At 49.6% G+C, this 57,671-nt stretch carries 57 protein-coding genes, 3 tRNA genes, 1 rRNA gene and 1 riboswitch (1 of these 62 running past the window's edge); of the genes, 22 read left to right on the top strand and 39 right to left on the bottom strand.

Annotated elements, in window-relative coordinates; all coding sequences use genetic code 11:
* Positions 1-410 (bottom strand): 16S ribosomal RNA (locus tag CAFE_RS07750); the annotation flags it as partial.
* Positions 411-830: 420 nt separating this feature from the next.
* Here CAFE_RS07750 and sleB point away from each other — a divergent pair.
* A complete protein-coding gene (gene sleB / locus CAFE_RS07755) occupies positions 831-1,523 on the top strand; it encodes a spore cortex-lytic enzyme (protein WP_066646188.1) in 693 nt (230 codons plus the stop codon).
* 312 nt (positions 1,524-1,835) lie between these two features.
* Here sleB and CAFE_RS07760 read toward each other — a convergent pair whose 3' ends face one another.
* The 3 genes from CAFE_RS07760 to CAFE_RS07770 form a co-directional block, all read right to left on the bottom strand.
* Positions 1,836-2,429: a GNAT family N-acetyltransferase gene (locus CAFE_RS07760; protein WP_156990268.1), complete on the bottom strand. Its 594-nt coding sequence runs from the start codon at positions 2,427-2,429 to the stop codon at positions 1,836-1,838.
* A 209-nt stretch (positions 2,430-2,638) separates the two neighbouring features.
* On the bottom strand, positions 2,639-3,997 hold the full coding sequence (locus CAFE_RS07765) for an MATE family efflux transporter (RefSeq protein ID WP_066646192.1): 1,359 nt from the start codon (positions 3,995-3,997) through the stop codon (positions 2,639-2,641).
* A 132-nt stretch (positions 3,998-4,129) separates the two neighbouring features.
* Positions 4,130-4,882 carry a nucleoside phosphorylase gene (locus CAFE_RS07770; protein ID WP_066646193.1) on the bottom strand — a complete coding sequence of 251 codons (753 nt, stop codon included), beginning with the start codon at positions 4,880-4,882 and terminating at the stop codon, positions 4,130-4,132.
* A gap of 375 nt (positions 4,883-5,257) precedes the next feature.
* Positions 5,258-5,302, top strand: a riboswitch (PreQ1 riboswitch).
* Between the two features lie 146 nt (positions 5,303-5,448).
* Here CAFE_RS07770 and CAFE_RS07775 point away from each other — a divergent pair.
* The 3 genes from CAFE_RS07775 to CAFE_RS07785 are packed head-to-tail and all read left to right on the top strand — an operon-like array spanning position 5,449 to position 7,686.
* A complete protein-coding gene (locus CAFE_RS07775; protein WP_156990270.1) occupies positions 5,449-6,438 on the top strand; it encodes a nucleoside hydrolase in 990 nt (329 codons plus the stop codon).
* Positions 6,435-7,010 carry an ECF transporter S component gene (locus CAFE_RS07780; protein ID WP_066646198.1) on the top strand — a complete coding sequence of 192 codons (576 nt, stop codon included), beginning with the start codon at positions 6,435-6,437 and terminating at the stop codon, positions 7,008-7,010. Before CAFE_RS07775 ends, CAFE_RS07780 begins: the two co-directional genes overlap by 4 nt.
* Entirely contained in the window at positions 6,997-7,686 is a 690-nt protein-coding gene (locus tag CAFE_RS07785; RefSeq protein ID WP_066646203.1) for a radical SAM protein, read from the top strand. The genes CAFE_RS07780 and CAFE_RS07785 overlap by 14 nt, the downstream gene beginning before the upstream one ends.
* Positions 7,687-7,913: 227 nt before the next feature.
* Here CAFE_RS07785 and CAFE_RS07790 read toward each other — a convergent pair whose 3' ends face one another.
* Complete coding sequence (locus tag CAFE_RS07790; RefSeq protein ID WP_156990271.1) at positions 7,914-8,084, bottom strand: hypothetical protein; 171 nt, start codon at positions 8,082-8,084, stop codon at positions 7,914-7,916.
* Between the two features lie 87 nt (positions 8,085-8,171).
* The gene (locus CAFE_RS20470) at positions 8,172-8,429 is read right to left on the bottom strand and encodes a hypothetical protein (protein ID WP_207708879.1); all 258 of its coding nucleotides are present in this window, start codon (positions 8,427-8,429) and stop codon (positions 8,172-8,174) included.
* Positions 8,430-8,615: 186 nt separating this feature from the next.
* Between CAFE_RS20470 and CAFE_RS07805 the strand changes: the two genes are divergently transcribed.
* The 5 genes from CAFE_RS07805 (at position 8,616) to CAFE_RS07825 (ending at position 13,495) form a co-directional block, all read left to right on the top strand.
* Positions 8,616-8,813: a hypothetical protein gene (locus CAFE_RS07805; protein ID WP_156990273.1), complete on the top strand. Its 198-nt coding sequence runs from the start codon at positions 8,616-8,618 to the stop codon at positions 8,811-8,813.
* 77 nt (positions 8,814-8,890) lie between these two features.
* Positions 8,891-10,201 carry an ABC transporter substrate-binding protein gene (locus tag CAFE_RS07810; protein WP_156990274.1) on the top strand — a complete coding sequence of 437 codons (1,311 nt, stop codon included), beginning with the start codon at positions 8,891-8,893 and terminating at the stop codon, positions 10,199-10,201.
* An 84-nt stretch (positions 10,202-10,285) separates the two neighbouring features.
* Positions 10,286-11,161 carry a carbohydrate ABC transporter permease gene (locus tag CAFE_RS07815; RefSeq protein ID WP_156990275.1) on the top strand — a complete coding sequence of 292 codons (876 nt, stop codon included), beginning with the start codon at positions 10,286-10,288 and terminating at the stop codon, positions 11,159-11,161.
* Positions 11,158-11,994, top strand: a complete 837-nt coding sequence (locus CAFE_RS07820; protein ID WP_156990276.1) for a carbohydrate ABC transporter permease — start codon at positions 11,158-11,160, stop codon at positions 11,992-11,994. Before CAFE_RS07815 ends, CAFE_RS07820 begins: the two co-directional genes overlap by 4 nt.
* Positions 11,995-12,628: 634 nt before the next feature.
* Positions 12,629-13,495: a sugar nucleotide-binding protein gene (locus tag CAFE_RS07825; RefSeq protein ID WP_156990277.1), complete on the top strand. Its 867-nt coding sequence runs from the start codon at positions 12,629-12,631 to the stop codon at positions 13,493-13,495.
* 279 nt (positions 13,496-13,774) lie between these two features.
* Here CAFE_RS07825 and CAFE_RS07830 read toward each other — a convergent pair whose 3' ends face one another.
* The 12 genes from CAFE_RS07830 to CAFE_RS07880 all read right to left on the bottom strand — a co-directional run bounded on the left by CAFE_RS07830 (position 13,775) and on the right by CAFE_RS07880 (position 26,937).
* Positions 13,775-15,967, bottom strand: coding sequence for an alpha-galactosidase (locus CAFE_RS07830; RefSeq protein WP_330593888.1), 2,193 nt, complete (start codon positions 15,965-15,967; stop codon positions 13,775-13,777).
* A gap of 46 nt (positions 15,968-16,013) precedes the next feature.
* Positions 16,014-17,771 carry a glycoside hydrolase family 35 protein gene (locus tag CAFE_RS07835; protein ID WP_156990278.1) on the bottom strand — a complete coding sequence of 586 codons (1,758 nt, stop codon included), beginning with the start codon at positions 17,769-17,771 and terminating at the stop codon, positions 16,014-16,016.
* A gap of 30 nt (positions 17,772-17,801) precedes the next feature.
* Positions 17,802-18,638: a carbohydrate ABC transporter permease gene (locus CAFE_RS07840; protein WP_156990279.1), complete on the bottom strand. Its 837-nt coding sequence runs from the start codon at positions 18,636-18,638 to the stop codon at positions 17,802-17,804.
* Entirely contained in the window at positions 18,635-19,486 is an 852-nt protein-coding gene (locus CAFE_RS07845) for a carbohydrate ABC transporter permease (protein WP_413814425.1), read from the bottom strand. Before CAFE_RS07845 ends, CAFE_RS07840 begins: the two co-directional genes overlap by 4 nt.
* Before the next feature lie 179 nt (positions 19,487-19,665).
* Entirely contained in the window at positions 19,666-21,018 is a 1,353-nt protein-coding gene (locus CAFE_RS07850; protein WP_156990280.1) for an ABC transporter substrate-binding protein, read from the bottom strand.
* A 291-nt stretch (positions 21,019-21,309) separates the two neighbouring features.
* Positions 21,310-22,977, bottom strand: coding sequence for a sensor histidine kinase (locus tag CAFE_RS07855; protein ID WP_156990281.1), 1,668 nt, complete (start codon positions 22,975-22,977; stop codon positions 21,310-21,312).
* Positions 22,978-23,646, bottom strand: coding sequence for a helix-turn-helix domain-containing protein (locus CAFE_RS07860; RefSeq protein WP_233452752.1), 669 nt, complete (start codon positions 23,644-23,646; stop codon positions 22,978-22,980).
* Positions 23,549-23,911: a glycosyltransferase family protein gene (locus tag CAFE_RS20780; RefSeq protein ID WP_461950000.1), complete on the bottom strand. Its 363-nt coding sequence runs from the start codon at positions 23,909-23,911 to the stop codon at positions 23,549-23,551. Before CAFE_RS20780 ends, CAFE_RS07860 begins: the two co-directional genes overlap by 98 nt.
* Complete coding sequence (locus CAFE_RS07865; RefSeq protein WP_461950001.1) at positions 23,797-24,078, bottom strand: glycosyltransferase; 282 nt, start codon at positions 24,076-24,078, stop codon at positions 23,797-23,799. Before CAFE_RS07865 ends, CAFE_RS20780 begins: the two co-directional genes overlap by 115 nt.
* Positions 24,079-24,089: 11 nt before the next feature.
* Positions 24,090-24,434 carry an NAD-dependent epimerase/dehydratase family protein gene (locus CAFE_RS07870; RefSeq protein WP_156990283.1) on the bottom strand — a complete coding sequence of 115 codons (345 nt, stop codon included), beginning with the start codon at positions 24,432-24,434 and terminating at the stop codon, positions 24,090-24,092.
* 105 nt (positions 24,435-24,539) lie between these two features.
* Positions 24,540-25,661 (bottom strand): glycosyltransferase family 4 protein, encoded by a 1,122-nt coding sequence (locus CAFE_RS07875; protein WP_156990284.1) that lies wholly within the window; start codon positions 25,659-25,661, stop codon positions 24,540-24,542.
* Between the two features lie 82 nt (positions 25,662-25,743).
* Positions 25,744-26,937 (bottom strand): EpsG family protein, encoded by a 1,194-nt coding sequence (locus CAFE_RS07880; RefSeq protein ID WP_166525096.1) that lies wholly within the window; start codon positions 26,935-26,937, stop codon positions 25,744-25,746.
* Positions 26,938-27,742: 805 nt separating this feature from the next.
* Here CAFE_RS07880 and CAFE_RS07885 point away from each other — a divergent pair.
* The 5 genes from CAFE_RS07885 (at position 27,743) to CAFE_RS07905 (ending at position 31,205) form a co-directional block, all read left to right on the top strand.
* Complete coding sequence (locus tag CAFE_RS07885) at positions 27,743-28,324, top strand: RNA polymerase sigma factor (RefSeq protein ID WP_156990286.1); 582 nt, start codon at positions 27,743-27,745, stop codon at positions 28,322-28,324.
* Entirely contained in the window at positions 28,305-29,072 is a 768-nt protein-coding gene (locus tag CAFE_RS07890) for a DUF4367 domain-containing protein (RefSeq protein WP_156990287.1), read from the top strand. Before CAFE_RS07885 ends, CAFE_RS07890 begins: the two co-directional genes overlap by 20 nt.
* A 67-nt stretch (positions 29,073-29,139) precedes the next feature.
* Positions 29,140-29,574, top strand: a complete 435-nt coding sequence (locus CAFE_RS07895; protein WP_156990288.1) for a hypothetical protein — start codon at positions 29,140-29,142, stop codon at positions 29,572-29,574.
* A gap of 50 nt (positions 29,575-29,624) precedes the next feature.
* Complete coding sequence (locus tag CAFE_RS07900; RefSeq protein ID WP_156990289.1) at positions 29,625-30,431, top strand: hypothetical protein; 807 nt, start codon at positions 29,625-29,627, stop codon at positions 30,429-30,431.
* An 18-nt stretch (positions 30,432-30,449) separates the two neighbouring features.
* Positions 30,450-31,205, top strand: coding sequence for a hypothetical protein (locus CAFE_RS07905; protein WP_156990290.1), 756 nt, complete (start codon positions 30,450-30,452; stop codon positions 31,203-31,205).
* A 154-nt stretch (positions 31,206-31,359) separates the two neighbouring features.
* Here the strand turns inward: CAFE_RS07905 and CAFE_RS07910 are convergent, their stop codons facing one another.
* Positions 31,360-32,049 (bottom strand): hypothetical protein, encoded by a 690-nt coding sequence (locus CAFE_RS07910; protein WP_156990291.1) that lies wholly within the window; start codon positions 32,047-32,049, stop codon positions 31,360-31,362.
* A 549-nt stretch (positions 32,050-32,598) separates the two neighbouring features.
* Here CAFE_RS07910 and CAFE_RS07915 point away from each other — a divergent pair.
* Entirely contained in the window at positions 32,599-34,887 is a 2,289-nt protein-coding gene (locus CAFE_RS07915) for a leucine-rich repeat domain-containing protein (RefSeq protein ID WP_156990292.1), read from the top strand.
* Between the two features lie 61 nt (positions 34,888-34,948).
* Entirely contained in the window at positions 34,949-35,215 is a 267-nt protein-coding gene (locus tag CAFE_RS07920) for a hypothetical protein (RefSeq protein WP_139104065.1), read from the top strand.
* 398 nt (positions 35,216-35,613) lie between these two features.
* On the opposite strand, the gene CAFE_RS07925 is transcribed toward CAFE_RS07920, so the two are convergent.
* The 3 genes from CAFE_RS07925 to CAFE_RS07935 form a co-directional block, all read right to left on the bottom strand.
* Positions 35,614-36,060 carry a hypothetical protein gene (locus tag CAFE_RS07925; RefSeq protein ID WP_156990293.1) on the bottom strand — a complete coding sequence of 149 codons (447 nt, stop codon included), beginning with the start codon at positions 36,058-36,060 and terminating at the stop codon, positions 35,614-35,616.
* A 346-nt stretch (positions 36,061-36,406) separates the two neighbouring features.
* Positions 36,407-36,988, bottom strand: a complete 582-nt coding sequence (locus tag CAFE_RS07930) for a hypothetical protein (RefSeq protein ID WP_156990294.1) — start codon at positions 36,986-36,988, stop codon at positions 36,407-36,409.
* A gap of 155 nt (positions 36,989-37,143) precedes the next feature.
* Positions 37,144-37,686 (bottom strand): CDP-alcohol phosphatidyltransferase family protein, encoded by a 543-nt coding sequence (locus CAFE_RS07935; protein WP_330593893.1) that lies wholly within the window; start codon positions 37,684-37,686, stop codon positions 37,144-37,146.
* Positions 37,687-38,034: 348 nt separating this feature from the next.
* Between CAFE_RS07935 and CAFE_RS07940 the strand changes: the two genes are divergently transcribed.
* Complete coding sequence (locus tag CAFE_RS07940; protein ID WP_066645429.1) at positions 38,035-38,658, top strand: GNAT family N-acetyltransferase; 624 nt, start codon at positions 38,035-38,037, stop codon at positions 38,656-38,658.
* A 504-nt stretch (positions 38,659-39,162) separates the two neighbouring features.
* Here CAFE_RS07940 and CAFE_RS07945 read toward each other — a convergent pair.
* From CAFE_RS07945 to CAFE_RS07980, 8 genes are all read right to left on the bottom strand, one after another.
* Complete coding sequence (locus CAFE_RS07945) at positions 39,163-39,861, bottom strand: class I SAM-dependent methyltransferase (RefSeq protein ID WP_156990295.1); 699 nt, start codon at positions 39,859-39,861, stop codon at positions 39,163-39,165.
* Between the two features lie 301 nt (positions 39,862-40,162).
* A tRNA-Val gene (locus tag CAFE_RS07950) sits at positions 40,163-40,239 on the bottom strand.
* A 7-nt stretch (positions 40,240-40,246) separates the two neighbouring features.
* Positions 40,247-40,321, bottom strand: a tRNA-Glu gene (locus CAFE_RS07955).
* Positions 40,322-40,328: 7 nt separating this feature from the next.
* A tRNA-Met gene (locus tag CAFE_RS07960) sits at positions 40,329-40,405 on the bottom strand.
* Between the two features lie 116 nt (positions 40,406-40,521).
* Positions 40,522-41,253, bottom strand: a complete 732-nt coding sequence (locus CAFE_RS07965) for an acyl-[acyl-carrier-protein] thioesterase (protein WP_156990296.1) — start codon at positions 41,251-41,253, stop codon at positions 40,522-40,524.
* The gene (gene serS / locus CAFE_RS07970; RefSeq protein WP_156990297.1) at positions 41,250-42,530 is read right to left on the bottom strand and encodes a serine--tRNA ligase; all 1,281 of its coding nucleotides are present in this window, start codon (positions 42,528-42,530) and stop codon (positions 41,250-41,252) included. Before serS ends, CAFE_RS07965 begins: the two co-directional genes overlap by 4 nt.
* A gap of 32 nt (positions 42,531-42,562) precedes the next feature.
* Positions 42,563-43,411 carry a ParB/RepB/Spo0J family partition protein gene (locus CAFE_RS07975; RefSeq protein WP_066645438.1) on the bottom strand — a complete coding sequence of 283 codons (849 nt, stop codon included), beginning with the start codon at positions 43,409-43,411 and terminating at the stop codon, positions 42,563-42,565.
* 64 nt (positions 43,412-43,475) lie between these two features.
* Positions 43,476-44,240 (bottom strand): ParA family protein, encoded by a 765-nt coding sequence (locus CAFE_RS07980; RefSeq protein WP_066645848.1) that lies wholly within the window; start codon positions 44,238-44,240, stop codon positions 43,476-43,478.
* Between the two features lie 262 nt (positions 44,241-44,502).
* Between CAFE_RS07980 and CAFE_RS07985 the strand changes: the two genes are divergently transcribed.
* Positions 44,503-44,760, top strand: a complete 258-nt coding sequence (locus tag CAFE_RS07985; RefSeq protein WP_330593914.1) for an inorganic diphosphatase — start codon at positions 44,503-44,505, stop codon at positions 44,758-44,760.
* A gap of 265 nt (positions 44,761-45,025) precedes the next feature.
* Here CAFE_RS07985 and CAFE_RS07990 read toward each other — a convergent pair whose 3' ends face one another.
* From CAFE_RS07990 to rpmH, 9 genes are all read right to left on the bottom strand, one after another.
* The gene (locus CAFE_RS07990; RefSeq protein WP_066645440.1) at positions 45,026-45,841 is read right to left on the bottom strand and encodes a ParB/RepB/Spo0J family partition protein; all 816 of its coding nucleotides are present in this window, start codon (positions 45,839-45,841) and stop codon (positions 45,026-45,028) included.
* Between the two features lie 470 nt (positions 45,842-46,311).
* Entirely contained in the window at positions 46,312-47,025 is a 714-nt protein-coding gene (gene rsmG / locus CAFE_RS07995; protein WP_156990299.1) for a 16S rRNA (guanine(527)-N(7))-methyltransferase RsmG, read from the bottom strand.
* A complete protein-coding gene (gene mnmG / locus CAFE_RS08000) occupies positions 47,022-48,902 on the bottom strand; it encodes a tRNA uridine-5-carboxymethylaminomethyl(34) synthesis enzyme MnmG (protein WP_066645444.1) in 1,881 nt (626 codons plus the stop codon). The genes rsmG and mnmG overlap by 4 nt, the downstream gene beginning before the upstream one ends.
* A gap of 399 nt (positions 48,903-49,301) precedes the next feature.
* Positions 49,302-50,690 carry a tRNA uridine-5-carboxymethylaminomethyl(34) synthesis GTPase MnmE gene (gene mnmE / locus CAFE_RS08005; protein WP_156990300.1) on the bottom strand — a complete coding sequence of 463 codons (1,389 nt, stop codon included), beginning with the start codon at positions 50,688-50,690 and terminating at the stop codon, positions 49,302-49,304.
* Between the two features lie 56 nt (positions 50,691-50,746).
* Positions 50,747-51,556: an RNA-binding cell elongation regulator Jag/EloR gene (jag, locus tag CAFE_RS08010; protein WP_156990301.1), complete on the bottom strand. Its 810-nt coding sequence runs from the start codon at positions 51,554-51,556 to the stop codon at positions 50,747-50,749.
* Between the two features lie 40 nt (positions 51,557-51,596).
* On the bottom strand, positions 51,597-52,598 hold the full coding sequence (locus tag CAFE_RS08015; protein WP_066645451.1) for a YidC/Oxa1 family membrane protein insertase: 1,002 nt from the start codon (positions 52,596-52,598) through the stop codon (positions 51,597-51,599).
* Positions 52,599-52,736: 138 nt separating this feature from the next.
* Positions 52,737-52,997, bottom strand: coding sequence for a membrane protein insertion efficiency factor YidD (yidD, locus tag CAFE_RS08020; RefSeq protein WP_066645453.1), 261 nt, complete (start codon positions 52,995-52,997; stop codon positions 52,737-52,739).
* Complete coding sequence (rnpA, locus tag CAFE_RS08025; protein WP_066645457.1) at positions 52,994-53,329, bottom strand: ribonuclease P protein component; 336 nt, start codon at positions 53,327-53,329, stop codon at positions 52,994-52,996. The genes yidD and rnpA overlap by 4 nt, the downstream gene beginning before the upstream one ends.
* A gap of 131 nt (positions 53,330-53,460) precedes the next feature.
* The gene (gene rpmH / locus CAFE_RS08030) at positions 53,461-53,595 is read right to left on the bottom strand and encodes a 50S ribosomal protein L34 (RefSeq protein ID WP_066645459.1); all 135 of its coding nucleotides are present in this window, start codon (positions 53,593-53,595) and stop codon (positions 53,461-53,463) included.
* Positions 53,596-53,947: 352 nt separating this feature from the next.
* Here rpmH and dnaA point away from each other — a divergent pair, with 352 nt between their 5' ends.
* The 4 genes from dnaA to recF form a co-directional block, all read left to right on the top strand.
* Positions 53,948-55,261, top strand: coding sequence for a chromosomal replication initiator protein DnaA (gene dnaA, locus CAFE_RS08035; RefSeq protein WP_156990514.1), 1,314 nt, complete (start codon positions 53,948-53,950; stop codon positions 55,259-55,261).
* Positions 55,262-55,567: 306 nt separating this feature from the next.
* Positions 55,568-56,677 carry a DNA polymerase III subunit beta gene (gene dnaN / locus CAFE_RS08040; protein WP_156990302.1) on the top strand — a complete coding sequence of 370 codons (1,110 nt, stop codon included), beginning with the start codon at positions 55,568-55,570 and terminating at the stop codon, positions 56,675-56,677.
* A gap of 11 nt (positions 56,678-56,688) precedes the next feature.
* Complete coding sequence (locus CAFE_RS08045) at positions 56,689-56,907, top strand: RNA-binding S4 domain-containing protein (protein WP_066645463.1); 219 nt, start codon at positions 56,689-56,691, stop codon at positions 56,905-56,907.
* A gap of 2 nt (positions 56,908-56,909) precedes the next feature.
* Positions 56,910-57,671, top strand: partial view of a DNA replication/repair protein RecF gene (gene recF / locus CAFE_RS08050; protein ID WP_228725207.1) — the 5' portion only. It continues 309 nt past the right edge of the window; 762 of the gene's 1,071 nt are visible here — the first part of the coding sequence; the start codon lies at positions 56,910-56,912; its stop codon lies beyond the right edge, outside the window.

The following is a 57,671-nucleotide window of genomic DNA, read 5'->3' on the forward strand; positions in this document are numbered from 1 at the left end:
ACGCGGCGTTGCTGCATCAGAGTTTCCTCCATTGTGCAATATCCCCCACTGCTGCCTCCCGTAGGAGTCTGGGCCGTGTCTCAGTCCCAATGTGGCCGTTCAGCCTCTCAGCCCGGCTACCGATCGTTGCTTTGGTGGGCCGTTACCCCGCCAACCGGCTAATCGGACGCGAGTCCATCTCTCAGCGGATTGCTCCTTTGATTTTATCACCATGCGGCAACAAAATGTCATGCGGTATTAGCGTCCGTTTCCAGACGTTATCCCCCTCTGAAAGGCAGGTTCCTCACGCGTTACTCACCCGTCCGCCACTAAAACAGTTCAAAGCAAGCTTCAATCTGTTTCCGTTCGACTTGCATGTGTTAGGCACGCCGCCAGCGTTCGTCCTGAGCCAGGATCAAACTCTCTAAAATATGGTATATAATCACCCGAAGGCGTTTATATCTATCTTAGAGTCGTTTCGGCTCTTCAGTCGATACACTAACGTATCTTTTGGTTTTTTTTTTGAAAGAGTTTCCCTCTCTTTTCGTCCGAAAGTACTTTTACTCTCGAAATCTTTACGGGTTCCTTCTTTATCGTCTCGTTGTTTAATTTTCAAGGTCCCATGCGGTTTTCCGGCCCTTGCAGACCCTCTTCCGCAGCGCCCTTTCCGTAAGGCGCTTCACTATAATACCAAAACCCACCCCTATTGTCAACCCTTTTTTTCATTTTTTTTGGGTTTTCCCCTTTGATTCGACATTGCTGTCAATTCCGGGCGAACGGCAGGGTGATTTCCCCGGCAGGGATAATCATTCGAATCGTGGGAAAAATCTGTGGTAAGAGGTGGTGTTTCCTTGAATGATAAACTGAAATATGTCTGGAAAGTATTCATCATCGTTTTGGTGAATGTTTTAATGATTGCGGTAGTGACCCATGTCGGCGGCTCGATCCAGACCCTTTCCAAGGTCGGGTCCACCGGAAGCGAGGTCAAACAGATTCAGACCAGGCTGAAAAACTGGGGCTATTACACCGGCAAGGTTGACGGCGTTTACGGAACCCAGACGAAAAACGCGGTGCTGTATTTTCAGCGCAAAAACGGACTGACCGCGGACGGAGTGGCGGGACCCGCTACGCTCAGCGCGATCGGACTCCCCGCCGGAAGTGCGGGCGGGTCCGGCGGTGCGGGCGGTTACAGCAGCAACGACGTCAATCTGCTCGCGAGGGTCATTTCCGCCGAATCGCGCGGCGAACCTTATGAAGGCCAGGTCGCGGTCGGGGCGGTTATCCTGAACCGGATTCAGCATCCCTCCTTCCCGAATACGCTGGCGGGAGTCATTTATCAGCCGGGGGCTTTCTCCTGCCTGAACGACGGCGGCATCAACGCGGCTGTCGCCGCATCCGCCTATAAGGCTGCGCGCGACGCCATCAACGGCTGGGATCCCTGCGGCGGCGCGATCTATTACTACAACCCCGTAAAAGCAACCAGCAAATGGATTTTATCGCGGCCCGTCATTGTCGTTATCGGGGAGCACCGGTTTTGCAGCTAAGATCCGTTCTTTCCTATTATGATAGAATATGTTTTTCTGTTTGAAACCGGCGCAGAGGTTTTCTCTCCGTGCCGGTTTCATTATACCTGCTCAAAACGGAGCCATGCCGGAAGCTGTCTTTTCATATCCATAAAGTATATGATTCCATGATTTATACGGAACCATCCTCTGCATGGAATCCGGCGGAGAGAGCCATACTGACCTTGTAAGAAAATAAAAATCAGCAATTGCGGAGTATGAGAGGAGACTTTCGTAATACACCAAGTACTATATAGGTTAAATAATACCATTTTTATTGGATTTCTCCGTTTTTTATTCTTCGATAAGCTTTTGACCGTACTGTTCCAGAATCTCTGTCACAGCCGCCGGGTCCAATTCGCGGATGGAGCGCAGCGGCGGCGGATTCAACTCGTGACCGCCGATGCTTTTTTCAAACAGTTGAACGTCACGCCATTTCCCCTGCTTATATCCCGTATTGTGATAAATCCCCAGCTTGTGAAAGCCCAGAGATTCATGCAGCTTTTCGCTGTTCCGATTCGGCGCCGTAACAATCCCGTACACGTTCTGAATTCCCTGAAGCTGCAATAGTTTCAGGAGCGCGCCGTACAGCGTTTTCCCGATTCCTTTTTGAAGACCGGAGCGTTCCACATAAACAGAAAGCTCCGCGTTCCAGCGATAGGCTGCACGCGCCTGATACCGGTGCGCGTATGCGTACCCCCGGATTCTCCCTTCCGACTCATAAACCAGATAGGGATACGCGGACGACACGGACAGAATCCTGTCCCGGAAATCCTCCGGCGTGGGAACTGCTTCTTCAAACGTAATCGATGTTTCCAAAATATACGGCTTGTAAATTTCAAGGATCGCTTCGGCATCCGATCCTGTCGCAAACCTGATTTGACTCATGACAGGCCAACTCCCTATTCATATGTTTTAAAGGCCGTCCTTTTGCGGCCTCCCGCGGCTGCGGCGCTGTTGACGAGTTAAATCCCCGGGCTGAACAACAGCGAGCGCCGCAACAGCTTTCAATCCGGATGCCTGCGCCGTTTGTTGAGAATCAGCGCCGACAGAATCACACCGGACAGCAGCTGCAGGTTTATGGATTTTTCCGGCAGTCACTCGGAACGGATTTTCAAGTGAAATTTAAAAAATGTAATTTGAAACGGCACGGAGATGACAAAAGTGAAAAAGTCGGAAGAAGGCTGAGACATAATGACTCCATTGAGATGAAACAGGACCGGCAGGATCAAAATCAGCGGCACAAAGCAGATCCCCTGACGGCAGCTTGCAAGAAAAGTGGCCTGTTTACTGAATCCGAGGCATTGATACATTTGATTTACATAGGTGGAATACGCCATAAAGGGCATGACCCCGCAGGCAAAGAGAAGCGCCCGGGAACCGATGCGGACGACTTCCGCATCGGTTCCGATAAACCATGTGATAACGGACGAAGCATAAACAGCCAAAAAAACCGCGGCAAGCGAACAAAGAGCCGTGCCCGCTTTGCAGGTAAAAAGAAATGCTTCGCGAACCCGCTTGTTGTTTTTTGCGCCGTAGTTATAGCCCGCAACCGGCTGAAAGCCCTGACCGATTCCAATGACGATATTGCGTACAAACATATAGATTTTATTCGAAATCGTGACGGCGGCGACGGCCGCGTCACCAAACGCGGCTGCCTGAACATTCATCAAAACAGAGGACAAGCTGCCCAGCATCTGGCGGCAGATCGTGGGAAATCCCATTTTCACAATTAGAAAATAATCGGCGGGATCTCTGCTGACATCCCGTATCCGAATCGGAATAATGCTCTTTTTCCTGATGAAAAAGCTGATCAAAATAAAAAAGCTGACGGTTTGGCTGACTAAAGTAGCAACAGCCGCACCCCCGATTCCCATGTGAAACCCGGAAATAAACAGCGGATCCAAAAGCATGTTGAGAATGCCGCCGGCGGACAGACCCCACATTGCCAGCACCGCTTCTCCCTCCGAACGAAGAATATTATTGAGGACAAATTCGGAACACATCAGCGGCGCGCCGATTAAGATATATTTTCCATATTCACACGAATACGGAAGGATGGTCTCCGTTGAGCCGAGAATACGCATTAACCCCTTGAGCGAGGATAGGCCGCCCCCCATTAAAATGAACCCGAATAAGATTGCCGCGAGCAGCGCGCTGTTGCCGTATTTGCTTGCTTTTTCATCCTCTTTCGCACCAAGATAGCGGCTGATTAAGCTGTTGGCTCCCATGGCAAGGCCGAACCCTGCGGCCTGAATAATGGACATCAAAGAGAAAACGACTCCCACTGCGGCAGCCGCGCTGGTTCCGATCTGTGCAACAAAATAGGTGTCCGCAGTATTGTATGCGGTTGTAATCATCTGGCTGATCACCGTGGGAACGGCAAGGGAAGTAATTAATTTGGGGATGTTTGTTTCGAGCATTCGTTTGAATTGCGTATTGCTGTCAATTTTCATCTATGGCTTTCTCCATCGAGCAGAATATTCCGAGCTGCAAATTAATTGAAGGATAAAGCACCCCGAAGCGGGAGCCTTTTCCTTGGGCCATAGCTCAGCTAAGTTGCCGGCCCCGGAGTATGCTCATAATCCTTATATTTTAATTGCAACTTCCAAAGCAATTTTTAAATACTTTTCAAGATTAGAATGCGGCACTTTTCCCATTGTCCGAGCATCCCAAGTTCCTCCGTCAAGGCTATCCTCAGAATATAAAAATTGAAATGCAGATTTTTTTCTAAATTGACTGGCTGCCATTACAGAAGCACATTCCATTTCAACTGTTATACACCCATCCTTTTTGCGAGCATCCACATTGTTTTTCGTTTCTCTATAAAAAGCATCCGTTGTCCATGTCCTACCAAATATATACGGAATGTTTAAGCTGTCAAAAATCTCTCCAAGCTTTTTCGAAGTAACAATGTCCACATAGTCACTTGGGGGCATATAGTGGTAACTCGTACCTTCATCTCGATATGCTGATGTTGGAATAATAAATTGCCCGGCAGCAAGTTGTCTGCCGAGAACACCGCAAGAGCCGAAAATCAGTATTTTTTCTGCGCCTTTTACTAATACTTCCTCCATTAGGGCAGTTGTTGGGGCACCTCCTAAGACTGTCATATAAATGCCTAGGTCGTGCTCTTTGTATCTGAATTTATAAATAGGTATGGTTATTCCCGCGTGAAGGTAACTTATTTCTTCAACTTCACACAATGCCTTTAGAATGTCAATAATTTTAGGCTTAAACGTTATAATGACCGTTTTAGGGAATTTTTCTACTGGCGTTGCAATACAATTTGGCTTTAATATTTCTTCTGAACGGTTATCAAATGTATCGATAATACTCAAGTTACATCCATCCTGTTCTATAAACAATCTGAACTAATTGTAGCACAAAAGCTGCCAAAATAAAATGAAAGCTCCCTGTGCAGGTTCAAAACGACACATGGAGCTTTTCCTTAAATCATTCGCTCAATTTTAGTTGCAGACTTCAGATTGTGCTAATTTATAGAAGCTGTCGGCGGTACAGCGATAATAACGAAAAATACCTTCTTGGCGAAGAAAGTGAAATCCGACTTTTTCAAGCACATGCCGGCTTCTTTCATTTTTTTATCACAGGCGTGAACAGCGCCCGCGCTATAAGAAAAATGCGATTTAAGACTTGCAGTACCGGTCTGTTTCAGGTATTATTTTATAAACAATACATGAAAGCGGGGATCTTTCCCCGCACTGGTTCGAGAACCTCCCAGTATAAAAAACTAAGGATTGATATGAACAAAGCTTTATTTGTCATGTCCTTAGCGGGACATGACTTTTTTTGTGTGATGACATGAAGCCCCAAATTTCCAAAGATTCTACTGCAATTCCTTCAGAAAGTCTGAAAAGGTGCCTTTAAAGAAAAGGAGATTTTAACCTTGGAGAAAAAGAAAATCATTCTTGACTGCGATCCTGGAATCGACGATGCCCTCGCGCTTATGTTGGCCCTATCATCCCCGGAACTAAGCATTTGCGGGATTACCACTGTCAGTGGTAACGTACCGTCCGACCTGGGGGCATGCAATGCACTTCGTACGCTTAATTTCATGAACCGGTTGGATATCCCGGTTTACTGTGGAGCCGAAAAGCCTCTGGTGCGCGACTATGTCAGCGCTCAGGATACCCATGGAGCGGATGGGTTGGGGGAAATTGGGATTCCGCTGGTACAAGACGTTCCCTGGCATTCTGCCGCCGTTGATTTTATCTTGGATACGCTACGCACAACAACAGCACTTACGATTGTTGCCATCGGGCCACTGACCAATATTGCATTGGCTCTGCGGCGCGACAAAAAGGCATTTCAAAACCTGAGCCAATTAGTTTCCATGGGAGGAAATTTCAGAAGTTACGGCAATTGTTCCCCCGTTGCGGAATATAACTACTGGTGCGACCCGGATGCCGCCAGTGAGGTTTTTGAGAATTTGGGAAGACCGATTCACATGGTTGGCCTCGATGTCACCCGAAAGATTGTTCTGACGCCAAACTTACTGGAATATATGCATGTTCTGGATCGACACACGGCAGAATTTATCCAAAAAATCACCCGGTTCTACTTTGATTTTCATTGGAAGCAGGAAGGAATTATCGGCTGCGTGATAAACGATCCCCTCGCTGTGGCCTATGCAGTCAACCCTGATCTCTGTCACGGCTTTGACGCCTATACCGACATTGAGACCAAAGGCATCTGTATTGGGCAGTCCGTAGTAGATTCCATGAATTTTTGGCATAAGAAGCCGAACAGTCACGTGCTTACCCAAACCGACCCGCTCGCTTTTATGACTATGTTTCTATCCCGAATATTTCAGAAAGAACCCGGTCAAATTCAACCGCTTCTATCAAAAATCATGACGGGAGGAACTATATCATGAAACGGGTCTCCACCATAAAAATAACGATCACAGCGCTCTGTGCAGTCATCAATATTGTCGGCGCCTACATCGCCTTGACATTGCGGCTCCCAATTTATCTGGACAGCATCGGAACCATACTGAGTTCTGCCCTGTTCGGTCCTGCTTTAGGGGGGTTGACTGCCTGCATAAGCGGGATTTTCAGCGGCGTTACCTCGGATGTCTACTCCCTCTACTTTATACCTGCAGGAATGATAACCGGACTGATTTCTGGGTTTTTGTTCCGCACAAGCTGGTTTCGAAAATGGAAACTTCCTCTGGCCGTTCTCTTTCTAACGGTGCCGGGAACCATCGTCAGCTCCTGCATTACCGCATTCGTATTTGCGGGCGTTACTTCTTCCGGTTCTTCTGCTCTGGTACAGATTCTTCATCAAATTGGATTCAGCATGGTAGTCAGCGCCTTTATTGTACAAATCCTGATGGATTATCTGGACCGGTTGATCACAGTTGTTATTGTCAGCAGTCTATTGTCGCGCCTTGACGGCTGGCTAAAGACAGGAATGAATGGGAGAAAATCTAATGGAGCGCTATAACCTGATAACGAAGAAAAATCCCAGAGAAATTGTGTTGCTGAAGGGCCGCCCCTGTGCCTGGGGAAAATGTACTTTTTGCGATTATATCTCCGACAACTCGACAGACGATGCAGAAATGGCAAACCTGAATTTTCAAATTCTTTCTCGTGTCAGCGGCCGAGCCGGTGCGCTGGAAGTTATTAATTCAGGCAGCTGCTTTGAACTGCCAAAGAGTACACTTTATCGTATTCGCCAAGTCATAAAAGAAAAAAATATACAACAGCTATTTTTCGAAAGTCACTGGATTTACCGCAACCGACTGCAGGAAATGCGAGAATTCATGGGCATTCCCATTATCTTTAAAATCGGAGTGGAAACATTCGATAACGGATTTCGGGAAAATGTGCTGAACAAACACGCGTCTTTCCGCACACCGGAGGAAGTAGCATTTTATTTCGATTCCCCCTGCATAATGGTCTGTATAAAAGGGCAGACGAAAGAAATGATCGACAACGATATTAGAATTTTAAAAAAATATTTTCGAATGGGAACGATAAACGTTTTCACTAACAATTCCACTGCAATCCAACAGGACGCTCAGCTCGTTAAGTGGTTTCTGAAAAAGTACGCCTATCTCAATGAAGATTCCTCTATTGAAGTTTTATATCAAAATACGGACTTCGGAGTCGGGGATTAAACCACCGGATGGTTTTTAAAAGTTTCTATCAGAGGCTCTCCCCCGCCGCACAAATATATTCTTGAATGAATAAGATCATCCTCCTGGTTGTATTTTTTCGCTTGTCAACAGCAAGATGTTGACAAATCGGTTGAAAGTGTTTAAACCTGCACAAATATAACGCGTTGTAATCGTGTATGCGGCGAGGTTTGGCTCTATGTTTCAAAACCTTCATAGGCACGACCCCGTCAGTCTCCGTGCGGAAAAAGCTCGTTGACAGCGCAAAGCCTTTCGAATCCTTCCGACTTCACAAACGGAAGCCCCGCAAGAAGATCGATCAGACCCGTAACCGTGTTGTTGACCTCGTCTGGCGCGTGAGCGCCCATGCCGTGAGCTTCCAACAGGGTCTTCCCGTCCATTTTTCCAAGGAAAAACCGGATCGCAGAGGTTCGAGGAACGGTGAAAAGCGCGGAGCGGTTCCGGAACCGCTCCGCGCATGATAGGGGTTACGCCAGCTGCCCCTGCAGCTTCAGCTTTTTCTTGGGCGGAAACTGCGCGTCGAAGGTTTCAGCTTCTTTTTCATCCACGAAGTAGCCCTCCGGATCCTTGTAGGTGCCGGAAACGCCTCCCGGAAAGCCGGGATTTAACTCGGGATCAGAAAATAGGGAACCTATGAATAAGCTTATAACAGCCCTGAGCAATGAACTGGCCCAGGTGAAGACGAAGAAAAAACTGACCTTTAAATGTAAATGACTTCTTGACATTTTAGAAAGCCAGTGATATTATCAACAATAGTAAATGATTACTTAACGATAGATTATGGATGAAATGACGAATAATCCTGCGGCCAAGGATGTTGCCGAAAGAGCAAACGTTTCGATTGCTACGGTCTGCAGGGCTTTTCCATAAAAGTAGAGGAATCAATCGATGCCTTAGACAGGTTATCAATAATGCCATTGCAAGAAAGAAGACGAAAAAAGCAGAGCGATCGCCGTTCTGATTTCTCAAATAGAAACACCTTTTATGTAAAGATCATGGATGGTATCGAGGATACCGCGCAAAAGCAGGGCTACAGCGTTATGATTTGTCATGTTGGTGCTTTAGGCAGAAGGACGCATGAGCAAATTAAATTTTTTGCCTTTACGTAAACGATTACGTTACGTACGAATTCGGAAGTTCTCCGGATAGCCGGAATTACCATAAAAAATCTTGGGAGGTTTGTAAAATGAAATCATTAAAACGCGTATTGGCTGTGCTTATGGCGGCGGCAATGTCTGCGGTTCCGCTTGCCGGTTGTTCCGCAGGCAACTCCGCCGCTGAAAGCACCGGTAGTGCAGCTTCTGCCGCCACATCTTCGGCATCCGCACAAGCTGCTTCTCTCGAGCTGTTCTCCACAAAGACGGAGAACGCAAAGATTCTCAAAACTCTTGCGGACGAATTCCATACGCAGAATCCTTCGATCACCATTACAATTTCGAGCCCGCAGGATGCGGGAACGGTGTTGAAAACACGCCTGACAAAAAACGATATTCCGGATATTCTGGCAATGGGCGGCGATGCAACGTACACGGAAGTTCAGAGCGCCGGCGTTTTGGAGGACCTAAGCCAGGAATCCTATGTGTCAGACATTCAGGACTCCTACAAACAGATGATCTACAACGTTCAGCAGGATAAGGAGCAGAAGCTTTACGGAATTCCTTATGCGACAAATGCTTCCGGTGTGCTTTACAATGAAGATATTTTTCAGAAGTCCGGAGTGCAGGTGCCGACCACATGGGATGCCTTTATGACACTGTGCAAAACGCTGAAGAGCTCCGGCATTACTCCGTTCGAGCTTACTTTTAAGGACAGCTGGACTGCACTTTGCCCTTGGAACAGCATGGCCCCGGATTTGCAGCCTGATAACTTTACTTCTGACCGCCTTGCCGGAAAGACGACTTTCGCCGCAACGCATCAGGAAGTCGCGCAAAAGTACCTCCAGGTGCTTTCGTATGCACAGAAAGACTACATGGGCACTACATATGCCGACGGCAACACGGCCTTTGCCGAAGGGAAAGCCGCAATGATGATCAACGGAAACTGGGCCATCAGCGAATTCAAAAAGGTCAATGCGAATTTTAATGTCAATCTGTTTGCTTTCCCGGCGTCCAACGATTCTTCCAAGAATTACGTAACCTCCGGCGTAGATGTTCTGTTAGCTGTTAGTAACGATTCCCCCAGCAAAGACGCCGCCAAGAAGTTTGTCTCCTTTATGGTCCAGCCGGAAAATGCGCAGAAATATATTCAGGACCAGTTTGCATTCTCTGCCGTTAAGGGCGTGGAGCAGAGTGACAAAACCGTGGCCGGCGTGAAAGAGGATATCGCGAACGGCAAAGTGGCGAACTTCCCGGACCACTACTATCCGTCTGGATTTGACCTTGCTTCTTTGGCGCAGAATTTTGGAAAAAATGCCGCGGCCGGAATGGATGCAAATAAAAATATAGCAGATTTTCTGAAACAATGCGATCAGAAATATGATGCTGCCAATGTAAGCTGATTCGGTCTTTACGGGCTCTGGCTGCCGGAGCGATAAGTCCGACAGCCTGCCCTCTCTTTCTGGAATATGGAATGAGGTGTCGCGATGGGAAAGCGGAAGAAAGGGATTGCCTTTGCCTTCTACATTATGGTAATCCCGATGTCGCTGCTGTTTTTTATTTTTCATACATATCCGTTCTTTCAGGGCGTCTTCTACAGCTTCACGAACTGGAAGGGCTATGGTAAGTGGTCGTTGGTCGGCCTCAGAAACTACATCCACATTTTTTCGGACCCGGATATTAGCCATGCTTATGAATTCACTTTTTTCTTTGCGGTGTTGGCAACCTGTTTGGTCAATATTTTCAGCTTGCTCCTTGCCTTGGGACTGAATGCGAAAATAAAATTTAAAAATACGCTTAAGGCTATTTTCTTCTTGCCCTACATGCTCGGCAACCTGATTGTAGGATTTGTTTTCAATTATATTTTTGCGAACCTGCTTCCTCCGATCGGTAAAGCTCTGGGAATTGCATCACTCAGCGTCAATATTCTGGGAACGGATAACGCATGGGCCGGTGTGCTCTTTGTAACAGTCTGGCAATCGCTGGCCTTTAACACCTTGATTTATTTATCGGGATTACAAACGATAGACCGTGATTTGTATGAAGCCGCAGATTTGGACGGCGCAATGAAATGGAAGCGGTTTAAAAATATTACGTTTCCCCTCATCGCTCCGTTCTTTACAATTAATATTGTGCTTTGTGTTAAAAATTTCCTCATGACGTTTGACCAGGTAATGGCGATGACAGGCGGCGGACCGGGTACGGATACCACCACCGTTTCTGTCCTGATTTATAAAAAGGGATTCCAGGGGGCACAGTTTGCATATCAGTCCGCCGATGCGGTGCTGTTCTTTCTTGTGATCATTGCCATTTCTCTGTTTCAACTCTTTGTTTTGGAAAAGAGAGAGGAGAGATTTGAATGACACGGAAACACATAAGAGATACTTCATGGAATATCACGCTTTTATTGATTGTTCTTGCTATTGTTTTGATTTTTCTGCCGCTATATCTTACGGTAGTCATTGCATTAAAAAATCCGCAGGAAATGGCTCATGTACTCGCATGGCCCCAAGTCATCCAATGGGCGAATTTTTCAAGAGCGTGGGATATGGTTTCCTATCCGCAGAAATTCTTCAATACTTTCCGCATTACTGTTTTTGCGCTGATCTTTACCTTGATCACCAATTCCATGGTCGCATACGCGATCGCTCGGAACCGAAAAAAAAGCCGCTTTTTCAATTTTCTCTACTATTATCTGATCAGTGCAATGTTCATTCCGTTTAATGTACTGATGTTGCCTCTGGTCAAACAGGCAAATCAGTTGCACATCGACAACATTGTGGGAATCACCTTCCTCTATATTGTCTTTGGCCTTCCGATGAACACCTTCCTTTATAACGGATATATCAAAGCGCTTCCAACTTCCTTGGAAGAAGCGGCTGTCATTGACGGAGCAAATCCCTGGCAGGTGTTCTTTCGGGTCATTTTTCCTTTGCTGACACCCATCAACGCCACGGTAGGCATCCTGACTTTCATGTGGACTTGGAATGATTTTTTGATGCCCTTGGTTCTGTTAAGCAAGCCGGACCAGCAGACGCTCCAGTTGTCCCAATATGTTTTTCAGGGACAATTTTCGACCGACTATAATTTGGCGTTTGCATCTTATCTTATGGCGTTGATTCCGATTTTGGTGGTATATTTGCTCGCACAGAAATGGATTATCGGAGGTATTACCGCCGGGGCCGTTAAGCAATAAAGCGGCTTCTGGGATTTTATAAGGAATGAATGAGGAGGAACGAAAAACAGCGGAGGAAGGAGCTGTGGTTTATCGGATCTGTCCCATGTACACGCCGTTATATTTGACGCTTACCGAAAGCGACCGGATAGTCCCTATGAATAATTGAACGGAATCGAGCAGGAGGGAGTGTTGCAAAATAGCTTCTCAAAAAATGTTTCACAAAATGCGCTTTGAATGGGCTGAAAAGTCCATTTAAAGGCGCATTTTCTTGATTTTGGGGTGACTCGATTGTATGATTTGCTATTGCAAATTCATTTTGCAGCACCCCCGACCTCTTACACCACCGCGCGTACCGTTCGGTACACGGCGGTTCCCAAGTTTACACCCTTGCCAGAAGCATCGTAATCAAGAAAGAATGTGTAACCTGGAAACTCAAAAATATGCTGTTTTTGTTGCTGCCGTCAGGATGACCGATTGTAGCATCGCGGGGGATGCACCGCCTGCGGGCGGGTTTTGTGGGGTGTGCTGTTTAGGGGGCTTCCCGGCGGTCTTTTCGCTTCGGGCCAACTTGGCCCGAAGTGTCAATACATTAATTGAATGGAACCGTTGCGGGTGATATAATAGACAGTAAGAAACTGAAAGAGATGGTCATATGAGAGTTTTGATATTTGGAGCAAGTGGATACGCAGGACGGGCAATTGCTCAAAAATTAGTAGGAAATCATGAAGTATATGGAACCTATTATTCACAGGCGAAACAATACAGTGATAATAAGAAAATGCTTCGATATAAGCTTAATGATACAGACATTGCTAAATCGATATTGGATTGTGTCCGGCCGCAAATTATCATTTCATGCTTAAGGGGAGATTTTCAACTACAATTGGCGGCACATAAGCAGATTGCCGATTATTTATTAAGGGCTAAAGATGGAAAAATTATTTATATATCCACTGCTAATGTTTTTGATGCAAGCAAAGAAAAGCCTCATTATGAGTTTGACAAAACCGAATCAGAAACTGACTATGGGAACTTCAAAATCAAATGTGAGCAGATGCTGCAAGATAAGCTGGGTGATAGATGCACTATTATTCGCATCCCACAGATTTGGGGAAAGGACTGCCCAAGAATATTAAAATTGATAGAGGATACAAAAAGCAATACGCCGATTATGACGTATCCAAACGTCTATGTTAATTACACAACGAATATTCAAATTGCCGATTGGATTGACTACATTATCAAAAAAGAGCTTGAAGGTATATTCCATATTGGGACAAGGGACACCTGCGATTATATGCAGTTTCAATTAGAGCTTTCAAAGGTCCTTGGCTTAAATGAACCTGTATTTAATAAAGAGATAATCCAGCAAAAGTGCTTTCAAGCAGTGCTGCCGGGTCGTAAGGAAATTCCAAACGATTTTCATTTGAATGTAATGGATGTATTAGCATATCTGAGAAAAGTGCAAAATTCATGTCATGACACATTGAATCGAGTAGGAGGGGCTCATATTACTTAGCCCGACCTCTCACACCACCGTGCATACCGTTCGGTACACGGCAGTTCCCAAGTTTACACCTTTGCAGAAGCATCGTAATCAAGAAAGAATGTGTAACCTAAAACTTCTGTCAGTATTGTGCTCATAAAAAAGACTTCCTTTCACACTCGATTTTTCTACCCTCATTCTTATTCAGCTTTTTCACAAAATTTGATGCGGTCTCATCTAATATGCGTTAAGGTTATCACTTTTGCTGAAGTTTGTCTTTTTACTGTGTCAATTAGCACTATGGGTATGGAATCAATTACTAAAAGCAGTAAGCAGCCAGTCCCAGCTCTGAAAATCCCCTTCTGCCACAGGAAGCGGGAACCCCACATTCATGAGTTCGTCCCCACCGTAGATTTTGCCGGTTGATGTTACCGTGTACTCGCGGTCGGGGTTCAACCCATCAAGCCGAAGAAAATCGATGGGTGCGTTGGGCACAGACAAGACAGAAAAACATGAAACATACGCCAATTTCTGATCGTCGGACACATACATCCAAGCCGCCATGTCTCCTTGGAAAGGGCTTCGTAAACGGTAAAGAATCCCGAACTGGACAAGCTCCCGGATCTTTTTGTAAAAATCAATCTCATTTTTGATTTCCCGTAGCTCCGACTTACTTAGGCGGTTCAAATCCAGTTCAAAGCCGAAGTCTCCCGATAGGGAAGCTCTGCACCGTGTGGCAAGCGGAGTCATTCTGCCCACCTGATGGTTTGGCACGGCTGAAACATGAGCCCCCATCGCTGATGCAGGATAAACGAGACTTGTTCCATACTGTATTTTCAGCCGTTCAACCGCGTCGGTGTCGTCGCTGGTCCAAATCTGCGGCATGTAGTAAAGCATCCCTGGGTCAAATCTTCCGCCGCCGCCCGCGCATCCCTCGAAAAGCAAATTTGGGAATTTATTTATGATCTTTTCCAACAGTCCGTACAACCCCAGCAAATACCGGTGCGCGGTTTCTCTTTGCCGTTCATGCGGCAATAGAGATGAACCGACTTCCGTCAGATTTCGGTTCATATCCCATTTGACATAGGAGACCGGCGCGCCGGTCAGGAGTCCGGTGATCATATTTTCCAGATAATTGCAGACATCCTGACGGGAAAGATCCAAAACCAGCTGGTTCCGGGATTCCGTCCTTTCCCGTCCCTCCACATGCAGACACCAGTCCGGGTGCGCCCGGTAAAGTTCGCTGTCACGGGAAACCATCTCCGGTTCCATCCAGATGCCGAAACGCAGCCCCGAACGAATCACTTTCTTCGCAAGGCCGCTAAGGCCTTCCGGTATCTTCCGCAGGTTGACGGTCCAATCCCCAAGTGATGTGGTGTCGTCGTTTCTATTGCCGAACCACCCGTCGTCCAGAACAAACAGCTCGATTCCCTGTTCTGAGGCTGTTTGAACAAGACGCATAATCTTCTCGGAATTAAAATCAAAATAGGTTGCTTCCCAGTTGTTAATCAACACAGGACGTGCTCGGTCCCTGAATTTTCCCCGGCACAGTCTTTCCCTGTAAAGGCTGTGAAAGGTTCGGGACATGCCGCCCAGTCCTTCGAAAGAGTAGACGAGCACCGCTTCAGGCGCTTGAAATGCTTCTCCGGAACCAAGGATCCAGGAAAAATCAAACGGGTTGATTCCCATGAAAAATCTCGTTGTGGCAAACTGATCTACTTCCGCTCCGGCAAAAAAATTGCCGCTGTATACGAGGTTTACCGCATAAATCTCCCCGCTCTTTTCTCCCGCGTCCTTTGACATCAGTGCAAGAAAGGGATTTTGCTGGTGACTGCTGGCGCCGCGCCTGCTTTCCACCGACTGCATTCCTGGGACCAGCGCACGCTTGTAAATATGACGTTCTCGGGCCCATGCGCCTGAGAGTTGAAGCATATCGTACCTGTCGTGCGGCAGATCCACCGACATTGATAACGCCCGGAGTATTTTTATTTTTCGGCTTCCGTTATTCTGAAAGCGGGCGGAACGCGTAATAACATTCCGATCCCGGAACGCAGTGTATAGGAGTATGATCCGCAGGCCCGCTGTGTCATCCGACAGCTCGATTTCCAAGGAATCGGCCTCTTCGCTGTTCTCCACATAGGTGGCGGGGAGCCCGCTAAGCGCGGGTTTTCCCGGATAGATTCTGTGACTTTTGTATTTGGGAACGGCGACTGTCGAGCCGTCGTAAAACTGAACCTGAAAGGCGGGATTGCGAAAATCAGAATTCCCGTATGACGGGTACTCCAGCGGAATGTTGTCCAGAGAAAACGCCAAATTCCTGCCGTCTGTGCTGGGAGACATGGATCGGCTTATTTTCCTGACAATCTCCTCGGGATGCAAACGGCGGACCTTTTTTCCCCAGTAAACATGGCATAGGTATCCTGATTCCGAAACCTGCATCGCGTAGCAGGTATCTTTCGCCTGCAGGAGAAACATTCGGTTGCTTTCCTCAAACACGATTGACACACGATCATCCCCACTTTATCTTGTAGGTGTCGGCCGTTAATGCGGCTTATTCCAGCCTCGGTTTCTCTTCGAATGTGACGTATTCCGCCGTCTTCCCTTCGGTTTCAAAAACAATCAGTTCGTTTTCTCCTTCTCGAAGCAGAGGGGCGGGGACGTAAAGGCGCTTTTGCGGGCCCTTTTCCCAAAAACGCCCAAGGTTCAACCCATTGAGAAAAACACATCCTTTTCCCCATCCGAATAAATCCAAGAAGGTGTCTCCGCGTGTTTCCACAAAAAATACGATGCGGTAAAATGCGGGCGTTCCCTTTTTATATTCCTTGCTAAAATTTATTTTTCTTACCATTGAGGCATTTATTTCGAGCGGGTACATCTTCCAGTTGGAGTGACTGTGTCCGTTCAGTAAAACGCCTCCGTCGATCCCTTTTCGCTGCTCGGACAGCTTCGGACCGTAGTTGACGCGTCCCATATTCTCCACAAGAATGTCCAGCTGTGAAAAGCTGCGGCTGGAGCCCGGAATTTCGTATTCCTTCTCCAATTCATGATCGCAGAGCGTTATAAAGTGCCGACGGTCCAGATAGATCTGCGCGCGGTCACTGGCTCCCAGAAGCTGCAACTTTTCCTGCGGAATATCCTTTTTTACCGCAGAGCGGTACAGGGTATAGCCGTAGTTCTGACCGAGCTTTTCCATGCAGAGCGGCCAGGGACTTTCCGTGGGAGAAGCGAGGTCCTCCAGCACGGAAAACAGGGAGACCCGGTCCGAAACCGCCTGCTTTCCATAGGCACGCTTATCGATCCGTGTCGAAAAAGTGAGCGGAGGAGTCTTGACATACTTTCCGATAACCTCACGAAACGCATGATATTTCGGCGTAATCTCACCGTCTTCGGACAGCGGGGCGTCATAATCATACGAGGTGACGTCCGGAGTCAGGCTGTCGTAATAATTAGCGCCATTTAAAAAGCCGAAATTCGTCCCACCGTGAAACATGTAGATATTCACACTGCCCTGGGAAAGAATGGCATCCAATTCTCCGGCACTGGCTTCGACGGACGCGGTATGGTGTTTTTTATCCCCCCATGCGTCGAACCATCCCGCCCAAAATTCCGTGCACATCAGCGGGCCGCCGTTTGTGTGCTTTTTTAAAACAGAGAAATGCTGATTCGCCTGGGAACCAAAATTCGCGGTAGGCAAAATTCCAGACAAGCTTCCGCCTGACAGATAATCCCCCCAGGGTCCGTCGGACGTAATCAGAGGTACGGTTACTCCGTCTCTGCGCATCTCACCGCGCAGAGCCTCCAGATACCGCTGTTCGTCCCCGAAAGCTCCGTACTCGTTTTCTATCTGCATCAGGATGACCGGACCGCCGTTGTCGATTTGCAGCGGAGCCAGAACCTGAAAGAGCTCCTTGTAGTATTCCTGCACGGCGCGTAAAAAAGGGGGATAGGAGCAGCGCGGGCGCATGCCGTCCTCCGACAGCAGCCACGCGGGAAGCCCGCCGAATTCCCACTCAGCGCAGATATACGGCGACGGGCGGACGATTGCCCAGAGCCCCAGCTCCTGCGCCGTTTTCAAGAAAGCTGCAAAGCTGAGCGCTCCCTCAAAATGAAATTCTCCCCGGCGAGGTTCATGCAGATTCCACGGGATATACGTTTCAACCGTGTTGCAGCCCATCGCCCGAAGTTTTTCCAGCCGATCGCGCCAGTACTCCGGCACGACGCGGAAATAGTGTATCGAACCCGAAATGATTTGGAACGGTTTTTCGTCAAGGTAAAACCTATCTTTGATGGCAAATCTGCCTGCTTTCATAATGCTCTCCTTTACAGTGGAAATATCGGATTATTTTACGGAACCAATCATACCGGCGACAAACTGTTTCTGCATCATAAAGAAAAGAAAACCTGTCGGAAGCGTAGCGATTACGATTCCGGCCATAATCATTCCGTAGTCCGGCGTATAAGAGGAACCCATCGCGGAGAGAATGAGCGGAACCGTACGTTTCTGCGGATCCTGCAGCGCAACCAGCGGCCACAGATAATTATTCCAGCTGGACATGAAGGTGATGATGGCACCCGCGGCATAGGAGGATTTCATGACAGGCATATACATGTGGAAAAAAATGCGGGTTTCATTCAGTCCGTCAATCCGCGCGGCCTCCAAAATATCCTTCGGAAAGCTTTTGGTGTTCTGACGAAAGAAGAAGATCAAAAACGCGGTGCAAACATACGGTGCGATGACAGAAATCAGCGTGTTCAGTCCGATGCCTGTCAAACCGGTCTTTCCCACGGCGCCGAACATGCGGTACAAAGGAATCATCAGCGCGCAGAATGGAACCATCATGGAAAGAAGCAGGATATTGAACACACGGTCGCGCGCCTTGCTGCGAAAAATTTCAAACCCATAGCCTGCAACGGATGAGATGAGCAGCGCGAGAACAGTGGTTATGACTGCGATAAATGTGGAGTAACCGAGAGAGGCTCCGAAATTGAGATCGCTGTGAAACAGATTTCTGAGATTTTCCACCAGGTGCGTGCCGAAAGTTAGTTTTACGGCAGTGATTTCTCTGGCATCGTTGGTGGCGGATATTATCATCCAGAGAAACGGGAAAATGGAAATAAAAGATACGATAATCATAAAGAAATATTTGAGAATTGACAGTGATTTTTTCTTCTTCATTGATTCTCTTTCCCTCCTATCTTCATTTGTATCAAGGAAAGAAACACAATCAGAACAACCACAATAAAGGCTACCGCTGACGCATATCCGAAGTTTGGCGTATATTTAAAGCACAGGTTGTAAATGTACTGCGAAATGGTAACGGTGCCGTTTGCCGGTCCGCCCTTTGTAATATTCTGCACCTCGTCGAAGAGCTGCAGCGTACCGATTGTGGATGTAATCGTGGTAAATAGAATGATCGGTTTCAGCAGGGGAACAGTCATGTGAATCATTTTCTGAAAGGAGTTGGCGCCGTCAATTTCCGCGGCTTCATAAATACTTGGCTCAATGCCCTGTAAGCCGGAAAGGTAGAAAATCATGTTATACCCGGTCCAGCGCCAGGTGATCGATAGAATAATCAGCACTTTAGCCCAAAAGGAATCCGTCGTCCATAGAATGGGGGAAAGGCCGATATGGGAGAGCAGTTGATTGAAAATGCCATCGTTGGAGAAGATGTTTTTCATGATGAGAGAATAGGATACTAGGGAGGTGATGCAGGGCAAAAAAATTGCAACCCGAAAAAAAGTGCGTCCCTTCAGATTTTTATCATTCAGTATTACGGAGATAATAAGCGCAAGGATGAGCATAATCGGAACCTGAAAGATCAGATAGATAAATGTGTTCCCAAGCGCTTTTGCCACCGTTTGGTCATGGAAAAGCCGGATATAATTCGTAAGACCGCCGAAATGCATGTTTACACCCTTACCAGTTTGAAAAGACATGATCAACGCGGCGATCATTGGGAAAAATACAAAGACGGAGATAAGGACAATGCTCATAGAAACAAAGCCCCAGCCCCACCGGTTCAACTTTTTTTCGAGGGTATGCCGACTTGAACCGTGCGGTCCGCCGACAGTTCGAAAGTCTGAAGTTATCTGTTTTGCAGCAATGCTTTGTTCACTGTTCACACGAAAGCCTCCTTATGAAAAGCAGCCGTTACCATTTCATGGCAATGGCTGCTTTATTCTTACGGTGCCTCTGGTTTTTGTCAGTCGGCTGCGGAGACGATGCCTTCGACTTCGGTCTGTGCGTTTTTCAGGGTATCATCTATGGATGCACCTTTGAGGATGCTTTGAACCGCTTCGGTCATTTTGCTTTCCACATCATAGGTCGACGTTCCGTAGTTCACGGCGGGGATATTCACAGTCCAGTCAATCCAGTTTTTATAGATCTTCTGGTTGTTGAAGAAAGCGTCGGGCGCATTGACGTTTTTGCCCGAAGAAGCGTCCTTATAGGTGCTGACAAGACTGATGTCCTTGCAAAGACTGTCAAGCAGGCCGGTATCGGAAGCAAAAGTTTTGCTCAGAAAGTCCTTGGCCGTATCCCTGCCGGCGACTTTGTCGATCACATACCAGCTTGCGCCCCCCAGATTGGAGGAATTGACAGAACCGGACACATTGGACATTTTCGGGAACTCTGCAATTGCCCATTTTCCGGACTGATCGGCCGCTTTTTTAATGCTGGAAGCATACCAGCACCCGTTCACGGAAGTTGCAACCTTGCTTTCGTTTACAGCCGCGACACCCGCGTCCCAGCCGGAAGCGGTAATGGTGATTCCCTCCTGCTGCATCTTTTTGTAAATGGTCACCGCTTCTTTCAAAGCGGCATTGTTGGCAATATCGGCTTTCCCGTCGGAATTAACATACCATTTCCCTGCGGACTGCATCATCATGCGAATCAGACCCAGATCGCTTGGATCAACGGAAATCATCGCTTTGCCGGTTTTTGCCTTGACCGCCTTGCCGATTTCAATGTATTTGTCCCAAGTGAGATTCTGCATATCCGACTGCTTGAAACCTGCTTTTTCTATCAGGTCGGTGCGGTAAAACACGCAGGAGACTCCGCTGTCGAACGGCACTCCGTAGATCTTACCGTCCTGCGTCATGGTTTTCAGTTTATAATCCATGAATTTGTCGGGTGTGGTGACATCTGAAAGGTCGCTGAGAACGCCCGGATAGGATTTCAGGTAATTCTTAATTCTGTAATCTTCAATCAGCACGATGTTCGGCATTCCGTCCACATTGCCGGATTCGAAGGCCGTATTCAGCTTTGCAACGATGTCGTTCTGCGCCATGCTTACGACATCCACCTTAACATTCGGATCAATTTTCGCATAAGCCGCTTTTGCTTCATTTGCAGCCTTTACATTGAAGGTGTCGTCCCACGCCCAGACGGTAAGCTTTTCTGCGGCATCTTTCGCAGCCGACGAAGACACGGCCTGTGAGTTCCCCGCAGCGGGTGCAGTGTCCGATGCGGAATTGGCGCCACCTCCGCTGCAGGCTGTCATACCAAGCAGCATGGCTGCGCTTAAAAAGGAAGCCGCAATACTTTTCGTTTTCATAACTGACTCCTCCTAACAATTTTGCGTTTAATCAATTGACTGTAAAAAATTTTATCATGATTATGCACAAATATTGTAGGAATATTTTGGGAAGATTTGTTATTATTTTTAGGGGTTTCCACTAAATGGATGGTGGGGATCAGAAATTATTTTTGGTATTTGAACTTTTTTTAGGTGGGCCGTCACTGTTTCTGATCGCCGGAAGGGTCACTCTTACAGTGGTGCCGTGATCCGGTTCACTGAAGATTTTTACGCCGTAATCTTTTCCAAACAGTAGCCGAATCCTGGCCTCTACGTTCCGGATGCCAATGGAATGGCTGTCCTCGCCTGGATTTCCCGCAAGCAGTAGCTCGTCGGCTTTACTCTGAGAGACATTCCCACTCCGTCATCAATCAATTCGCAATACAAATTTTTTCCGTGGCAGTCAATCAGCACGGAAATGGTTCCATGCTTCCGATCGGTGAATGCGTGGAAAAAGGAATTTTCCAAGAAAGGTTGCAGCAGCAGTCTCGGCATGAAGCAGTCGGCAGCAAGCGGACTCAGAAAAATATCGGCCTGTATCTGCTCACCGAACCGAATTTTTTGAAGGAAAATATAGTTCTTCAGATTGTCCACTTCCTCGGACGCAGAAATAAGCCCCTGACTGTTCCCAATGGTATTATGGAGAAGCTGTGAGAATGTATTGATACTTTGGACTGCTTTATTCAAATCTTTTTGCCAGATCAGCCATTTCACGGAGGTAAGCGTATTGTAAATAAAATGAGGGTTAATTTGCATCTGAAGAGTGTGAATTTCCATTTTGCGCTTCTCCTGCTCCAACTGCATGAGTTCAAAAACCTGTTTGTTCAGGTGTTCGATCATCACGCTGAAAGCGGAGGAAAGCTGCCGTACTTCATAGCCGCCGTCAATAATCTCAATGTGATCGGGCAGGCCTTCCTTCGTAACCGTGTCCATCATATGAACAAGCCGATTAATCGGCCGGGTAATCTGGCTAATAAAGAAAAAAACTGCGATGAGTACCATCACAGTAACAGCCAGACAAACGGATAGAATATAAACACTGCCCTGCATTTCGTTCAAAGCCTGTGTATAGTCGAAAATGCTTACAATATGCAGATTCCACTGGGTCATGGTCTGAGTAAGCATCAGAACCTGCTTGTTCCGAAGCCGTGTATAGAGGCATTTTTCTCCTTTGGCGTCCATCTCTCGGATGATCTGTTCCAGCTCTGCGCTTCGTTGCCCCACAGCTTCGTCATTTGGCGCAGAAACGATTGTTCCGTTCTCGTCTACCAGCATCAGATTATTTGTGCTGTTGCTGAGATTATCAAAAAACGCCTGCAAATCCGTCTGCTTCATTACAACATATGCAAATCCGTAAACGGTTTGGGACTCGGGAGAAGTCAATGCCTTCAGCGCGATGAAAGCACTTTTACCCTTGGATTGGCGCGTAATTCCGCTCTGAACATACCGGTACAGAATGCGATTGGGGTGCTTTCGGGCGTCTTGTGTGATTTCACTTTTCAAAAGCTCTTCCGCCGGCTGAGAAAGACTGGACTGATTGCTGACGTAGGTCTGACCGTTCAGGCCGATTACCGCGATATCGTAAAAGGTATCCGGCTTGACGGTATTGAGCTGTTTTATCATATCGTAAACCAGAGTATACGTTCTCGGATTTTCAGGTTCTGTTTTCAAATATTGAGAGAAGGCCCAACTGTTATTGATGGTCAGTTCCACATCGGTGATTCTGTCGTTCATCGTCTCCATTTTTTCCTCGACCGTTGCCATAATCTGCCGGTTGGACTGGCTCATTGTTTCGACATATCCTTGCCTTGTCATATGGAAAGCAGCTGCCAGCGTAAAAATAGAGACGATCAGAACCCCAGACACAACGACGAATGCAATCTTTCGAAAAAGGCTGCCCGGATGCATCACCCTGATCTTTTTTGTAAGTTTCATCATCTACTCTCCTGCTTTTCCATGCTTCCTCCGATATTCCCGCGGGGTGATGCCGGTCATCTTTTTAAATACCCGGGTAAAGTAGCTTTGATCGGTATATCCGACCGCTTCGCACACGTCGGAAATGGGGAGCGGATCCGACCGGAGCAGTTCAGCGGCATGTCGTATGCGCTCTTTGTTCAAATATTCGCTGAAACCCTCCGAGTGGTGGGAATGGAAATAAGTCGACAAATAAGAATAATTGAAATTAAACTGCCGGGCAAGGCTGGAAAGCGTTAGCGGCTCATTGTAATGGCCGTCGATATATTGTAAGATGTTTTGTATGGTGCTGCTGTGCGCGTCAATTTTATATTTGCGGAAAATTTCACGGAAATCAGTCTCTATAATGGAAAAAACCTGTGCAAAGTCTTCCGAATAAGAACAGGCGTAAATTTTAACCAGGCAGTCCCGTTTCAGGTAGGAAAGGCTGTCCGCATTCAGTCCCTGATCTTCCAAAACAGAAATCATTTGATACCACGTATTTTGAACAAGAGTTTTTAATTCCATTTCACCCAGGGAGTGTTCGCTGATAACTCTATTTACATATTTTTTCAAAAAGTTCAAGGCTTCCTCCATCTGCAAATTTTCCAACAGTCTTGTATAGTTCATAATATTGAATTTTTCCGTTTCCATTGGTTCCTGAAAATCCTGGGGCATCAAAAAATTTAATTGTTTTATAATAGCAGGTTCGCAGAAATCGCATGATTTTGTTTTCTCTGCTCGTTGTTTTTATGCCGCATACGATTTTATAGCCATTTTCCCATTCATGGACAAACAGGGGAATCATATCGATAGGATCCTGAAAATCGGCACAAAGCAGGATGGTACAATCGCCTGTCGTTTGGCACAAGCCATAATAGGGAGAATTGAACTGGCCGAAATTCTTGGCGTTAAAAATCGCCTTGATTTTATTATTATGGCTGCACAAATCGGATTGTCAATAAATATAATTTCATAATCGTATTTGGAAATCTGGTCCTGTAATATTTGAATTAGTGCCTTACTCAAAGGCGCAACATTTTCTTCTTCGTTATACGTTGGAATTAATATGCTGATTTTTTTCATAAAAATCCCCCTCATTGTAACGTCTGAAGAACATGCGTTACACCGCTCTTGAACGAAATTTCCGGTTTCCATCCGGTTTCACCAACCAACCTGGAAATAACCGGTTCAATGCTGACCATCCCTGCCGGTCCATACGGCACGGCTCCAAACAACAGCCTGCTGTTTGTACATGTCAACTCTGCCATTTCTTCCACATAATCCTTTAACGGCTTCGCACTGCCGCTACCAAAATTATAAACGCCGGAGGTATCCTTTTCAGCCAGCAGCTTTTTTAATCCTTCCGCCGCATCCGAAATATACAGAAAATCCCACATTTGTTTACAGGCGGTTAAAGGGCAGTCTTCATTTTTAAACATTTTTTCAACATGGAAATAATAGGAAAATTTAATCTGCTAAAAAACATTGAGATGCCGTAAAATTAGGTGAACATTACCATACTTTATTCTTTACTAAAGCTTTCATTAAGCATTCCATTCTATTTCATTATAACCCTGTATGACTTCCTTTAATGCGTAAGATTGTTCATAGGGCTCCAACCCGCTTCTGCACTGGTCCGATAGCCTTTTTACCAAATGCCTGTCACGGTAAAGAAGATTCATTTTTTTCATCAAATCGGTTTCGTCGTCCTTCCTGTAAAGCATCCCGTTCCGGTCTTCCCTTACAAGTTCCCGATGCCCTTTGATGTTTGTGGCCAATACGGGCAGCCCGCATGCCAGTGCCTCCATGATATTAAACGGCAGCCCCTCTATCCGGCTGCTGGAAACACAGATGTCACAAGCAGGATACAGCTTACTCATATCGGAAACATGCCCTAAGAAATAAATCTTTGTTTCGCAGGAAAGGGAATGTACGAGTGTTTGGCATCTCCCCAAAAGCGCGCCATCCCCGGCCAGAAACAGTTTTACATTCGGACATCCCCCGCACATCTTTGCAAATGCACGGATAAGAAACTCCTGGTTTTTCCGTTCGGAAAATTCCGCCCCATAGAGAAACACAAAATCATTTGTAGAAATTCCGGCCTTTCTTCGCAAAAGGAGCTTTTCTTCCGGTGCCACCGGTTTAAACCGCGACAGATCAATTCCCATCCCGTGGATATAAGCCAGTTTGTGCCGGTAAAGCTTGTGCCGCAAAGCAATTCTTTCATCCTCATGATTCATCACCATCAGCACATCCGTTACGCGCGCGCAAAGTTTTTCCGGGATCAGATATTTCCATTTTTTCAGTCCGTCATTTTCCTGGAACAGGTACCCGTGTACGGTGCAGACAACTTTTGGTCTTTTGCGCAACAAAAGAATTCCCGCGCGGACAATCGCGCTTGCCAGCTCCGTATGCGTGCTGACAAGATCAAACCGCTGCGTGCGAATCAGTTTTCGTGCTTTCAGCACGGCGCTCAAATTCCCGGGACTCAAAAATTTCTTTTGCATCGGCAACGCGACGACCCGATCGGCATAAGGCACAGAAGCTGCTTGATCCGCGGCGACCCACACCTCGTACCCCATTTCATGAAAAGCACGCAGATAGGGCAAATGGAAATTCCGAATATGCGAAAGGGTAGATGCACAATATAAGATTTTTTGAGTCATTGCAGCCCCCTGATTTTCATGTTTTTCATTCCGTCTAATCAAACCATTTCCCAAATGCCCGCCGGTCGGCTTCCTGCCTCCGTTATTCCCAAAACGTCAGATACGGAACCAGGTTGATCCGGTTGGCAAGCAGGATCCATACATGATATAAATATCCCACAAATACAAGCGTTGCCAATGCGTAGGAATAGATGTACTTGCGCGTGTTGACCTGCATCTTGAATTGGCGGCGTTCCGCGATCGCCCTTTTGCGCTCCGCCCTGTTGCGGATTGCCTTCCGGTTTACGGTCTGCGGTACGGCCTCCGCCTCCACGCTCTGCACGCCGATGCTGGCGAACAGCTCCGGAATGGTCAGAATGACCGTCGTCAGGAACATCATGCCGAAGCGCTGGTACAAAAAGTGCTGGAGCGTCATGAGGTAGAGCAAAGCGGAAAAAAAGGACAAATTGATTAAAACGCTGTTCCGCTCGTCCCGGCGCAGGATAAACCGTGTCAGAATCAGGATCACGGCAGCTGTGATGACCGGAATCGCCGCCGTCTGCCAGTCGCGGCCCATCATATAATACAGGCCCTGCTGGGTTGCATACACTTTATAGACATATTTCGTGATCAGATTAAAAATCGGCCAGGACAGCCCGGTAATCAGCGCCGCGATTCCGCTGTAGCTCAGCAGGAACTTCCAGTTGACCGGAAGCCGCGCGATAAAATAAAACGGAATCATAACAATGATCGACTTATGGAACGTCACGGCGAGCAGCACAATCAGCAGATACGGAACAAATTGTCTCTTCTTAATAAATTCGATGGAAAACAGGAAAATGGAAATCGCGATGCACTGCCGGAGGAAGCTGAGCGAATTGCCGTAAAAGCCAAAGCTGACAAACACAAACATGCCGATCCACGGAATCGGCGAAACCCGGTACAGCAGCACCGCCGTCAGTGTCACGACGACCACCGCGACGACCAGCATGAAGATATGTACGTCGCGCGTAAACAGCGAAACCACATAATTCAGCAGGCTGTAGCCCGGTTCAATCCGGTAGCCGTTGGCGGAGCTGATTAGGAATTTCCAGCCCCCGTCATGCACCTGATAAAAATAGGTTTCGTACTGCTTGTAGTCGATTCCGACCGTGTCCGCGCGCAAAAAGGCGACCGCAGTCATGGCAAGCGAGGACAGAACCAGAAAAACAATGGTGTTCCTCTTCGATTTTTTGTATTCGCAGAGCAAAAGCCCCAGAACCAGAATCAACAGAAGCAGAAGGTTATATACCGTCATAGAATTTGATCCTTCCATTTTTTTCAAAAAAATTATAGCATTAATCCCATGCGGATACAAGAAAAAGGCTGGAAACAATCCGTAAAATTCACGGGAATCGACAGGATCAAACGGATTTTCTTGACTTCCTGCCGGAAAGCGGTATAATTTTCCTTGTAAGGCACAAATAAAAGTGCAATGCAGAGGCCGGGTGCTCCAACACCCGCCTCCTGCAATACGGAGAGCGCGCTCCATACGCAACCGAAACTTCGGCACATTGCGGATTCTATTATACTTCCTGCGTCTGTTTTTGTACAGGGGGTTTTCTTAGGATTGCGCGGTGGGCCTCAAGCGGCGTCGCATATGGAATCATATCCGTATGCGGCGCCTTTTTGTGCCTTGCGGCGGAGACCGGCGGCAGGGCGCCCCCGGCTTCCGCCTGATTTGGTTTGTGAAAGGGATTTTGATAGAATGGCGGTGCCGGGCGGAAACCGTTTCCGCCCGGCACCGGCGTTCTTACAGGAGGAAGGGCTCCGCGGCAAACCGTTTGGGAAGTCTTTGCCCCTGACCGGCATGTCAGACAAGCGACGGGCAAGACAGCGCCGCGCGCGCCTGCAGGGAGCGGCCGGTACAGAAAATCAACCGTAAATTTCACAAAGCGGAATAATTCTGCTAAAATGTACTCATGAGAATTTCTTACAGGCATTTCCAATTTCGATTGCAAGCGTAGACCTGTCCCTCCCCCGCCGAAGGCGGGGGAGGGACAGAAGTAAACTCTACCGTTCAACCGGAATTGCCGTAAGGGAAACCGCGAGGAGTTGACGCTATGATATCGGTCATAATCGCCGCGATAGAGGATGACGATGATAAGGCTTTTATGCGCAATCTGTATCAGGACTATTCCGCACTTGTACGCAGCACGGTTTATACAGTGATGCGCTGCGAAAACGATATCGACGATCTGGCGGAAGATGTCTTTGTCAAGCTGATTGAAAAAATTCCCTTGCTTCGTACCTTTGACTGTTGCAAAACCGCCGCCTATGTTGTCTATACAGCAAGGAGTGTGGCAATCAACTTCATCAAGCACCGGGATGTTCAGCAAAAGCACACGTTTTACGGCGAAAAAGCCGACGTATCGGATGAGCTGATGATTCCGGAAGGCACTTTGGAAGAAGTTTATTATCATCGGGAAGAACTCGAAGCTTTGTCGGACGCGGTGTTGCGGCTGCCGGACCGGGAGAAAGACATTCTGTATTTTAAATACATACTGGAAAAGACCGATGCCGAGATTGCGGAAGACCTGTCGATCAGTCCGGGAAGTGTCCGTGAATATCTGACAAGGGCCAGAAGAGCTGCGAAAAAACTGATGGAACAGGGGGAAAAGCGTAATGACAGCCCGAAACTCTGACGTTAGACAAAAACTGTACGAAGAATATGAAGACAGCCTGTTCCGCTTGATTATGAACGATGCCGCTGAAAAAGAAGGAAAATTACTGATCGAGAAACAAGCCGCCTCGTCCGGCGGCGCGGCGAACAAGCCGTCCGAAGAGACGGTTAAAAAGTTTGAACAGAAGCTGGCAGCATACAGAAAGAAAAGCAGCGCGCCGAAAAGAAAACGGATTTTTCACAGCATCATCAATAAGGCGGCGATCTTCTTCCTCGTACTGATCCTCACATTTTCCACGGCTATGGTAACCGCACAGGCATTTCGGGTCAAAGTGATGAATTTTCTAATTGATATCCAGTCGGAATATACTTCTTTCCAGATTAAAGACAACGCAGCCGGGTCAAACGGTGAAAAGCTGACGGTCAACTGGACGAACACTTATTTGCCGACATACATCCCGGTGGGATATGAAGTGGATAGTCTTACTTATACGGAGCCATTGAAAGAGATCACCTATCGGAATCAGAAAGACAAAAACATGTTGATCGATTTTTCGGAAAATGATTCTTCCAATAACGTAGAGATTGATACCGAAAACGCATCCGTATTAAAGACGGTATTTGTGAATGGGCATAAAGGTACCCTTGTGGTGAAAGATTCACAAACAACAGTAACTTGGGAGATGGACCAACACATTTTCGTAGTCTGCACGGAAGAAAGTATCGAAGAGACGTTAAAAATAGCTCAAAACGTAAAATTTATAAAATAATGTTGTTGCAAATTTTCTTCTTTGTTGTCTTAGTAATATGTGAAATAAAACAAAGGAGAGCATTGCCATGAAAAAATTGATCAGCGCCATCATACTTGCCTTATTAGTCATTTCTCAGTCTCTTCCGGCTTTTGCTGCTGAAAAAACAGTCAGCAGGGATAGTACGGTTCCAATCCATGTGAATTTTGTAACCATTCGTCTTTTGCAGTCAGGATTAACCGTTGATTCATCAGGTAAAGCAAGCTGTACCGGCAAAGCTACACTCTACAGCAGCTCGGACAGTGCCCAACTATCGGTTCAGCTTCAAAAATATTCGAATGGGAGCTGGTCGACCGTAAAAACGTGGTCAAAGGCGGTCCAAGGAAACACTCCGACTAACATTGTGAATTCGTATTATGTCGTTAATGGTACTTATCGGGTAAGCTGCACCATAAAAGTTTATAATGCTTCTGGAGCTTTATTGGAAACTCAGACGGCGTATTCTTCCACAAAAACTTATTAGTTCCATGGCAAAATTCAAGTTAGCCGTAAACATTTTTAGGGGGTTTTTATATGCAGTCTCGTAAATTATTTTCTATCTGCTTGTCGATGCTATTAATTTTCACGTGGGGCTGCAATGCGGCAAATGGAGACGCGGTAAGCTCCGACACAGGTTCCTCGGAAAACCCGTCTTCGGAGTCCGTTTCCTCTTCCGACAGTCCGTCAGCTTCGTCCAATGCGTCAAAGACACCAGTTACAACGGATTCATCTTCTAGTTCCAATTCGCCAACTTCAGAAACAAAAAGTCTCATGTTTGCCGAAGATGATCAAACAAAGGCGATATTTCATATAGGAATGACACGGGAACAAGTGAAACAAGCTTTAACGGATAATGGGTTGAGGCTGGAGCCAAATGATTATGGAGCTTCAGATGAAGAAGTATTAAACAATGATCTTGGATTTGGTATTATTGGCGGATTAAGCACAAGCTTTGACTCGAAAACCGACCTATTGAACCAGCTGATAATATGGTCGGCTTCCGATACAGAATTGTCCAGTCCATATGAAACACAAAAGGGTTTAAAAATAGGCGATACAGTTGAAACGGCAATAAAACTGTATGGTGAACCTTTGGAAAAAAGCAAAGGCGGAGATGCTGTTAATGAGGATTTATCCATATCGTATTATTACGATTTACCGATTAATCTAGATAGTTATTATGAGCAATGTAAAAAAATAGCTGGCCCGGATAACTCGAGTGGTTCTAAAAAGAGAGGTGCACATTTGAGAATTGATATTTCACAGATGAAAGGCGATAAATTTAACAGGGTTGATTGCATTGATTATTATGCTGACCGCTATGGGGATTATTTACGATAATGTTAAAGGGGCACATTTATGAAATTTAGAAAATTATGTTTTATTAGTTTGTCGGCGCTATTAATTTTTACGTGGGGCTGCAATGCAGCAAATGGAGCCCCAGTAAGCTCCGGGACCGGTTCGGCGGTGAAAAATTCGTCTTCCGATTCCGTTTCCTCCCTCGACAGTTCGTCAGTTTCGTCCAATGCGTCAAAGTCAGCGGTTACAGCGGATTCATCTTCAAATTCAACTACGGCTTCGTCAACTTCAGAAGAAAAAGGTCTGTTATTCGCCGAAGATGATCATACAAAGGCAATATTTCATATTGGTATGACATCAGAGCAGGTAAAAAAGGCTTTAGCTGAGAATCAAATGCAAACCGTGGAAAATAGAGATCCTAGTCCGAATAGAATTTCCACTGATCATGGAATCGACCTACTTTTTACACTGGGAACTGATTTATTCGATAAGATATCAATCGAGTCTGATTCAGATACACAACTGCACAGTTCCTATAAAACACAAAAAGGGCTAAAAATAGGAGATGCAGTTGAAACGGTTAGAAAATTATACGGTGAACCCGTAGAACAAGCAAAATACGGGGATAATCTTAACGGCCAGGGCGTGGCCTATTATTACGATATTCCAATCAACTTGGACAATTATTATAAAGTACAGACTGTCAAGAATAAAAGCGACAGAGGAGTTTATTTGCGTATTAACATATCGCAGTCAAAAGGAAATAATTATAATAAGGTCGTTACGATTATTTATGCCGAGAAAGCGAATAATTAAATAACATTTATGCTTTCATGGAAATCGGTTCGGATAGGTGGTGTGGGGGTGTCATTAACCCAAATTTTTGATGCGCCAAACTAACTTTAGAATATTGCCTACTTTAACGATACAGGAAGCCTGAGCATACCGCTCAGGCTTCCTGTTGAATGGTTTAAACAACTTTGCAAACGAAAACCGCTGAACTTCTGTTGTTGATGTAAATGCCTGTGGAACCGGCGCTTACTCCAGTAAAGGCGAAGTAGTAATTGCTCCCGGACTGGCTCGCAAGGCTGATGGAAACAATGCCGCCGGTGCCTGCAACGACTTTGGGATATTGCGAGCAGGTGATTCGCGCAATGTATCTGTTTCCACGCTGAATGGTGACCGTTGAGGTCGTGTCACAAGTAAAAGAATCATCACCCCCAGAAGTAGTATGGGTCCAATAAGCCATATCGGATGACTTATATTGCTTGTTTGCTGCCTCAACTGTTGTAATTCTATAATTTCCTGGGTCTAAAACAGTTGAAGGACTCGTGGCTAAAACTGCATGACCATAACTCCGATAAAAAACAATGGGCCATGCAGCATAATTGGGTTTGGTGGTTGTGCGGGTAAACTTAAAAGTTGTGTCCCTGTACGTGATTGTAGCCGCCCAACTAAATTTTCCGTTTTTATCTGTACATTTTGAGATTACAGATTTAATAACGGCCAATTTACCGGTATCATCGCTAATCGAAAGTTTTTTGCAAATTATCATTGCCGCACAACAAACGATGCAGCCCGATTCTCCCACGGTTGACCCTTTAAACGGAAGATCATTCCACCTTGAATTTGTTTGATTGATATAACAACTGTCTGCCATTTTAAAGACCTCCATTTTAATCGTTACAGCAACTTTATAAACTATTTGTTTGGACATAACGACATTTATAACGTGTCCAATTTATAAACGCCGAAATAACTCATTCATTGCCGTACATAAAATAAAGAGAGATTAAATTTGATTTTGTAAACTTAGCGAAACCCTGAGTAAAAAGAAAGCGGGCTACCCGTCTAAATATCTTTCTGTTGGAGGCATCACATTGAATCAATGGAAACTCGGGCTGTTTATTGTTGCCATCGTATTTTTTTCGTTTGCAGGTGCTTTTTTTATTCATTCAAATTGGAAACTATCTTTGACATTCTTTTCTTGCGCGGTAGGATGGGGATTGATTACCGTAAGAACCTACAGGCAAACAGGAAAGTAAAATCTTGTCCTGGATTCCGGAATTTCATAGTTAAGAGATTGTTCCTCTGAGGCTTCCCTGATTTTTCAGAGACAAAGAAAACCCTTACCGGGTCTTCTGCCTGAAAATCCCGATGGGGAAAATTGAGAGCGGAGGGATCATTATATTTAGAAGGAGAACGTGTCATGATACATTTTTCAAAACGACTGCTCACGACTGTACTTGCGGCAGAAACCGCGGCCTTTCTATTTTCCGCCTGCACCGTCTCGGCTCCCCCGGCAAAGAACGCGGAAAGCCAGACGGCAATTTCTTCCGCGCCGGCAAGGGAACACAGAAAGCCCGTTTCAAACGCTGAGTTCGACATCGACGGTTCCATTCTCGTTTCGTACAAGGGTTCCGGCGGCACCGTGACCATACCTGACGGGATAACTGAAATAGACTCAAAAGCATTTGAAGATTCCTCAATATCGGATGTTATAATTCCTGAGAGCGTTACAAAGATAGATAACGAGGCGTTCAGCGGCTGCACCGCTTTAACCAAAATAACCATACCGGAAAGCGTTACTCAAATAGATGTAGGCGCCTTTGAAGAATGTCCGGTCCTGCAACGTGTTTCCCTGCCGGACGGCATTGAAAAAATCAGCGGCTATGCTTTCGAAGGCTGCAAAAAGTTAACCGATATCAACATACCTGAAAGCGTAACCGAAATAGACGAGGATGCCTTTTTAGACTGTGAAAACCTTGCGAACCTCACAATACCAAAGGGAGTAAAGGAAATCGGCACCGGCGCCGTTGACGGGACCGCGTGGCTCAAAAACACCAAGGGCGATTTTGCCACCCTAAACGGGATGCTCGTAAGGTACAAAGGCCACATACACAACGTGACAATACCAAGCGGCATAACAAAAATATGCAACGGTGCTTTTTATCAGGACGACACCCTTCTTGGCGTAAAAATTCCCGAGGGCGTCACGTCCATAGGCGACGACGCGTTCGCCGGATGCCTGCAGCTTGACAGCGTCACGCTGCCTAAGAGTCTTACTTCCATCGGAAGCGGCGCGTTTTCAGATTGCTTCATTTCCGATATAAAAATCCCGGAGAATGTTTCTGATATAGGCGGCGGTGCTTTTGACGGCACTATGTGGCTCAGAAACAACAAGGACGATTTCGTAACCGTGAACGGGATGCTTTTAAAATACAAAGGCAGTAAAAAAGATATAGCCGTTCCCAAAAGCGTGACTTCAATATGCGGCGGGGCGTTCAGCGGGAACACCGGCCTTGCAAGCGTGTCTTTACCCGACGGCATTACAAAGATAGGCAACCGCGCTTTTGCGGACTGTGAAAAACTGAAAAGCATCAATATCCCCGGCAGCGTAACCGCCATCGGCGAAGCGGCTTTTTCAGGCTGCAATCTCATCCACAGCATGAGTATACCGCAAAGTGTTACTCAAATAGGCGAAAAAGCATTCGCGGACTGCACCGCTTTGTCATCGATAGATTTACCGGTCAAATTATCAAAAATAGAAGACGGTACTTTCGACTACTGTGAGAACCTAACGGATATCAATATCCCCAAAAGCGTCAAAAGTATTGGCGGAAGCGCCTTTTACGGCTGTGGGCTTGAGAGCATAGACATTCCCGACGGAGTTACGGAAATAGGAGATTACGGCGCTTTTTCTTCATGCGCAAAACTTAAATCCGTACGGCTGCCCGACAGTGTAGTAAAATTAGGACGTTATCCTTTCATCGGATGCAGCAGCCTTGAAGCGATAAACGTAAGCACTGGAAATCAACAGTATTGCAGCGACGGCGGCGTTTTATATACTAAAGACAAATCGCGGCTTCTTTGCTGCCCCGGAGGCAGGGAAGGGACGTTTACGGTACCCGGCGTCGTAACCGAAATCGGCAGTGGCGCGTTTCACGGCTGCGATAAGCTGACTGCCGTGAAGCTGTGCGGCGGCATCAATATTATTGGCGACCGCGCATTCTTCTTCTGCAAAAAGCTTACCGGCATCGCGATCCCTGAAAGTGTCGCCGTTATAGGATACGACGTGTTTTCCCACTGCTCCGATATGCGATCAGTCACTGTCGGCAGCGGCAGCAGCGTATATGCCAGTGAAGACGGTGTGCTTTACTCAAAGGATAAAAGTACGCTTCTTCTATTCCCATGCGGCAAAGGCGGGACTTTTACCGTCCCCTCAACCGTTATCAAAATCGGTACCGATGCATTTGACAGCTGCGAAAAGCTCACCGACGTAATAATATCCGAGGGCGTTACCGAAATAGACAACAGCGCATTTTCAGACTGTACCCTGCTTAAAAGCATTTCTATTCCCAAAAGCGTTACAAAAATAGCAGGGACCGCCATTTGGCCAAGTGATTCCGGCGTAGAGCTTACCATAAAGGGCATCACCGGTTCCGAGGCTGAAAAATACGCGAATAACAGCGGCATTAAATTTAAAAAGCTCGGTTAAATTGAAAGAAAATATTCAATAGTCACCGATTCTTAGTCAATTTTTGAAGGAAATAAAGTCTATGAAAGCAACGAAGTTTTCAGCATTTTGTTTATCCGTCTTTATTTTAACCATGGCGGGCTGTGGCACCCTCAACGGGGGAAACGCGGTAAGCTCCGGGACCGGTTCCGCAGCAGAAAACTTGTCTTCCGAGTCTCCGTCGTCGGGTTCTTCGGAAACATCCTCTGCGCAAAGCACCGTTTCCCAGTCGCTTTCCGGCAAATCGGTCAGCTCAAAAGAGGATCTTTCGGAAAAGACGTCGTGCTTTCTGTTGGGGGCATCACATTGAATAAGTGGAAACTCGGGCTGTTTATTGTTGCAATAGCATTTTTTTGTTTGCAGGTGCTTTTTTTATTCATTCAAATTGGAAACTATCTTTAACATTCTTTTCTTGCGCGGTAGGATGGGGATTGATTACCATAAGAACCTACAGGCAAACAGGAAAGTAAATTTTCTTTACATTTCAACAATAAACAATGGATCTCTGCAATATATTTTTTGCAGAGATCCATTAAATCGTGCCTATTTTACAGGTGACAGTAAAAAAACTCCAAATTTGTTAAACCGGGTTCACCGGAACTTTCAGCTTTGTCCAGTGCGCGTAAAGCTTGCCATCCACGATTGCGTTTGAGTATTCAATATGTATTTTTCTCTTGAATCGTGGGAAGGAATGCGCCGCGCAGGGTTTTATTCCACGGTCACACGGAATCGGCATTCCTGCGCGCCGGAGAGGACCGTGTGCATCAGCTCCACCCGGATTTTCTTTTCCGGCAGCAGTGTGTTGAGCACATAAAGAATGCTCTGCCGGGAGCACTCGCAGTGTACCGGCGCGGATGCGAGACCCGCTTCCACCGCCGGGCAGAGGCAGCGCGGATAGCCGATCTCGTAGACACGGCCGCGCTCGACGATGTGCGCGAAGAAGAACTCCGACCGCCCGTATTTTTCGTACTGCAAATCAAGATCGCCGCCGCACTCGTTAAACTGCCGCTGCTGTTCATTTAAAACATAGTTCTGAACACAGCTTACCGCACAGGGGCGGTACAGCTTCTCTTGTTCGCTCTGCGGCAGCTTTTCGATGCCGCATTCCAGCGTCTTAAAAAACGTCTGGTTAAAGCGCTCCCATTCATTTGCCATATCAAAGCGTACCTTTCTTTCTGCTTTATTTTCCGCCGCCGGCGCAAAAAATTCATTTCGGACAATATTTCGTTGGCGACGTAATTTCCGTTATAAAAAGCGCGCAGTTTGTCCAGGCGACGGGCGCGTTTTGAGCCTGCCTTTTTGGCGGCAACCTGCAGGTCCTTGTACTGGAAGATAGCGCAGCTGATATGCTCCCGCTCCAGATTTTCCGGGGTCAGTAGAATGTAATTCCGTAGGAACCTCCTTGCCGGAATAAAAATACGGAAACAACGCGGCGCGCACACCTGCGGCCCCGATATCAAAGTTTCTCTCCCCGTGTTTTCAATACAGTAATGCCCGGGGCTTATCCGAGCGCCGGCAGCAAAGCGAGATCCATGCCGCCCATGATGAGCGCCGTCGTCGCAAGCGGTACAATGCCGTCGATAAAGCCCGCTTTAGCAGGGAGCTGGTAGTACAAAACATAGCAGACCAGACTGGCCGACGCGCCGACGGCAATCAACGCCGAAAAAGCCATTGCGGTTCCGCGGCCAAACGCGCCGCAGCCGAACAGGACGCTTGTCTCGTTCAGCGCCAGCATGGCCCAGCCGACGATCAGAAAAAGCTCTGTCGTTACCGGTCGGTGCAGCGAAAACCTTGTGACGATCAGCAACAGCACATATGCGGCGATACCTCCCCTTAGTACCCAGCCGGATGGAATCAGACCCGGTTTGTCCGCCGCCATGCCCAGACCTCTGGCGGCAAAGACCACTGCCGTGATCCCGGCGGCAAACGCGGGGATCAGCAGCCAGCCGGTTTTCATGCCCTTGATTGGGTTCACGGGTCGAAACGCCAGCAGCCACCACAGAAGATAAAACGAGCAGCAGACCACCAGAAGCAGATTGCAGAGAAAAAACCGCCTTGTTTCCAACGAAAAATGTTGCAGCATATTGCACCCCTCCTTCCGAATTTCCCGCACGATCGGTTGACTTCTTTTGCTGTTCCGCTGCTTTTTTCAAAGGGGCCCTTCAAAATCAGCGGCTGCACGCAAGCAGTTCTTCATGACCGTCCCTGTTTGCGGATTCCCGAAGGATGATTTTGTTTTCAGAAGATGCTCCGGCGGTCGCGGTTCAGTGTGGGGGCGCTGATGGTAATCGCGAGTTCCTCCAGAGACGATAACAGCGCCGCGGCACACAGGATGACGCCCGCGGCAGTCAGCCCCAGCGCCGCATCCATAACCGGGAATGTGAAAATCAGCGCGCCCGTAGCCTTGTTCGCGTAAGTATGCAGGGCGGAAAAAGTTTTGTATCTCACAAATCCGATGGCATAGCACGTAAGACGCAAGGCCGCGATGAAGGCGGCGCCGATCCACAGCCATATGCGAAATGGGAGATACCGCACCGTGAAAACCGCGATTGCCGCGGTGAAAACCAGATCTGCGGCGCTGTCCAGCATCGCTCCGGCGACGCTTTGCGTGTTCAGCCTGCGGGCCAGCGCCCCATCCAGAAGATCGCTGATTCCACCGCACAGATAGCAAGTCCAAAAAGCGGCGGAGAATGGAGCGGCCAGTACCATTCCGCCTGCAAACAGAAACCTAGTGGTAGTGACGGCGTTGGCTAGATGTTTGATGGCGATATCCCCTCGCACTTTTTTATCATCATACCATGTTTTAGTCCCGGAATAAAGTCTCTTTGCAGCAGATGTTTTCCTTTTTCAGCAATCTTGTCCGTGTTACAAAAGGAGGCTGGGATAATGGGCTCTACCGGGCCCGGCGCCTTGACTTGTTGGATACACTGCCAAACCGCCTCTTGCGTTCTCAAGTGCAAAGCACTATAATGGAGCCATGACCGCGGCTCAAAGCCCGATCAAATAGAACATTTAGGAGACTGCTGTTTGAAAAACAACGCCTTGGAGATTGTCGGCTAACCGGGAGGTTTGCTGAACACATCTCGAACCTCCCTGAATTGAAAACCATCAATTTTAGGAGGAAAAACCATGCAAAACGAATATACCATCCGTTTGGAAACAACAAGCGATTACCGCGAAACAGAAAATCTGACGCGCGAGGCGTTTTGGAATGTCTACCGTCCCGGGTGTCTGGAGCATTATGTTCTGCACACCTTTCGCGGCAGGCCGGATTTTGTTCCGGAGCTGGATTTCGTGATGGAGCTCCGCGGCAGACTGATCGGTCATGTGATGTATGCCCGCTCTGAGATCCACGCCGACGACGGCAGAAGCATTCCCATCATGACCTTCGGCCCCATCAGCATTGCGCCGGAATTGAAGCGACAGGGCTACGGCACGATATTGTTGCGCCACTCCATGAACGAGGCCAAAAAGCTGGGCGCGGGCGCGCTGGCCATCACCGGAAACATCGACTTTTACGGCCGGTCCGGTTTCGTGACGGCAAGCACGAAGGGCATCCACTACTTTGCCGAGCCACGCGACGCCGTGGTTCCCTATTTTCTGATCTGCGAGTTAAATCCCGGCTTTCTGGGAGGCGTTTCCGGCACCTACAAGGATCCGGAGGGCTACTTCGTGGATGAAAAAGAAGCTGAAACCTTCGACGCACAGTTTCCGCCCAAAAAAAAGCTGAAGCTGCCGGGGCAGCTGGCGTAACCCTATCATGCGCGGAGCGGTCACGGAACCGCTCCGCGCTTCTGCCCTGTATTGCATGAAAAAACAAAATCTGTTCAATCCCATTCCACGGAATGCTTTCCGCTCGTTTTACCCAACGATTATCTGGACATCGGCACCCCGGTCGGCTGGCCGAAGTCTTTGAACCTTATCTGCCACTCGCATCTGCATCGTCCCAAAGTGCAAATTCACCCTGCTTTTCATTCTTTTCCCCGCACCTATTTTACCACGAATACAGTAAAAATCAGCATCTATGCGGTCGTTCGCTCGGTCATCAGGCATCATGGGAGCGTAAGGGAAATGCCCCCGTTCCGCGAACCTCTGCACGGGGAATAGAGAAAACGAGCGTTGAACCCGGTCCTCCGGATTGCGCCGGGGATCGACTAAATCCACCGTATAAACCAAAAGCAGAAGAACCCCTAAGGGTGCTTCTGCTTTTGTGTCATCTGCTCAATTTAGATGCAGGCTTTGAATTATGCGCAAAACCTATATTTTACGTAAAATGACATGATGAAAAAATGCGACGGATTTATAATCTTCTAGAGTGCTGACTTTTCTCTCAATATCAAGCATTTTTTCCTGCCATGATTGTTCCTTTTGAATATCCTGATTCTGTTGCAAACACCAAAATGTTCTCATACCTAGAACTTTAACAATTTCAAAAGAGCATCCGAACCATTTTAATATATCCGCATCATCATAATAGTCGATAGTTCCAAAATGTTGAGCAGTTCCATTTTTACCTGCCAGTAATTCGCTTGCATGCTCAAAGTTGTTCAGCAATACTACCATCTGCATAACTCTGCCGGCCCTGTTATGTTTTAAAATTGAAACAAAACCATTATTTTTTAGTATCCGCGAAAATTCATTTATGATTTCCTCCCTCTTTTTTACATATTCCAGAACATTATGACATAAAATCACATCAAACGATTCATCCCTGTAATTTTTAAGCTCATTCAGACCGCCTATTACTTGTGTATATTTATTTTCCGTAAACCGATTCTGTAACATCTTCTCGTCTGGCTCAATAGCGATTACCTCGTTATCTGCGGCAAAATGGCTGGCAGTTAATCCATTCCCACTTCCAAAATCCAATACTTTTTTATTTTTGATAAAGTTTAGTTGCTCCCATGTCATCTTTTTCTGCAATAACTCCCAAGGCGCTATATCGCTTTCTATCATTGAATCCTCCGCATTTTTAATAATCCGAACTGAGTATACCATGAAAAACAAAATAATAAAAGGACTCAAACCAAGAAGGTTCAAATCCTTTTATTTTATAGGAAAAATGTTGCAAAAAAATTTACTATTTCAAAAGAGTCTTATTGCTAACTGCATTTCACAACAACTAATTCTTTTATGCAGATATTAGCATACAGCAAATCTGTTTAGCTTTCTATAACAACGGAATTCAAATTCATTTTACCACACTTTCCAAATAAAAAAAAGACATACCTCCCACTTGGCGGAAGATATGTCTTTTTGGTGGACACAGCGGGACTCGAACCTGCGACCTCTCGCGTGTGAGGCGAGCGCTCTAACCAGCTGAGCTATGCGTCCACACTTTTGGTGACCCGTACGCGATTTGAACGCGTGTTACCGCCGTGAAAGGGCGGTGTCTTAACCACTTGACCAACGGGCCATATAAATGGTAGCGGCAATTGGATTCGAACCAACGACGCTTCGGGTATGAACCGAATGCTCTAGCCAACTGAGCTATGCCGCCACGAAACTCCGTTCTTCATAGCGGAGCGTTATTCATTATAATACATGTCCACATGATTTGTCAATATGTAACTGAAAATAAACAAAAAAGTTTTTTCGCGCCGACCAGGCGAGGAGTCAGAACAGGACTCGCGCCTCAAAGCTGACTCCGCCCGAATTTTCGCCGCGCATCAGTGTTTCGCCTTCCCCGTGCCGCGCGGTAAGCCTCAGGTTTTCCCCCGGCGGGGTTTCGCGCAGATAATCGATCTGCAGCCCGCGCACCGCTTCCCCGTTCTGCTCCGGCAGAAAATCCGCGACGATATCCGCGTAAACGGCGTTGTTCATATGCCCGTTGGAATCCAGGTCCGAACGGTACACGGGGCGCTCGCCGACCGGTTGAAGCCCCTCCGGCACCGCGACGCGCACCATCTTCTCCTCCGGGTCGACCGGCTCGTCGCGGAACACGCCGAGGTCGACAAACGCCTGAGGCTTGCGGACCCGATGCGTCTCCGCGTCCGCGAGCACCGTAACCTGCATCGCGTCGATCAACAGCGTCCCGCTCTCGTCGTAAAACTTAAAATCGCGGTAAAACCGCACGCCGCCGCGCCCGCGCGGGTGGGTACGCACTTCGATTTTCTCCCTGTGGCACGGCAGGCGGCGGATTTTCAGGCGGTTGCAGACCAGAAAGAACACGATGCCGGCCTGCTCCCGCAGCTCTTCATAACCGATATGCAGCAGGTCCACGTGCTGTTCGCTGGTTTCATGAACATGCCGCAGAACCGCGCCGAGCTTCATCCGGTTATCCGGCCCGACGTCGTAGACCGGCACCGTGAAGCGGCGCACATATTCGGCGGTCAGGTCCTCTTTCATGGGCGAATGACGTCCATTCCCAGATATTTTCTCAGCACTTCCGGTACCGTAACGCTGCCGTCCGCGTTCTGGTACTGTTCCACAATCGCCGGGAACAACCGGCTGGTGGCAAGACCGGAAGCATTCAGCGTGTGGACAAAATGCAGCTTTTTGTCCTCTCCACGGTACTTCACGTTGCCGCGCCGCGCCTGATATTCCCGCGCGTTGGAAGCGGAGCTGACTTCCTTGTAAATCCCCATCGACGGAATCCATACCTCAATGTCATAGGTGCGCGCCATCGAAAATGAGCAGTCGCCCGCCGCCAGCTTGCTCAGGCGGTAGTGAAGACCCAGCTCCTGCACCAGGTTTTCCGCTTTATGGACCAATTCTTCAAACGCGGCGTCGGAGTCCTCGGGCTTCGTGTACTGAACCATTTCGACCTTGTTGAACTGGTGGCCGCGGATCATGCCGCGTTCCTCCGAGCGGTAGCTGCCCGCTTCCCTGCGGTAGCAGGGCGTATAGCCGATATATTTTTTCGGCAGCTCGTCCGCTTCCAAAACCTCGTCCCGGTGCAGGTTTACAAGGGCTGTTTCCGCGGTAGGAAGCAGGAATTTGCGGTCGTTCGTCGTCGGATTCTGAATCCAGTAGTCTTCGTCCGCGAATTTCGGGAACTGCCCCGCCACATAGCCGCATTCGTATTTCAGCATGTGCGGAAGCAGCATGAACTGATACCCGTCGCGGACATGCTCGTCGATAAAAAAGTTGAGCAGCGCCCATTCCAGCCGCGCGCCCACGCCGGTATAGACCCAGGAACCGGCGCCGGACAGCTTTGCCCCGCGCTGGTAGTCAATCAAATGCAGGCTCTCGCAGAGATCCACATGGTTTTTCGGCTCAAAATCAAACTCCGGCTTCTCTTTAAAATAGCGGAGCGGCTGATTGTTTTCCTTGCCGCCGGCAACCACATCCTCGTCCGGCATGTTCGGCAGGCTGAGCAGCAGCTCGTTCTGCTTTGCTTCCGCTTCGCCTAGCTCCGCTTCGCCCTCTTTGATCTTCCCCGCGAGAGCTTTCATCTTCGCCATCAGCTCAGAAGCGTCCCCGCCCTGCTTTTTGATCTGCGGAATCTGCTTGGAAGCCGCGTTCTGCTCGGCGCGCATCGCCTCAACGCTGCCTGTGATTTCGCGGCGGCGGACGTCGTATTTCAGGATATCGTCTATGATTTTATCCGCGTCGAATTCTTTCTTTTTCGCCCCCGCCTTAATCAGATCGGGATTGCTGCGAATCAGTTTGATGTCAATCATGTTGACTTGCTCCTTTGGTTTTTTATTCTATCTTAAGTATTGTCATGAATCCGCCGGATTAATTCGGTCAGATCGTCCTGCCCGTAAAATTCAATCTGCAGCATGCCGCGCTTGCTGCTTCCGGTAACATTTACCTTTCTGCCAAGACTTTCGCGCAGGGCAAGCTCCGTTTCCTCATAAAACTTGATTTTCGACGAGGATTTTTTCGCTTTCGGCGTACTGTTGGCCCTCTGGGCCATCTTTTCGATTTCCCGCACGGAGGCGCCCTCCGCCGCGGCTTTCGCGGCTTCCATCATCAGCGCGCGGCTGGGAAAACTCAGCAGGGTGCGGGCATGTCCCGCGGAAAGGATTCCCTTTTCCACCATTCCCCGCACTTCCTCCGGAAGATTCAGCAGCCGCAGGGCGTTCGCCACGGCCGGCCTGGATTTTCCGACCGTATTCGCCACTTCTTCCTGCGTCATGCCGTAGGTTTCGATCAACGACTGGTATCCCTGCGCCTCTTCGAGCGGATTCAGGTCCTCCCGCTGAAGATTTTCAATCAGGGCAAGCTGCATCACCTCGCTGTCGCTCATCTCGCGTACAACGGCGGGAACTTCCTTCAGCTCCGCCAGGCGGGCGGCCCGCCACCGGCGTTCCCCCGCGACGATCTGGTATCCGCCGCTGAAAATCGGCCGCACCAGCAGGGGCTGCAGAACTCCGTGCTGCCGGATGGACTCTGCCAGCTCCTGCAGCGCCTCCTCATTGAACTCCCGCCGCGGCTGCCCGCGGTTCGGTTCGATTTCATCCAGGCTTAAAGTTACGGATGTCTGGCCGCCCTCAAGATCGTTTTCCGCGAAAATCGCGTCCAGGCCTTTCCCCAGACCGCCTTTTTTTCCTGCCATTTTACCGCCTGCCTTCCTGTTTCAACGGACTTTTCCGATTCGTTACATCCGGTTTTCTCAGTTTTCAGCGCGCGCCGGCTTCCAATTCCTCCGCCAGGGCGTTGTAACACAGCGCGCCCTTGGAGGAACGGTCGAAATACTGAATCGGCCTGCCGTAGCTCGGTGCCTCCGAAAGGCGCACCCCGCGCGGAATCACCGTGCCGAACACACGCCGCGGAAAATACTTTTTTACCTCCTCCACCACCTGCTGGGTGAGGTTGAGTCTTCCGTCATACATGGTAAGAAGGACGCCCTCGATTTCAAGATGTCCGTTATACTGGCGTTTAATGCGCCGAACCGTGTTCATCAGCTGCGTCAGCCCTTCCAGCGCGTAATATTCGCACTGGATCGGAACCAGCAGCGTGTCCGCGGCGGTCAGGGCGTTCGTCGTGATCATTCCAAGGGACGGCGGGCAGTCGATCAAAATATAATCGTACGCCTCCCTGACGGGGGCAAGCGCGCTTTTCAGGCGGGATTCCCGGTGTTCCAGGTCGACCAGTTCGATTTCCGCCCCCGCAAGGTTCATGCTGGAAGGCAGAAGGTCGAGATTTTCGAATTCCGTTTTCAGGATGATGTCCTGTGCAGTTTTGTCGCCGATCAGCACTTCGTAAACCGTTTCTTTCCGGTTTCTGCGGTCGATTCCCACCCCGCTGGAGGAATTCCCCTGCGGGTCCGCGTCGACCAGCAGCGTTTTCTTCCCCCGCAGCCCGAGCGCGGCAGACAGATTCACCGCCGTAGTCGTTTTGCCGACCCCGCCCTTCTGGTTGGCGATCGCAATGATTTTGCCCAAAGCATTTCCCCCTTCCTGCGGCCTGTCCACAGCCGCAGGGCCATTCCCGCCGGATGCGGGAAAGTTTTCTATTATTATAGCACGACTCTTTGGGAAGATAAAGAAAATTTTCCGGAATTCTTCGGCTTTTCGACAGGATCTTTCTTCCAAAAGCCGCGCCGGGGTTCGCTTTTCAGGCGATGTTTCATGTGAAACATCGGTTTCGGCGTTTCTTTTTCCGTGAACTCCTCTCGGCTCCCGGCACCCGGAACACCCCAATCTGATCTACCCGCTCAATTACGGCTACCTGCCCGGCACCATTGCGGAAGATGGCGAAGAAATCGACGCTTATCTCGTAGGCGAGTTCAAGCCGCTTTCAGAGTACACGGGAGTTGTTATCGCCGTAATCCACCGGCTAAACGACCGCGAAGACAAGCTGGTCGTCGCCAAACGGCCGAATCAGTACAGCGCCGAGCAGGTTCAGGCCTTGACCGAATTTCAGGAACGCTTTTTTGACTTTGAAATTCTTACGGTAGAATAGTCAGCCCCCGGCACAGCCGGGGGTTTTTCTTATGCGGGCAAAGCCCTGTTTTACTGGCTGCGCCTCAAGGCGCTCGGGGCTTTCTTGCACTTGCAACGACATTTCTCACCCCCTTCCCCCTCCCTGCCAAATCTTTTCTCGTTTCATAACTCCCGGCTGTGCCGGGAGTTTTCAAATTGCAACAACAGAACGGGCCGGACAAAAGTCCGGCCCGTTCTGCGGGAAATGATATAGGGAAATAGGAGTAAAAAACTTATAATCAAATTCAGGCGGGTTTTTGGCTGCCCCCCGCGTAGGCCTGGGTTTTCGGAATCCTGACGACGCATTCGATATACTCCTCCGTTTCGCTTTGGAGGGTCTGCGCGCTGATTCCGCTCTGTTTCATCGTCGCAATCGCATGGGAAATCGTATTGAGGAAAATCCGCACGTCCTTGATGACGGGCGTTTTCTTCTGGTTTGTATTTTTATCGCCGGAGAGCAGCTTTTCCACATACTCCTCGGTCTGGCGGACATTCAATTTTTTTTCAATCACGAAGCTGAGCGCTTTTTCGCGCAGCCTCTGGTCCTCCAACCGGAGCAGCGCCCGTGCGTGGCGTTCGCTCAGTCCGGATGACACGATTCTTTCGCGCTCCGATTCTGAAAAGCGGAGCAGCCGCAGTTTGTTTGCGACCGCCGACTGGCTTTTTCCCAGCCGGGACGCCGCCTCCTCCTGCGTGACATGCCAGCGTTCGATCAGCCTGCGGATTCCCTCGGCTTCCTCGAACAGCTCAAGATTGCTGCGCTGGATGTTTTCCGTCATCGCCATGACCGCGCTCTGATCCGGCGAGCAGTCGCTGATCAGGCAGGCCGCCGTTTTCAGGCCCGCGATCCGGCACGCCCGAAGCCGCCGCTCCCCCGCGATCAGCTCAAAACCATCGCCGGTTTTTCTGACCAGAAGCGGCTGGAGCAGTCCGTTCTCCCGGATGCTTTGGGACAAGCCGAGCAGTTCTTCTTCATGGAAGGTCCTGCGCGGCTGCGACGGGTTTGGCCGTATCCGGTCAAGGTCGATTTCAACCACTTTACTCTTGTCCCTGAAAAGCACTGCGGCCGCCTCCTTTGCTTGTCCTCGTGTACAAGCATAGCACACCGCAAAACCGTATTTTGTCATCTTCTGTCTAATGCAAAAAATAATTTCCCTTTTAGATTGCCCCAGGTTTCCAGTACTATTAATATTTTCAAAAAAATTCCCCACATAATGGCCCTGCTTCCATCTTTCTTTTTTCAACAGCAGGAATCAATTTTGTTGAAAACTTTCGGCGCCTGCTCCGTGCCAATCTGTCTTGATTGATAAAAAACCGCATTGGAATCGCAAAAAGCGCGCCCGTATATATTCGGCAAAGTTTTCCACCAATCATACCTTTACCTGTTGAAAACCCAAAATCAGCATTTATTTTACGCTGCTAAATGAATCCCCGCGGAAACTGAAAAAGAGAAAAGCTTCTCGCAGCCTTTCTCTTAGCTAGAATTGTTCGGGATTGTTTTCAACTGTTTGCTCGAATTGTGTGGAAAATTTTACAGGGGCGATTTTGCAATCTTTGCTCCGTGACGCGGGTACTCCCTTGGCAGCGGCGCGTTTCTGCGGATCAGCACCAGACTGCGGCCGTCCCCGCCTGGCAGCGCGTATTCGCGCGAGGAGATTGTTTCGCAGCCAAGCAATTCGATCGCACGTTTCGCGCTTTCCAATTCCCGCTCTACCTCGGGGCCCTTCATCGCCGCGAAAATTCCGCCGTCTTTCAAAAAAGGAAGGCAGTATTCACACAGAACCGGAAGCCGCGCAACCGCGCGGGCCGCTGCAAACTCAAATTTCGTGCGGAATTCCGGCTTTCGCGCCCCTTCTTCCGCGCGCGCGTGGACAAGCTCCGCGTTCAGCGAAAGCACACGCAGCAGTTCCTCCAAAAAAATCAACCGCTTGTTCAGCCCGTCCATCAGGGTCAGCTTCAGGTCCGGTCTCATCAAAAGGAGCGGTACCCCCGGAAATCCCGCCCCCGTGCCGATGTCGATCAAACGAGCCCCCCGCGTGATTTCCAATTTTTTCAGAATCAGAATGCTGTCAAGAAAATGCTTTTCCGCAATTTCTTCCGGCTCTTTCAGCGCCGTCAGGTTGATCTTCTGATTCCATTCGGTCAGCAATTCCAGATAGGTCTGGAACTGTTCGGCCTGAAGCGGCGAAACCGTGATCTGATAGTCCGCCGCAGCCGAAATCAGCTGTTCCCGGATACTTTTCATGGCGTTCCCTCCCCATGACGCGCCAGCCAGATCATCAAAACGCTGATGTCCGCCGGACTCACACCGGAAATTCTCGAGGCCTGCCCCACGCTTCCGGGTTGAACAGCCTGCAGCTTTTCCTGCGCTTCCGCCCTCAGCCCCGTGATTTTGCCGTAATCCGTCCCGTCCGGCAAGACGCGGCCTTCCAGGCGGCGCATTTCATGAATCTGTGACTTTTGCCTGCGGATATATCCCTCGTATTTCAGCTCAATCTCCACATTTTCAAAAACCGCCGCCGGCAGGTCGGGCCGGTTCGGGTCGACCTGCAAAAGCGCCTGATAGTTCAGCTGCGGCCTGCGAATCAGGTCGGAGAGCCGCACGCCCGTCGCAACCGGCGATGTTTCATGTGAAACAAGCAGGTCATTGAGCGCTTCCGACGGCGCCAGAATCGTGTTTTTCACGCGTTCCAGCTCCGTTTCGATCTGCTTTTGCTTTGTCTGAAACCTCGCCCATCGTTCGTCGCCGATGAGGCCGATTTCCCGGCCCAGCGGCGTCAGGCGCGCGTCGGCGTTGTCCTGCCGGAGCACCAGCCGGTATTCGCTGCGGGAAGTCATCATGCGGTAAGGCTCCGACGTGCCTTTTGTAATCAGATCGTCGATCAGCGTGCCGATATAGGACCCTGCCCGGTCCAGAAGCATCGGCTTTCTGCCCTGAATTTTCAGCGCCGCGTTGATTCCGGCGACCAATCCCTGCGCGGCGGCTTCTTCATAACCGGAGCTGCCGTTGAACTGTCCCGCGCCGTACAGGCCCGGAAAATCACGGAATTCCAGCGTCGCGCCCATTTGCAGCGGGTCGGCGCAGTCGTATTCGATCGCGTAGGCGGTACGCATGATCTGAACGTGCTCCAGCCCCGGAATCGTTTTATAAAACGCGATTTGAACTTCTTCCGGTAAAGAGGAGCTCATCCCCTGCAGATACATTTCCTCCGTATCCAGCCCGCAGGGTTCGATGAACAGCTGATGGCGTTCATGGTCGGCAAAGCGCACGATTTTAGACTCGATGCTCGGGCAGTACCGCGGCCCGACGCCCTCGATCTTCCCGCTGAATAGCGGCGAACGGTCCAGGTTGTTAAGAATAATCCGCTTTGTTTTTTCATTTGTCCAGGAGATATAGCATACCGCGCGGTTTTTTCCCGGCTTTTCGGTGTCGTAGGAAAACGGCACGACCGGCTCGTCACCCTCCTGCACTTCCAGATTTGTGTAATCGATGCTGGATTTCAGCACGCGGGCCGGAGTCCCGGTTTTGAAACGGCGAAGCCGGACCCCCAGCTTTTGCAGGGACGCGCCGAGAAACGCCGCCGGGAACATCCCGTCCGGACCGCCGTCCCAGGACTGCTCCCCGATATAGATTTTGCCGGTCAGATAGGTTCCGGTCGCGACGACGACCGCCTTTACCGTGTAGACCGCGCCCATCCTGGTTTCAACCAGCCATACGCCGTCGTCCTTACGGGAAAGCGCGGTGACTTCCGCCTGTTTTAAAAACAGGTTTGGCTGAAGCTCCAGCTTATGCTTCATGACGGCGCTGTATTCGCGGCGGTCGATCTGTGCGCGCAGCGAATGAACCGCAGGCCCCTTGCCGCGGTTGAGCATGCGGCTTTGCAGGAAACATTCGTCGGTCGTGCGCCCCATTTCCCCGCCGAGCGCGTCGATTTCCCGAACCAGATGTCCCTTTGCCGTGCCGCCGATCGACGGGTTGCACGGACAGTTTCCAACCGCGTCCAGATTAATCGTAAAGACGAGCGTGCTGCACCCCAGGCGCGCCGAAGCAAGGCCCGCTTCGATTCCCGCGTGCCCCGCGCCGATGACCGCTACGTCATATGTTCCCGCATCGTATGTCAAAGTATTCCCTCCAGCATTAATCCCATTTATCTATAACCTTTTGTTGATATTTCAAATTCAGAGAATAGCACGTTTTCCGTATTCCGTCAACTGCATTTTTTGGCAGAGCGATAGCCGCTTTGCGTCCCCGTCCGGCCTGAGGACCCTGAGGACAAAGTAAATTAATAGAAAAAATAATGGTTAAGGGGCACCTTGCCAAAAGGGGCATTCTGCCCAGCGATAAATCAGCACAGCGCTGCCACGCGGCAGCGTACAATCCGGGGAACAAAAATAAGATTTGAAGAGAAGAAAGTTTTCAACGATTTCCCTCAAAATCGTTGAAAACTTTTCATTTGCCCTTCTGTCCCCGCCTGATTTCTTTTTCCGTTGCACAGGTTCGGACCCACGTCTATTCCGCCATCATTTGCCGACGCAGAACCGGGAAAAAACGGAATCGACGACCGCGACAGTCGCTCGCTCTCCGGTCAGCTCCAGCAGCGCGGAAACCGCGTCCTCCACAGAAACCGTCACCGCGTCGAACGTCATTCCGCTTTCCAGCGCATCCAGTGCTTCCGTGACGCTTTGCAAAGACCGCGCCGCCGCGTCCCGCTGCCGCTCCGTATACAGCATTCCGTCCGACGGCTCCAGCTCTTTGGTTCCGAGCACCGACGCCACGGCATCTTCCAGCCTTGACAAACCTGCACCCGTCAGGGCAGATAAATATACAGTTTGTTTTATATTATTTTCAATATACTCTTTGTTAATTTTTATCGGCAAGTCGCTTTTATTGACGACCGCAACGCAGGGCGTATCGCCAACCTCACGGATCAGCGCCCGGTCCGACTCGTCCAGTTCCTGTGACGAGTCGAACACGGCAAGGACCAAACGCGCGGAGCGGACTCGCTCCCTCGCGCGGCCGACGCCGATGCTCTCCACCGGGTCGGCGGTGTCGCGCAGCCCGGCGGTATCCGCCAGCCGAAGCGGGATCCCGCCGAGCAGCACGGTGTCCTCCACAATATCGCGCGTCGTCCCGGCATAACTCGTCACGATCGACCGTTCGCAGCCCGCGAGCAGGTTCATCAGCGTCGACTTTCCCGTGTTCGGCCGCCCGGCGATCACTGTGTCTACTCCCTCGCGGAGCACGCGCCCCGCGTCGAATCCCCGCAGCAGCGCGTCCAGCTCCGCTTTCACTTCGCCGAGAGAAGTTTTCAGCTCTTCCCCCGTCACCTGCGGAATATCGTCCTCCGGATAATCCGCCCACGCGGAGAGGTGGGCGGCCGCGCCGAGCAGCTTTCCGCGGATGCTTGCGATCCTGCGTTCCAGCGCGCCTTCATGCCCGGCGAGCGCCGCCTTCGCGGCCTGCTCCCCCTGCGCGGAAACAAGCTGCATCACGGACTCCGCTTCCGTCAGGCCGATTTTCCCGTTGAGAAACGCACGCCGCGTGAATTCCCCCGGCCCGGCCGGCTCGGCGCCCGCCCGGATTACCGCGCGGAGCAGGCGGCGCAGGATAACTAGCCCCCCATGGCAGGAGAGTTCCACCACATTCTCCCCGGTAAAGCTCTTCGGTGCGCGGAAATTCAGCGCAATCGCTTCGTCGATCGCGCCCGACTCGTCAAAAACTCTTCCGTACAGGGCCGTGTACCCCGGAAGCTCCTCCAGGCTTTTCTTTCCGGAGGGGGAGAAAACACGCCCCGCGATTTTGCGCGCGTCCGGTCCGGAAATCCGAATGATGCCGATGCCTCCCGGCGCCTGGGGTGTGGAGATTGCGGCAATGGTTGTGCCTGTTTCGCTGTAAATTGTCCGATTCATAAAAATCCCTCAAAAAAAGAGGACAATTCCAAAGAACCGCCCTCCGTGTCTGCTGTTTACTTTTTTGTCTCGTACTTCCCGTACAGAGGAGCCGTCCCATGCTGCGCCGGCGCCGACGGAGTACGGTTTTCGTACGGCGGATGTCCTCCCGGCGACGCTCCGCGGGGAGGATACGGCTGCCTGCCCCGCTGCTGCGGTCCCCGGCGGCTGTTGTAGCCGTTTCTTCTCGAAACCGGCCGCTCCCCGGCAACCGGGCCGATCACCACATGGCGCGCGGCGTCTTCGCCCTCCGACCAGGATTTTGCTCCCTCCACCGTCTGCACCGCCGTGTGGATGATTCTGCGCTCATAGGGATTCATCGGTTCCAGCGAGTTATTCCGCCCCGTCCGCAGCGATTTTTCCGCCATTTTGCGGCCCAGGTTTTCCAGCGTCTGCTTCCGCTTGTCCCGGTAATTGCCAATATCAAGATTAATCCGGCAATAGCTGTCGCCCGCGTGGTTTGCGACAAGCCCGGCCAGATACTGAAGCGCGTCTAACGTTTCGCCCCGGTGGCCGATCACATACCCGATGTCGTCGCCGGTCAGACAGAGCATCGCTCCGCTTTCCTCTTTTTTGATTTCAATCCGGACGTCTTCCAATCCCATGTTCTTCAGTACGTTTTTCAAGTAATCTGCCGCAATCTGCGCAGGGTTGTCCTCCACAAAAACCCGCACCTTCGCCGGGTTTCCGCCAAACAGACCGAAGGTTTTTTTCATGGGCATTTCAAGGATCTCAAACTCCGCCTCATAGGATTCCACACCCAGCTGCCTGCAGGCGGCTTCTCTTGCGAGTTCCACGGTTTCGCCGGTTCCAATCGCTTCTTTCATTCGGTAATCCCTCCCAGAAATCAGACCCCTGTTTCAGCGTTTACTTCCGCGGTTTTCCTGTCTTTTTCTGCCGGTCGTCGTCGTTCTGCCGGCTCCCCGCCGCAATGGCGACGGGCTTCATGTTTGCTTCTTCCAGCTCGCGCAGCGCAACGCGCCTAGCCTCCGCCCGCGCGCCAAGATCGGCCGGGCTGTACCAGATATTCAGAATGACCGTCTGCAGAAAACCGGTTATGGTGGAGATAATCCAGTAAAAACCGACTGCGGCCGGCATTGTGCAGGCGATCCATGCCGTAAAGAGCGGCATGATATAGAACATACCCTTCATGCAGCCTTGCTGCTGCTGCATGCCGGGCTGGAGCTTCATGGTGAAATACTGCGTGACAAGAGAAGACACAAAGCAAAAAATCGGGATGACCCAAAGATTCGACCGGAACAGCGTGCCGAAGATGTTGGCCGGGTCGCTCGGCGTATCCAGCAGATTGAGCCCCAAAAAGCTGAAGCCGTGGCTGAAATCCTGAATTCTCGCGAGCTCGTCCGCGCTGAACATGGTCAGGTACGGTTTCAACTCCGCGAAATGCTTGACGATTTCAATCTGACCGTACCTCGTTCCCAGGGTCTGCCCGATGCCGGGGATCACTTTGAGCATATCCGTCGCGGCGGTCGCGGCCGTGCCGGAAACATGAAGCGCGTTGATCAGGGGGTAAAGCACCGTGTAGTACAGGCCCATCATGATGACGAGCGGAACAATCATCGTCAGGCAGCCGCTCGCGGGGTTGATGCCTTCCTTTTCATACAGCTTCTGCGTTTCAATCTGAAGCCGTTCCCTGTCTTTTGCGTATTTTTTCTGCAGTTCCTTCTGCTTGCTTGCGATTTTGCTGTTCGCCGCCATGGAAATCTGCTGTTTGACCGAAAAAGGGAACAGCAAAATCTTCGTTACAACGGTAAACAGGATAATAGCCACTCCGTAGTTTCTGACCAGCTCGTAAAAATACCAGAGCAGGTAGCCAAGTGCGCTGCCAAAAATATTAAAGAAATCGTTCATACAGAAAATTCTCCTCTGCCCGGCAGAAAACCGCCGAAGTGTCGCCGAAGCCAAACCGCCGGCGTACAAAATGGGCCTGGGCTGTCTGATGAGAAAGCCTTTTACCGAAGGAAACCCTCCCGGATTTTCCGGGGAAAGTTACCGTTTTTTCTCTTTCAGTTCTCCTGTAAAGCCGCGAAACGCCATGCGTTCCGGCACAGGGTCGTACCCGCCGCGGGAAAAGGGATTGCAGCGAAGAACCCGGTAAAGCGCCAGAAAAAAACCTTTGAAAGCGCCAAACCGCTCGATCGCCTCTACCGCGTAATTGGAGCAGGTCGGGTAATATTTGCAGCATGGTTTTTTGTAGGGGGATATCGCTTTCTGGTAAAAATGAATTAGAAAAAGCAGGATGCGTTTCATTTGATGACTCCCGCGCTTTTCAGATGCTGCGCCATCACGCGGCTCAGCTCCGTGCTTTTCATCATCGGCGTCTTCGCCCTCGCGACGAAGATCAGGTCGAACCCGGGGCAAATTTCCCGGGGCATGGAACGGAACGCTTCGCGGATCACCCTGCGGGAGCGGTTTCTGCGCACCGCGTTTCCGGTTTTTTTACTTGTCGTAATCCCCATGCGCAGCGTGTCTTTCCGGTTTTTCAGCACATAGGTGACAAGCGCCGGGCTGACAAAGGACTTCCCTTTGGAATAAATCCTTTGAAACTCCCTGTTTTGTTTGATCGACACATATTCTTCCATATAATATCCCGAGACATTCCATTCCTTTTCAGCTAATAAAGAAAGGCCACGAGGAGTGGCCCTGTCCCGACGGGAAGCAAACCGCGGCTCATGCCGTGTTTCGGGCCTGTCCGTCCAATTCTTAACAGCTTTCAGTAGCTCAGCTTTGTCCTTCCCTTTGCCCTGCGGCGGGAAAGAACCTTGCGCCCGTTCGATGTGGACATGCGCTTGCGGAAGCCGTGCACCTTTTGCCTGTGCAGCTTTTTCGGCTGATACGTTCTAAGCATGAGAAAACCCCCCTTCGATTCTTAAAAGAACCTTTGCGAAACATTATATCTTATCTGCCGGCGGCCTGTCAACCATGCGCCCCGCGCTGACGCGCAAAAAAGCGCCGGAATCCCCGCCGAAACCGGAAACAGATGGTCCCATAGGGTTAAATATACCACAATATCTTCGAGTTGGAAAGAAAAAAATCCTGAAAATTAAAAATTTATTCCGCGTTAACCGAAAATGCCTTCAGACCGACGAAAGGAAAGTTTGAAAAAAGTAAAAATTTGTGCTACTATAGGTAATGATACCCGTTGGCAACAGTCCTGCGGCCGCAACGGGAAAAGAATGAAAATGGGGTACTGCAATAAGATGGAACCGTTCACCGAGGTCTGGAACCTCGTCTGCGAGTACTGTAAAAGTAAAATCACGGAAATCGCATTTTCCACCTGGATCAGCAGAATTGAACCCGTCACACTCGATTTCACCGACGGAGTCGCGGTTCTGCGGGTGCCGAACGAGCTGCACCGCCAAACGATCCTTCATTATTATAACGCAATTCTGGAAGAGGCATTCCGGCAGATTTTCAGCCGGGAAATCCAGATCCGCGTCTGCGTCCCCGGAGAACTGGAAACAGACGCGAAAAAAGAGGAATCGGCGGAAAACAGCGACAACTATGAATTCACCTTCGACACCTACATCGTCGGGTCGTCGAATAAATTCGCGCACGCGGCCTCCATGGCGGTTGCAAGCAAGCCGGCCAGCCTTTACAATCCCCTGTTCATTTACGGAAATTCCGGCCTTGGAAAAACACATCTGCTTTACGCCATCCGCAACGAGATCGGGAACACAGATCCTTCGATGAAAATCGTGTACATCAAGGGCGACGAATTCACCAACGAGCTGATCGAGGCGATCCGCCGGGGAACCACGGGAGAATTCCACCAGCGGTACCGAAAAGCGGACGTGCTCCTGGTCGACGATATCCAGTTCATCGCCGGCAAGGATTCCACACAGGAGGAATTTTTCCATACCTTTAATACGCTTTACGAAGCGAAAAAACAGATCGTCCTGACTTCCGACCGGCCGCCGAAAGATATCGCGACGCTGGAGGAACGTCTTCTGACGCGGTTCGAATGGGGCCTGACCGCGGACATTCAGCCGCCTGATTTTGAAACGCGGATCGCTATTATAAAAAGGAAAGCGGAGCTGCTCAAAATCAACCTGCCGGACAACGTGGTCGAATACATCGCAAACCGTCTGAAAAACAATATCCGCCAGCTGGAGGGCGCCGTCAAGAAAATGAAGGCCTACTCGCTGCTGAGCGGAGAAACCATGAACATCCAGACCGCGCAGGCGGCGATCAGCGACATCATCAACAACGACCAGCCCACTCCGTTTACCGTAGAAAAGATTATCGACGAAGTCGCCCGCACCTTTGGGACAACCGTCGACGATATCCGGTCCGCCAAACGCAGCGCGAATATCTCCGGCGCAAGGCAGATGGCGATGTACGTCGTCAGGGAAATCACGCAGATGCCGATGACCTCCATCGGAAAAGAATTCGGGGGCCGCGACCACTCGACCGTCGTCTACGCGATTCAGCAGGTCGAAAAAAACATCGCGCGGGATTCCAAAACAAAAGCGACCGTGGAAGACATCATCAAAAACATCCGGGACCGCTGACGGTGCAAAACCGATTCAACATTCCACAAACCCTGTTGAATCTTTTTAAATCCCGGTTTTGATTTTCCCCGAAATTTTAAACTTCTTTTCAACATTTCCCACAGAGTTTTCAACAACATGTTAAATACTAAAAAAAAATACAGGATGTTAACATTTTTCCAACAGCGCGATCCGGAAAAAAAACACACCAAAAACCCAGCGGACAAGCAGATTTTTCTATAGTTTCAACTTTTCGGCACATACTACTCCTGTTACTGAAAAAATCCATTTCTATCCATTCATATTTAGGAAATGAGCGGTGAGGTCATGAAAATAACCTGTGATAAGCAAAAGCTGAACGAAGCCGTGTTGAATATCCAGCGCGCAGTCTCCACCAAATCCTCGGTTCCAGCGCTCGAAGGAATTCTGATCCGCGCCGACGAAGGAACCGTTCTGCTCTGCGGTTACGACCTGGAACTCGGCATCACCACCATCCTGGACTGCAGAGTCGAGGAAAAGGGAAGCGTGGTTCTCAGCGCAAAATTGTTCGGAGAGATCGTTCGCCGCCTGCCGGCGGCAACCGTCACCGTCAGCTCGGACGAAAAACAGATGACAACCATCCAGAGCGGCGAAGCCGAATATTCCATTGTTGGAATCCCCGCGCAGGAATACCCGGAGCTGCCCGCCGTCGGCGGCGAATCCTCCCTGAAGATTCCGAGCGGAATCCTGCGCAGCATGATCCGGCAAACGCTGTTCGCCGTCGCGGACACCGACGCAAAGCCGATTCACACCGGAACTTTATTCGAACTGGAACCGGACTGCCTGCGCCTTGTTTCCGTCGACGGCTACCGCCTCGCCATCCGCGAAGAACCGATCGGCTGCGAGCTGGAAACCAGCTTCGTCGTACCCGGAAAAACCCTCGCCGAAGTTTTAAAGCTGCTGGGCGACGACGACACCAAAGTGGAACTGCAGATCGGCAGGCGCCACATTTTATTCAGCATCGACAATTACACCGTGATTTCCCGGCTGCTCGAGGGCGAATTTCTCGACTACCGCGCCGCGGTCCCGAACGACTGCACCACCGAACTCAAAGTTTCGACCCAAAGCTTTATCGGCAGCGTCGAGCGCGTTTCCCTTCTGATCACCGACCGGTTAAAAAGCCCGGTGCGCTGCGTTTTCGGAGACGGCGAAATCAAAGTTTCCTGCTCGACGGCAATCGGCCGCGCGAGCGATAAGCTGGAGGCCCGCATCACCGGCAACGCGCTGGAAATGGGCTTTAACAACCGTTTTCTGCTCGACGCGCTGCGCAACACGGAATGCGACGAGGTCCGCGTTCAGCTGAACGGGCCGCTCAGTCCCATGCGCGTGCTTCCGTGCGAAGGAAAGGCCTTTTTGTTTCTGGTGCTGCCGGTCCGGCTGAAAAGCTCCGGCGAATGAGGGATGAACCGATGAAAGAAGAAAAGATATCGATCGACACGGAATTTATCCGCTTGGACTCTCTTTTAAAGCTGGCCGGAGCGTTTGAAACCGGCGGTCAGGCAAAAATCGCCATTCAGGACGGCAACGTACGGGTCAACGGCGAAATCTGCACCATGCGCGGGAAAAAAATGAGACCGGGCGACCGCGCCCAGACCGGCGGGTCCGTTTACGAGGTGTGCTCCAGTTGAACGTGCGGCGCCTTTCCTGGAATCACTTCCGCAATCTGCGCGCCGGTGAATTTGAACCGTGCGCCGGAGTCAATGTCATTTACGGACAGAACGCCCAGGGAAAAACCAATCTTCTGGAGGCGATGTGGCTTTTCACGGGGGAACGGTCGTTCCGCGGTGCAAAAGACGCGGAGCTGGTTCTTCAGGGGGAAACGGCGGCCGCTCTCCGCATGGATTTCTGGAGCGAAGGCCGCGGCCAGACCGCGAAAATCACGGTTGCGGAGGGAAGGCGGACGGCGGAGCTCAACGGGATTCCGAAAGGCGCCTGTTCCGCCCTGACCGGAAAATTCTGCGCGGTGGTTTTTTCGCCGGAGCATCTGTCCCTGGTCCGAGGGGGGCCTTCCCTGCGCAGAGAATTTGTCGACTCTGCCCTATGCCAGATGAAGCCCGGCTACGCGTCGCTCCTGTCCGGCTACAACCGCACGCTTTTCCAGCGCAACGCGCTGTTAAAGGATATTCCGCGCCACGCGGAGCTGATGGATACGCTTGAAATCTGGGATGAACGGCTCAGCCAGTTCGGCGAACGGGTGATCCGTCAGAGGACGGCGTACCTGAAAGCGCTCAGCGAGCCTGCGGCCGGTTTCTACGCCGGAATCAGCTCCAACCGGGAAACTCTTTCCTTCGTTTACCGAAAAAGCGCGGAAGACCTTCGCCGCGCGCTCGCCGAGGAAAGGCGGGAAGACGTTTTAAGCGGGCATACCGGCGCGGGACCTCACCGGGACGAC

It is taken from the genome of Caproicibacter fermentans (assembly GCF_009746625.1).
In the GTDB taxonomy this organism is placed as follows: Bacteria; Bacillota; Clostridia; order Oscillospirales; family Acutalibacteraceae; genus Caproicibacter; species Caproicibacter fermentans.

Coding starts and splice junctions, on each gene's coding strand:
- CAFE_RS07805 (WP_156990273.1), top strand. CDS start 8,616: ATGCCATTGCAAGAAAGAAGACGAAAAAAGCAGAGCGATCGCCGTTCT.
- CAFE_RS07785 (WP_066646203.1), top strand. CDS start 6,997: ATGGAGCGCTATAACCTGATAACGAAGAAAAATCCCAGAGAAATTGTG.
- CAFE_RS07820 (WP_156990276.1), top strand. CDS start 11,158: ATGACACGGAAACACATAAGAGATACTTCATGGAATATCACGCTTTTA.
- jag (WP_156990301.1), bottom strand. CDS start 51,556: ATGAAAGAAGCGATTGGAACCGGCGAAACCGTGGAACTCGCAAGAGAA.
- rsmG (WP_156990299.1), bottom strand. CDS start 47,025: ATGAAAAGTATCCGGGAACAGCTGATTTCGGCTGCGGCGGACTATCAG.
- CAFE_RS07940 (WP_066645429.1), top strand. CDS start 38,035: ATGCAAAACGAATATACCATCCGTTTGGAAACAACAAGCGATTACCGC.
- CAFE_RS07905 (WP_156990290.1), top strand. CDS start 30,450: ATGAAATTTAGAAAATTATGTTTTATTAGTTTGTCGGCGCTATTAATT.
- CAFE_RS07840 (WP_156990279.1), bottom strand. CDS start 18,638: ATGAAGAAGAAAAAATCACTGTCAATTCTCAAATATTTCTTTATGATT.
- CAFE_RS07880 (WP_166525096.1), bottom strand. CDS start 26,937: ATGACGGTATATAACCTTCTGCTTCTGTTGATTCTGGTTCTGGGGCTT.
- CAFE_RS08015 (WP_066645451.1), bottom strand. CDS start 52,598: ATGAACGATTTCTTTAATATTTTTGGCAGCGCACTTGGCTACCTGCTC.
- CAFE_RS07790 (WP_156990271.1), bottom strand. CDS start 8,084: ATGGACGGGAAGACCCTGTTGGAAGCTCACGGCATGGGCGCTCACGCG.
- dnaA (WP_156990514.1), top strand. CDS start 53,948: ATGGAACCGTTCACCGAGGTCTGGAACCTCGTCTGCGAGTACTGTAAA.
- rnpA (WP_066645457.1), bottom strand. CDS start 53,329: ATGGAAGAATATGTGTCGATCAAACAAAACAGGGAGTTTCAAAGGATT.
- CAFE_RS07975 (WP_066645438.1), bottom strand. CDS start 43,411: ATGGCAGGAAAAAAAGGCGGTCTGGGGAAAGGCCTGGACGCGATTTTC.
- CAFE_RS07910 (WP_156990291.1), bottom strand. CDS start 32,049: ATGGCAGACAGTTGTTATATCAATCAAACAAATTCAAGGTGGAATGAT.
- CAFE_RS07965 (WP_156990296.1), bottom strand. CDS start 41,253: ATGAAAGAGGACCTGACCGCCGAATATGTGCGCCGCTTCACGGTGCCG.
- CAFE_RS07875 (WP_156990284.1), bottom strand. CDS start 25,661: ATGACTCAAAAAATCTTATATTGTGCATCTACCCTTTCGCATATTCGG.
- CAFE_RS07885 (WP_156990286.1), top strand. CDS start 27,743: ATGATATCGGTCATAATCGCCGCGATAGAGGATGACGATGATAAGGCT.
- CAFE_RS07810 (WP_156990274.1), top strand. CDS start 8,891: ATGAAATCATTAAAACGCGTATTGGCTGTGCTTATGGCGGCGGCAATG.
- CAFE_RS07815 (WP_156990275.1), top strand. CDS start 10,286: ATGGGAAAGCGGAAGAAAGGGATTGCCTTTGCCTTCTACATTATGGTA.
- CAFE_RS07915 (WP_156990292.1), top strand. CDS start 32,599: ATGATACATTTTTCAAAACGACTGCTCACGACTGTACTTGCGGCAGAA.
- CAFE_RS07945 (WP_156990295.1), bottom strand. CDS start 39,861: ATGATAGAAAGCGATATAGCGCCTTGGGAGTTATTGCAGAAAAAGATG.
- yidD (WP_066645453.1), bottom strand. CDS start 52,997: ATGAAACGCATCCTGCTTTTTCTAATTCATTTTTACCAGAAAGCGATA.
- CAFE_RS07920 (WP_139104065.1), top strand. CDS start 34,949: ATGAAAGCAACGAAGTTTTCAGCATTTTGTTTATCCGTCTTTATTTTA.
- CAFE_RS07925 (WP_156990293.1), bottom strand. CDS start 36,060: ATGGCAAATGAATGGGAGCGCTTTAACCAGACGTTTTTTAAGACGCTG.
- serS (WP_156990297.1), bottom strand. CDS start 42,530: ATGATTGACATCAAACTGATTCGCAGCAATCCCGATCTGATTAAGGCG.
- CAFE_RS07870 (WP_156990283.1), bottom strand. CDS start 24,434: ATGTTTAAAAATGAAGACTGCCCTTTAACCGCCTGTAAACAAATGTGG.
- mnmE (WP_156990300.1), bottom strand. CDS start 50,690: ATGAATCGGACAATTTACAGCGAAACAGGCACAACCATTGCCGCAATC.
- CAFE_RS07900 (WP_156990289.1), top strand. CDS start 29,625: ATGCAGTCTCGTAAATTATTTTCTATCTGCTTGTCGATGCTATTAATT.
- rpmH (WP_066645459.1), bottom strand. CDS start 53,595: ATGCTTAGAACGTATCAGCCGAAAAAGCTGCACAGGCAAAAGGTGCAC.
- CAFE_RS07895 (WP_156990288.1), top strand. CDS start 29,140: ATGAAAAAATTGATCAGCGCCATCATACTTGCCTTATTAGTCATTTCT.
- CAFE_RS07850 (WP_156990280.1), bottom strand. CDS start 21,018: ATGAAAACGAAAAGTATTGCGGCTTCCTTTTTAAGCGCAGCCATGCTG.
- dnaN (WP_156990302.1), top strand. CDS start 55,568: ATGAAAATAACCTGTGATAAGCAAAAGCTGAACGAAGCCGTGTTGAAT.
- CAFE_RS07765 (WP_066646192.1), bottom strand. CDS start 3,997: ATGAAAATTGACAGCAATACGCAATTCAAACGAATGCTCGAAACAAAC.
- CAFE_RS07835 (WP_156990278.1), bottom strand. CDS start 17,771: ATGAAAGCAGGCAGATTTGCCATCAAAGATAGGTTTTACCTTGACGAA.
- CAFE_RS08045 (WP_066645463.1), top strand. CDS start 56,689: ATGAAAGAAGAAAAGATATCGATCGACACGGAATTTATCCGCTTGGAC.
- CAFE_RS07780 (WP_066646198.1), top strand. CDS start 6,435: ATGAAACGGGTCTCCACCATAAAAATAACGATCACAGCGCTCTGTGCA.
- CAFE_RS07930 (WP_156990294.1), bottom strand. CDS start 36,988: ATGCTGCAACATTTTTCGTTGGAAACAAGGCGGTTTTTTCTCTGCAAT.
- CAFE_RS07860 (WP_233452752.1), bottom strand. CDS start 23,646: ATGGAAACGGAAAAATTCAATATTATGAACTATACAAGACTGTTGGAA.
- CAFE_RS07825 (WP_156990277.1), top strand. CDS start 12,629: ATGAGAGTTTTGATATTTGGAGCAAGTGGATACGCAGGACGGGCAATT.
- CAFE_RS07890 (WP_156990287.1), top strand. CDS start 28,305: ATGACAGCCCGAAACTCTGACGTTAGACAAAAACTGTACGAAGAATAT.
- CAFE_RS20470 (WP_207708879.1), bottom strand. CDS start 8,429: ATGTCAAGAAGTCATTTACATTTAAAGGTCAGTTTTTTCTTCGTCTTC.
- CAFE_RS07760 (WP_156990268.1), bottom strand. CDS start 2,429: ATGAGTCAAATCAGGTTTGCGACAGGATCGGATGCCGAAGCGATCCTT.
- CAFE_RS07865 (WP_461950001.1), bottom strand. CDS start 24,078: ATGAAAAAAATCAGCATATTAATTCCAACGTATAACGAAGAAGAAAAT.
- CAFE_RS07855 (WP_156990281.1), bottom strand. CDS start 22,977: ATGATGAAACTTACAAAAAAGATCAGGGTGATGCATCCGGGCAGCCTT.